Consider the following 45,671-nt stretch of genomic DNA (forward strand, 5'->3'; position numbering starts at 1 on the left):
CTTCGGCATCAGCGCTTCCACAAAGCTCGGCTGTCCCGTCTGCTTAACCGCCATCGCTACCCTCCAAGGCTTTGCCCGAGGGAATCACAATTGACGAATTACGCAACAGGCCCACAAGGGGAGAGGGCAACAGCACCGCCGCGCTCTGCATATTCGCCGTCCCCTCACGCATCTTTGGCTTAGCTGCCGCGACCGATTGTCGCTAGAAGAGTCCCCGTAACAAAACCCAAACAACAACACAGGGAGAAACATATGCAGAAACTCATCGCCGCCGTCGCGGCCGGTCTCGCTCTCGCTGCCACATCAGGCGCCGCGCAGGCGCAGGTCTCCGACGATGTCGTCAAGATCGGCGTGCTCACGGACATGTCGAGCCTCTATGCGGACGCGACCGGCAAGGGCTCGCTCGCCGCCGTCGAGATGGCGGTTGCCGATTACGGCGCCAAGGTCGCCGGCAAGCCGGTGCAGGTGGTCGCTGCCGATCACCAGAACAAGCCCGACGTCGGCGTCAACATCGCCCGCAACTGGTACGACAACGACAAGGTCGATGCGATCTTCGACGTGCCGACATCCTCGGTGGCGCTGCCGATCTCGGCGCTGACGCGCGAGAAGAACAAGATCAACATCAATTCCGGCGGCGGCTCGTCCGACATCACCGGCGTCGCCTGCTCGCCCAACACGGTACACTGGACCTACGACACCTATGCGCTGTCGAACGTTGCCGGCAAGGCGATGGTGAAGCGCGGCGAGGACACCTGGTTCTTCGTCACCGCCGACTACGCCTTCGGCATGGCGCTGCAGCGCGACGCCGCCAACGTGGTCAAGGAGAGCGGCGGCAAGGTGCTCGGCGAGGTCCGCCATCCTCTCAACTCCTCGGACTTCTCGTCTTTCCTGCTCCAGGCCCAGGCCTCCAAGGCCAAGGTGGTCGCGCTGGCGAATGCCGGCGGCGATACCACCAACGCGCTGAAGCAGGCCGCCGAGTTCGGACTCGTTCAGGGCGGCCAGAAGATGATCGCGCTGCTCCAGGAGATCACCGACACGCATTCGCTCGGCATCAAGGCGACGCAAGGCCTGATTGTCACCGACGCGTTCTACTGGGACATGAACGAGGAGACGCGCGCCTTCTCGAAGCGGTTCAACGAGAAGGTCGGTCACATGCCGACGATGATCCAGGCCGGTCTGTACTCGGCGACCATGCACTATCTGAAGGCGATCGAGGCCATCAAGACCGACGAGGCGCCGAAGGTGATGGAGCAGATGCGCAAAACGCCGGTCAACGACTTCTTCGCCAGGAACGGCAAGATCCGTATCGACGGTCGCATGGTGCACGACATGTATCTGTTCGAGGTGAAGAAGCCGGAGGAGTCAAAGGGCGAGTGGGACCTCTACAAGCTGATCGCCACCGTCCCCGGCGACGAGGCTTTCCGTCCGCTCGACAAGGGCGGCTGCCCGCTGGTGAAGGGGAATTGATCGCGCTCTTCGTCATTGCGAGCGAAGCGAAGCAATCCAGAAATGCGTCCACGGAGATAGCTCTGGATTGCTTCGTCGCTTCGCTCCTCGCAATGACGAAGGAAAGACACGACAGCGCGCCCGGTGAAAACCGGGCGCGCTTCGTTTCGGCCGTCACGTGAGCAGCATTACTCCGAGTACTTGAACTCGGGCATGTTCTTCAGCTCGTCTTTGCTGGCGTTGAACACGGCGTGGTCCGGATACCATTTCGACGTGGACGAGGCGGTCGTAGCCGTCGTCGTCGTGGTGGTCTTCTCGGTGCCGGTCGCAGCGCCGGTGGTCGTGGTCGCCGCAGGCTTCGCGCCCGTGCCGGTATAGGCCACGGCCTCGTTGACGAACTTCAGCTTCTCGTAGGGGACGGCGACCAGATGCTCACCCATTCCGAGAAAGCCGCCGACGCCGATCACGGCGATCTTGACGTTACCGCTCTTGTCCATCAGTAGGTCGTTGATCGAGCCAATGTTCTCGTTTGCATCGTTGTAGATCTTCAGGCCCGCCATCTTCGAGGCACGCCACTCGCCCGACGCGGTCGTCATCGTCGTGGTGGTGGTGGCCGCGGGCGCCGCCTTGTCGGTGGTGGCGGTCGGGTTCTGCGCGAACGCAACGGTCGCAAGCAGTGCGGTGCCGGCAAGGCCGGCGGCGATCGATTTCATCAACATTGTTGTCCTCTCCTTCAGCAGAAAGCTTATGCGGAGAGAACAGCGGCCATCATCCGCAGTTCCTTTGCTGCGGTAATTTCGTTGCGCGGTGATGGCGTTGCGCTGCGATGAAAGTTCCTGCGTCACTGAGGAACGTTTGATGGGGAACGTTCCGGATGCACAGTTCCCCGCCGACGATCATGCGCCCTGAGTCAAGCACGATCGCGGCGAGGAACGCGCCGACCTGCGTCGCTCAGGTCAGCTCTTGAAGTCGATCAGGAGTGCGGAGAAATCCGAACCGCCGAATGAGCTGCCGTTGGCGCCGTAGGACGCGCTCGAAGATTGCGACTGCTGGAGCGCTTGGAGGAATTGCTGGAGAATGTCCGCCGTGGTTGAGTCGGTCGACGTGCTGCTGGTCGAGTCCGTCGCGGACGATTCCGACGAGCTGTCATCCGGCGGCGGGCCGGGCGGCGGTCCGCCCGCACCACCGGGACCACCGGCGCCGCCGGGCCCCTTGGCGAAGGCGGACTGGAACACGTTCTTCAACTTGTCCGCCTGGTCCGAGGTCAGCGTCCCGTTCGACACTTCGTTGGCGATGAGATCGTCGATCTTCGACTTCACGTCGTCCTTGGAGGGACGCGTGCCACTCGACTGATCGCTGGATCGGCTCGACTGCAAGGCCGTGTCGATATCGGTCAGCGCCGTCGAGAGCGCCGACTGGTCCGATGACGAGATCGTGCCGTCGGAAACGTCCGATTGCAATTCCTGCTGAAGCCGCTGCAGCGGCGACTGGTAGTGACCGGCGGAGGCCGCCGAAATCGAGGTCATGATGGCTCCGTGGCTTTTGCGGGGTTTCGTAAGCGACACCGCCACGGTATGGTTAGCGCCCTTAACGAGACCTTGTTGCTTCCCTGCCCGGGTATTGCCTGCTGTTGCGCCCGGACGGGCAGAAACAATCCGAAACAAAAATCTTCGCCATTTGGCCCGAATCTTGGACAAACAAAGCGCATGGCCAATCCCAACATCCTGGTCGTCGAGGACGACCGCGAAACCCGGACGTTGATTGCAAAGTACCTGCGCAACAACGCCTGCAACGTCACCGCCGTGAGCGATGGCCGGGAGATGTCGCGTGCCTTGGCCGATCACCGGGTCGACCTCATCATCCTCGACGTCATGCTGCCCGGCGAAGACGGCCTGAGCCTGTGCCGCAAGGTACGCTCGGAGGCGCAGACGCCGATCATCATGCTGACCGCGCGCGGCGAGGACGTCGATCGCATCGTCGGCCTCGAGATGGGCGCGGACGACTATCTGCCAAAGCCCTTCAACCCGCGCGAGCTGCTCGCGCGCATCAACGCGGTGCTGCGCCGCCAGGCCGCAGCCCAGGCAGCAAGCTCGATCGAGGGTGCCTCCACGCTGGCCTTCGAGGGCTGGCGTATCGATCTGCGCCTGCGCGAATTGCGCAATCCGGAAGGCGCGCGCGTCGCGGTGACCAGCGCCGAGTTCGATCTCCTGCGGACGTTCTGCGAGCGGCCCGGTCGCGTGCTGTCGCGCGACAGCCTGCTCGACCTCACGCAAGGGCGCAACACCGGCTCGTTCGAGCGCTCGATCGACGTGCTGGTCAGCCGCATCCGCCGCAAGATCGAGCCCAATCCGGCCGATCCCACCATCATCAAGACGGTGCGCTCCGGCGGCTATCTGTTCACGCCCAGAACTGAAGCGGCCAGGACTGAAGCGGCCGGGACTGAAGCAGCTGGCAATGAAGCGGTCGCGGCGACCCTGAGCAGTTAGTGGGGCGGTCGTCATGACGCCGTTCCGCTTCTTCCACCTCAAAAGCATCGGCGGGCAGATCGCCGCGCTGGTGGTGGCGTCGATCGTCGCGCTGCATCTGATCCTCACCGCGAGCTTCCTGATCAGCCGGCCGGACCGGGCCGAGCCGCCGCCCGACGCTGCCCATCAGCTCGCGGACGCGGCCCTGCTGCTCAACGGCACGGATGCGAGCGAGCGGCCGCGCATCCTCGCCAATATCGTGCGTGCGTTTCCGAATGCCGGCATCGAGTTCCTCGCGCCGGGGACCTTCTCCGTCGCCGAGGACAGCGGCGGCCCGCATCTGCGCAACGTCCGCCGGCATCTCGGCCATCAGTACAAGGTGGTCGCGTTGGCCCCGAATTTCGGCGTGCGCCGCGTCGCGGTCGAGCTTCCCGACGGCAGCGTGATCGCAGGCCGCGTCGAGCAGGGCCCGCATCCGCCGCGGTTCTGGGGCGGCCCCTGGATGATGACGCTGCTGTTCGCGCTGATCAGCGTCACGATGCTCGGCCTGTGGGCGGCCTATGCGCTGGCCGCGCCGCTGTCCTCGTTTGCCAGGGCCGCCGAGAATTTCAGCCTGGACGGGGCGGCCGATCCGCTGCCCGAGCGCGGCCCGGAGGAGATCCGCTCGGTCGCGCGCGCGCTCAACCGCATGCATGAGCGGATCGCGCGGCTGATGTCGGATCGCACCCGGATGCTGGCGGCGATCAGCCACGACCTGCGAACGCCGATCACCCGGCTGCGCCTGCGCGCCGAGTTCATCGAGGACGAGGGCAACCGCAGGCGCATGCTGATCGACCTCGACCAGATGCGCTCGATGCTGGAATCCGTGTTGTCGCTGCTGCGCAACGACCGCAAGATCGAGGCGGTGACGCTGGTCGACATCGCGAGCACGCTCCAGCTCATCGCCGACCAGTTCGGCGACATGGGCCATGTCGTGCGCTATGACGGTCCCGCTTCGGCGACGGCCGCCGCGCGGCCCGACGATCTGCACCGCGGCGTCACCAACCTCGTCGAGAACGCGGTGCGCTTCGGGGCCGAAGTGACGATCCGCCTCGACGTATCAGGCACCAGGCTCGTCATCGACGTCGAGGACGACGGCCCCGGCATCTCGGATACGCGCAAGCAGGAGATGCTGGAGCCGTTCGCGCGCGGCGACGACGCGCGCACCATGGACGAGCACACCGGCTTCGGGCTCGGCCTGTCGATCGCGCGCGCGATCGCGATCGCTCATGGCGGCGAGCTGTCGTTGCACGACCGCGCGCCGCACGGGTTGATCGTGCGGATGCAGTTGCCGGTGTGGCAGCAGCCGCGGGTGGCGGCGTAAGCTCAGGCGGCGAGCGGCGGATGCTCGATCGCGTGCTCATCGAAGATCGCCACCGCCTCGAAGCGGTAGCCGCAGGCGTGGCATTTCCAGAGATAGGAAACGCGGCCTTCGCCCGGCTCGATCCAGTCCGGAGACGGGATCGGTGCCCCACATTGCGCGCAGGGGTTCTGCTTGGGGATGTCGCCGATGTTTGCTCGGGTCATGGACGTCCTCCCGAATGCTGGTTTTGAATAGCGATTTTTGGGCGAACGCACGAACGGACAGACCTGCTGTCGCGTAACGCACACCGCCAACTGCAATCCTAACCTGGGTTTGAGTCGTAAAAACGACGGCCCGGCGAAAATCGCCGCTGGCGGCGTTTCGCCACATCATCGCCGTGTTCCCACGGCCTAACGCGCACGGGTGCAGGTCCGTTCTGCCGAGGAATAATTCAATGAAAATTTTGCGTATTGCCATGCTCGCTGCGGCCGGACTGATGTTGCCGCAGGGCGCATTCGCGGGCGAAGCCGAATATGTCGAGATGGTCGCTGCCCATGCCCGCGCCAACGGCGTGCCGGAAGCGCTGGTGCATCGCGTCATCATGCGCGAGAGCCGCTATCAGCCCGGCCTGATCGGCCGCGGCGGCACCATCGGCCTGATGCAGATCAAGCTCGCGACCGCCCGCGGGGTCGGCTACACCGGCGACGCCGCCGGCCTGCGCGATCCCAACACGAACCTCACCTACGCCGTCAAATACCTCGCCGGCGCCTATCGCGCCGCCAATGGCGACCACGCCCGAGCCGTGCGTTATTTCGCGGGCGGCTATTACTACGTTGCAAAGCGGCAGCGTCAGGAGGCCGTACAGGTCGCCAATATGGGCGACACCAATATGGGCAACGTCTGGCTCGAGCCGAACGGCAATCCGCAGCCGATGTTCGGGACGGCGCCGCATAAGAAGCTGGCCCAGCGCGTCCGCAATGCGCGGGCACAGGCCTTGAAGTAGCCTCTCGTGTCCCCGACAGCGGGGTTCCCGGGAACATGCGTTGACACAGGCCGTCACTGGCCTACATTAGAGCCGTTCCGAGGGGTGCTCCGAGGAGGAGCTGAGATACCGCTAAATGGGTCAGAAGGCCCAGGACCGCGGTGACCCTTTGAACCTGATCCGGGTCATGCCGGCGAAGGGACAGGGATGTTGCAGACCACCAATCGACCGGATTCCCCGGTATCCATCATCGGCGCAGGCATTGCAGGTGCCTGGCAGGCGCTGTTGTTCGCGCAGGCCGGCCATGCCGTAACGCTACACGAGCGCGGTGACGCCGCGATGACCGATTCCACCAGCCATTGGGCCGGCGGGATGCTCGCGCCCTGGTGCGAGGCGGAGGTCGCCGAACCCATCATCTCCAGGCTCGGCCAGCGCTCCCTGGACATCTGGCGGCGCGAGCTGCCGGACACCCCCTTCAACGGCTCGCTCGTCGTCGCCCACCCGCGCGAGCGCAACGATTTCGAGCGTTTTGCGCGGATGACCGAAGGCCACCGCCGGCTCGATGCGACCGGCCTTGCCGAGCTCGAGCCGTCGCTGGAAGGCCGCTTCCGCGACGCGCTGTTCTTCCCGACCGAGGGCCATGTCGAGCCGCGCCGCGTGCTGCCGAAGCTGCACGAGCGCATCCGCGCCGCCGGCGGCACCATCAAGTTTTCCAGCGACGTCAGCGCCGCCGAGCTCGACGGCATCGTGATCGACTGCCGCGGCCTTGGTGCGCGCGACGAGCAGCCGGAGCTTCGCGGCGTCAAGGGCGAGATGATCCTGATCGAGACCGGCGAGGTGCGGCTGGCGCGCCCGGTGCGGCTGATCCATCCGCGCTGGCCGCTCTACGTGATCCCGCGCGAGGACAATCTGTTCATGCTGGGCGCGACCTCGATCGAGGCCGAGGACACCGGCGTCAGCGTGCGCTCGGCGCTGGAGCTGCTGGGTGCGGCCTATGCCGTGCATCCGGCCTTCGGCGAGGCGCGGATCGTCGAATTCGGCTCGGGCTTGCGCCCCGCTTTCCCCGACAATCTGCCGCGCATCGGCATTCGTGGCGGCCAGATCAGCGTCAACGGCCTCTACCGTCACGGCTTCCTTATCGCGCCGGCGCTCGCCGAGCTGACGCTGCAATACGTCCAGCGCGGCCAGATCGACAATGAGGTGATGCAATGCGCGTGATCGTCCAATGCTTGTGATCGTCAACGGCGAGCAGCGCGAGGTGAACTCGGCCAGCGTGGACGCGCTGCTCAGCGAGCTCGACTACGAAGGCACCCATTTCGCGATCGCGCTCAATTACGACGTCGTGCCGAAGAGCCGCTGGGCCGAGACGGCACTGAAAGCCGGCGACGAGATCGAGATCATCACGCCGCGGCAGGGAGGGTGAAAATGCTGCTCTCGCCAAACACTCCGCTGTCATCGCCCGGCTTGATCGGGCGATCCAGTACGCCGCGGCTTCTCGCTTCCAGCCGCGCCGCCGCGGCGTACTGGATCCCCGCTTTCGCGGGGATGACAGCGTCCTCTAAGGAGACACCTTGGACATGGTGACCTTCTACGGCAAAACCTTCGCCTCCCGTCTGCTGATCGGCAGCGCGCTCTATCCCTCGCCTGCGATCATGCAGGCGGCGATCCGTGCCTCCGGCTCGAACATCGTCACGGTGTCGCTGCGCCGCGAAGCCGCCGGCGGCAAGACCGGGGACGCGTTCTGGAATCTGATCCGCGAGCTCGACGTCAGCGTGCTGCCGAACACCGCCGGCTGCCGCAGCGTGCGCGAAGCCGTGACCACCGCAAAGCTCGCGCGCGAATTGTTCGGCACGTCCTGGATCAAGCTGGAAGTGATCGCCGACAACGACACGCTGCAGCCCGACGTCGTCGGCCTGGTCGAGGCCGCCACCATCCTGATCAAGGACGGCTTTGAGGTGTTCCCCTATTGCACCGAGGACCTCTCGGTCGCGAACCGCCTGGTCGATGCCGGCTGCAAGGTCGTCATGCCCTGGGCCGCGCCGATCGGCAGCGCGAAGGGCATCACCAACCGCGATGCGCTCAAACTGCTGCGCGAGCGGCTGCCCGATATCACGCTGGTGGTCGACGCCGGCATCGGCGCGCCGTCGCATGCGGCCGAGGCGCTCGAGCTCGGCTACGACGCCGTGCTGCTCAACACCGCCATCGCGAAAGCCGCCGATCCCGTCGCGATGGCCAATGCCTTCCGTCTCGGCTGTGATGCCGGCCGCACCGCCTACGAAGCCGGGCTGATGAACGCCCGCGACTTCGCTTCCCCTTCCACCCCTGTCGTTGGGACTCCGTTCTGGCATGCCGTATCCTGATCGTTTCTACCCCGTCGTCGACAGTCTCAAATGGGTCGAACGCCTGACCAAGCTCGGCGTCGGCACCATCCAGCTGCGCGCGAAAGACCTCAACGACGCCGACGCGCTCCAGATCGTCACCGATGCGCTGGCGATCACGAAGGACACACAGGCCAAGCTGGTCGTGAACGACTACTGGCGCGCGGCTGTCGTCGCCGGCGCAAAGTATCTGCATCTCGGTCAGGAAGACCTTGCCGATGCGGACCTCCAAGCCATCCGCGAGGCCGGCCTGTCGCTCGGCATCTCCACCCATGACGACGCGGAGCTTGAGACCGCGCTCGCCGCAGAACCCGACTACGTCGCGCTCGGTCCGATCTTCTTCACCACGCTCAAATCGATGCGCTTCGAACCGCAGGGCATTCCGAAAATCACGGAATGGAAGAAGCGGATCGGCAGCATCCCGCTGGTCGCGATCGGCGGCATCAAATTCGAGCACGCCGCGGAGATTTTTGCCGCCGGCGCCGACTCCATCGCCGTCGTCAGCGACGTCACCCAAAACGCCGACCCGGACGCGCGGGTGCGGCAGTGGCTCGGCCTACCTGCGGAGGCCGCATGATGCACGCTCCGCTCTCACCCCACACTCCACTGTCATCGCCCGGCTTGACCGGGCGATCCAGTACGCCGCAGCCTCTCCGTATCCCACTGCGGCCTCTGGAATACTGGATCCCCGCCTTCGCGGGGATGACAGCGCCATTTGCCTATCGCACAGCGACACACACGACTTAACCGGAGGATCCCATGAACATCCGCTCCAATCCCGACAAGACCGTCCCCGCCGTCACCACCGGCCCGCTGCCCTCGTCGCGAAAGATCTTCGCGTCTCCGGACGCTGCGCCCGACATGCGCGTGCCGCTGCGCGAAATCATCCTCTCCGAAGGCGCCGGCGAGCCGAACCTGCCGGTCTATGACACCTCGGGCCCCTACACCGACCCGACCGTCACCATCGACGTCAACGCCGGCCTGTCGCGCAACCGTCTCGCCTGGGTCAAGGAGCGAGGCGGCGTCGAGGAGTATCAGGGCCGCGATATCAAGCCGGAGGACAATGGCAACGTCGGCGCCTCGCATGCCGCAAAGGCCTTCACCGCTCACCACAAGCCGCTACGCGGCCTCGACGGCCACAAGATCACCCAGCTCGAATTCGCCCGCGCCGGCATCATCACGAAGGAGATGATCTACGTCGCTGAGCGCGAAAATCTCGGCCGCAAAAAGCAGCTCGGTCGCGCGGAAGCCGCGCTCGCCGACGGCGAGAGCTTCGGCGCCGAAGTCCCAGCCTTCATCACGCCGGAGTTCGTCCGCAGCGAGATCGCGCGCGGCCGCGCCATCATCCCCTGCAACATCAACCACGCTGAGTTGGAGCCGATGATCATCGGCCGCAACTTCCTCACCAAGATCAACGCCAATATCGGCAACTCCGCCGTGACGTCGTCGGTGGAAGAGGAAGTCGACAAGATGGTGTGGGCGATCCGCTGGGGCGCCGACACCGTGATGGACCTCTCCACCGGCCGCAACATCCACACCACCCGGGAATGGATTCTGCGCAACGCGCCGATCCCGATCGGCACCGTGCCGATCTACCAGGCGCTGGAGAAGTGCGAAGGCGATCCCGTCAAGCTGACCTGGGAGCTCTACAAGGACACGCTGATCGAGCAGTGCGAGCAGGGCGTCGACTATTTCACGATCCACGCCGGCGTTCGCCTGTCCTACATCCACCTCACCGCCAACCGCGTCACCGGCATCGTCTCGCGCGGCGGCTCGATCATGGCGAAGTGGTGCCTAGCGCATCACAAGGAGAGCTTCCTCTACACGCATTTCGACGAGATCTGCGACCTCATGCGCAAATATGACGTCTCGTTCTCGCTCGGCGACGGCCTGCGTCCCGGCTCGATCGCAGACGCAAACGACCGCGCGCAGTTCGCCGAACTCGAGACGCTCGGCGAGCTCACCAAGATCGCGTGGGACAAGGGTTGCCAGGTCATGATCGAAGGCCCCGGCCACGTGCCGATGCACAAGATCAAGATCAACATGGACAAGCAGCTCAAGGAGTGCGGCGAAGCGCCGTTCTACACCCTCGGGCCCCTGACCACCGACATCGCGCCGGGCTATGACCACATCACCTCAGGCATCGGTGCGGCCATGATCGGCTGGTTCGGCTGCGCCATGCTCTGCTACGTCACGCCGAAGGAGCATCTCGGCCTGCCTGATCGTAACGACGTCAAGGTGGGCGTCATCACCTACAAGATCGCCGCCCACGCCTCCGACCTCGCCAAGGGCCACCCCGCAGCCCAATTGCGCGACGACGCCCTCTCCCGCGCCCGTTTCGACTTCCGCTGGAGCGACCAGTTCAACCTCGGCCTCGACCCGGATACCGCCAAGAACTTCCACGACGAGACCCTGCCGAAGGAAGCCCACAAGGTCGCGCATTTCTGCTCGATGTGCGGGCCGAAGTTCTGTTCGATGAAGATCACCCAGGACGTGCGGGATTATGCGGCGACGTTGAACGATCCGAACAGCGTCGGCATGTCGATGAGCGGGACTGCCGAGGACGGCATGGCCAGGATGAGCGAGAAGTTCAAGGAGATGGGGAGCAGCGTTTATCTGGATGCGGAGAAGGTGAAGGAGAGCAATCGGGTGTTGTGAGGGAGATGCGGAGCCTTACCCAGCAAGTATTAGACACTTCAAACGAAAGGCCGGGCTAGAGCCCGGCCTTTCTGTCGCGTGCAAGGCATTTCCCGCCCAATCCTTAACTAGATAAATTCAGCTGCGGTCATAACAGCAACCACCCTTTAGGATGGTTACGGCCGCAACAAGGTACTCCAATTGATCACCAGCGCTATCGTACGAAACTTCAACTACCGGTCGAGGAAAGCGTACATTCTCGTTTACTTGACTAAACTGCCTCAGTGTATCCAGTCCATAGAAGATAGCTTGCGCTCCTGTTCTTTTGTCGTTCCCTAAGATCGCACCGGCCTCAGCCATAATCCTGCGAACTGCCTCATTTTGTATCTCAGAGACATCGATAGCAACGTGCCCGGTCGTTTCGAGCTGCATGTTGAGCTCGTCGATACGCAATCTTTTCACAACATCAATCGGGACCCCTTCGGTCACCTTGGTGACACTACCGAACGCGGCCTCCTCCTCACTTGACGCAAGGACATTGTACGAGCGAGCCGAATATCGCTCTCGCTCTTTTCCCTCTATCGGCAAAGCGCGTGAAGCTCTCTCCAAAAGATCATCTGGAATTCCGTCCGATTTACCAAAGGCGACGACTCGGAACACTTGGTCGTATAAGTTTTTCCGAGCAGACTTTGGCTTGCCATAGCTATACTCAAGATAGACGGACGCGAGGCGCTCCCAAATTGCGACTTCAGTCTCGGGAGTAGTATCCCTCCGAAATCCATCAACCCAAGCCTCCATCGGCAACGGATAGACATCGAGGAGCGCCGCCCGAATCAATCGAATTCGAGAAGTAAGCTCTGTCGAAAGCTTACCGTGTCGAATCGGAGCCTGCTTGACGACCTTCGGATCTAGATCAACGGCACGCCCAGATCGACCGTACTCCATTGTAGCTAAACGCTGATGGACCCTCGCAAACAGATCAGGCTTCACTAACTCGATTATCTTGAATCCGATCGATTCAATGGACTTATTATCCGCGGTAAGAGCAAATTTGTCCGCAAGCGTCGGACTGAACTTTAGAACGTCGCGCTTAGTTATGTTGAACCAAACCGGAATGATCGTCTTTCTTCCGTTTATTTCCTTTGCAACTAGCCCACTTAGCTCATACTCAGTCCAGCGCTTTTTAAAGAACGCTTCCGACAGAACCACGATTCCGAATTTACTTCCAGCCAACCCTTTGTCTATTGATCGCGACAAACTATCACCCGCCTTCAACGCGAATTCGTCGTACCAAACACTGACCCCCGCAGTTTTTAAGAATTCCGCTAATGGACGAACAAAGCTCGACTTGTCCTCGCTTGCGTGACTTATGAACGCGTCATGAAGCTTGGCCACATTTTCTCTCCAAGATCGATCTGATTTTATAAATGCACAATGAGCTTAGCTTACAAGACGCTATCAACAGATAAAAGCGTTATACACCCTTGGCGAGTATAAATCTGTGACCGCACCCCGCCTCCCCGACCAACTCCGTCCCAACCTCCGCCTCGTCTTCGTCGGCACCGCCGCCAGCACGCGCTCGGCTGAACTCGGGCACTACTACGCTCATCCCGGCAACCGCTTCTGGCGCGCGATCCATGAGGCCGGGATCACGCAGCGGCGGTATCAGCCGGGCGAGTTTGCCGCGCTGATCGAGCTCGGGATCGGCTTCACCGATCTCTCCAAGTCGGGCGCCGGGATGGATCACCAGATCGCGGCTGAGACGATCGACGTGCCGGGGTTCAGGGCCAAGATCGAAAAATATCGGCCGAAGGCGATTGCGTTCACGAGCAAGAAGGCCGCGAGCTTGTTTTACGGGAGGCCGTCGAGCGGGATCGCGCTGAGGCGGCAGCCGCGCGATGCAGGATTGCCGGAGATTTTCGTGCTGCCCTCGCCCTCCGGCGCTGCATCCGGGCATTGGACGCTGGAGCCGTGGCGCGAGCTTGCGGCGTGGATCGCTTTGCAGGACGTTCAACGCCCACCGACCTCATTCTGAGGAGATCGCGAAGCGGTCGTCTCGAAGGATGGCCGCGGGCGAGATACGGGCCCGCATGGTTCGAGACGGCGCTTCGCGCCTCCTCACCATGAGGAGTTCGCACCGTCACCCCACGCAGGCCGCCTTAGAGATCGAAATTGGTCGGCAGCATGACCACGTCGCGGATGGTCATGCCGCGCGGCCGCGTCAGCATGAACATCACCACCTCAGCCACGTCACTGGCCTCCAGCAGGCTGCCCGTTTCCCTGGCTTGCTTCAGCTTTTCGGGCGGCCAGTCCGCGAGCAGTGAGGTGACGACCGGGCCGGGCGAGATCGAGCCGACGCGAATGCCGTGCTTGAAGACCTGGCGCCGCACCGTCTGGACGAAGCAGTTGATCGCCCATTTGGACGACGCATAGACCGGCTCCCACGGCGTCGGAAAATGCGCCGCCAGCGAACTCGTGACGATGATGTCGCCGCTCCGGCGCGCGATCATGTGCGGCAGCACGTCGTGCACGTTCTTCATCACGACGTTGACGTTCAGGTTCAGCATCCGGTCGATGGCCATATTGTCGGCATCGACCAGATCGCCACCGACATAGGTGCCCGCATTCGCGTGCAGGATGTCGAGCTGGCTTGCCTTCTCCAGGACGCGCGGCAGCAACGATGCGCAATCCCCGGGATCCAGGAGGTCGACGACCAGCGGGATCACGGCGTCGCCATGCTTGTTGCCGAGCGCCTTCAGCGCGGCCTCGTCGCGGTCGACCATCACCACGCGCGCGCCCGCGGCCAGCATGGCGACGGCGCTCGCCAACCCGATGCCCGACGCGGCTCCGGTCACGGCAGCAACCTTGCCTTCCAATTCGTTTCCCATGGGGTCACCATCCTGCTGATGGTCGGCAGTATAGCGATGCAAGGCGAATTGGCGATGCGGATAGCTGGCTTTGGTGGGTGGGCAAAGGCGCGCTTGCGCCGTGCCCACCATCTCTTCACAAATCCGGAGGAACGGTGGGCACGGCGCGAAGAGCGCGCCTTTGCCCACCCTGCGAGAAGGCGAGATAGGGTGTCGGGATCCGCACCCGTCGTTCGTCCTCTGGAAACAAAGCGCCATCACCCCGGAGCCGCCAGATGCCCACCATCACTGCCTTCGAAAACTCGCCCGACCGCGGCAAGGGACAGGCCCGCGACATGCGGGTCCGCTGGGCGCTGGAGGAGGTGGGCCAGTCCTACGATGTCCGCCTCGTGTCGTTCGCGGCGATGAAGCAACCCGCCCATCTCGCGCTGCATCCGTTCGGGCAGATTCCGACCTATGAGGACGGCGACCTCGCTCTGTTCGAGTCGGGCGCGATCGTGCTCCACATCGCCGAACGCCATGATGGATTGTTGCCAAAGGATGCGAATGCGCGGAGCCGCGCGATCGCATGGATGTTCGCCGCGCTCAACACGCTGGAGCCGCCGATCGTCGAGTTCGGGATGACGATGCTGTTCGAGCGCGACAAGAGCTGGTACGAGGAGCGCCTGCCGGTCCTGAAGGATCGCGTCCGGACCAGGCTCGGCGAATTGTCCCATCGCCTCGGCGAGGCCGAGTGGCTCGACGGTGCGTTCAGCGCCGGCGATCTCATGATGGTGACGGTGCTGCGCCGGTTGAACACGTCTCGCCTGCTGGAGGAATATCCCGACCTCTCAGCCTACGTCGCCCGCGGCGAAGCACGGCCTGCGTTCCGGCGGGCGTTCGATGCGCAGCTAGCGGTGTTCACCGCCGCATCGACCGGAAAATAGAGGCCGCGCCTCTCACCGAAGCGGGTACATCATCCCGAATTCATACCTCGAGCGGGCGACGCCGGGCGTCCTCCGATCGAATGACGCTACGCACAATGCGCAGGACTGTTGCCAGCCCGTCGCTCCGGCGATACGACTTGAAGTGGAAGAGCCTGATATCAACCGGCCCGCATCATTCCAGGAAGGCACCGCCATGAGCGACGATCTTTCCGGCGTCTGGGATGGCAGCTACATTCAACCGGGCACCGGAATGGTCACCTTCACCGCAACTCTGGTCGAAACCGGCGGCGCGCTCGGCGGAAGCGTGACCGAGCCCTGCTCGAACCCGCGTTGCCCGCTGCGAACCCACAACGCCTCGATCGCGGGTCAGCGCTCCGGCAACGCGGTCTCGTTCGTCAAACGCTACGAGCCGCCCGGCTACGGCTTCGACATAGTCCATTACGAAGGCACGGTGAACGCCGAGGCGACCGAAATCGATGGGCGCTGGAGGCTGCCTGGCTCTTCCGGCGCATTCCTGATGATCCGCGCCAGCAAGGCCGCGCAAGCGGCCACGACCGAGCAACACGCCAAGGTGCCATCGCGCTGAAGGGAGCAACCATGCTGACCCTCTATTCCTACCCAAAACTGTTCGGCGTCGCCGACAACAACGGCTACGGCCTCAAGGTCTACGCGTTCCTGAAGCTCGCAGGTGTGCCGTTCGTCCACGAGCATCTCTTCGATGCCTCTGCCGCGCCGCGCGGGCAGCTGCCTTACGTCGTCGACGACGGCGAGACCATCGGCGACAGCGAGACCATCATTGCGCATGCGATCGCCAAATATCACCTGGGCATCGATGCCGCACTGTCGCAGGATGCACGGCGGACCAATCATCTCGTCACCCGCATGCTGGACGATCTCTACTGGGTGATGTCGTATTCGCGCTGGAAGGACGATCGCTTCTATCCGGCGTTCCGCGACGCCTTCATCGCGCAGCATCCGCAACTCGATGCCGAGGGACTGGAAAAGGCGAAGGCGTATAATTCGCAGCGCTATTATTTCCAGGGCATCGGCCGCTACACGCCCGAGCAGGCCTACACGCGGGGCCTGGCCGATCTGGAAGTGCTGGCGGAGATCGTTCCCGCCGCGGGCTTCGTCCACGGCGCGGCGCCGACCAGCTGTGATGCCGGCATCTACGGCTTCATCGCCAACATCTATTATTTTCCGATCCCGACGCCGCTGAAGGCCTTTGTCGATGCGCACAAGAATCTCGTCGCGCATTGCGAGAGGATTCATGCGGCGGTGAGCGCGTAATCCGCTCCGTCATTGCGAGCGTAGCGAAGCAATCCAGAATCTTTCCGCGGCGACGGCCTGGATTGCTTCGCTACGCTCGCAATGACGACGCTGATGCAGCCTGCCCTACCGCATCGTGATCGCGAGCCCGCTCAGATCCGCGTTCGCCATCAGGCCGGTCTGGTAGCCCGACAGCTCAAGCACCGCGCCCTTCTGGTTGGTCAGCACGATGGCGCGGGCGCCGCGGCCGACGGCAAGGCCGGCACCGGCCGCACCATAGACGCCGGCGACGTCGGAGGGACGGTTGATGTTGGAGACCCGGCCGCGCAGCACGGTCTTGGAGCCGCCGAAGACGAGGCCGTAGTCGAGCCCGCCGGTCGAGAGCCCATAGGAGCGGCCGCGGAAGTTCAGCACGCCCGAGCCGCCCGAACCGCCGATGATCCAGCCCGCCTTGTAGATCGTCAGCACCACGGTGCCGCCGTCGGCCATCGCCGAGGTCGAAAGGCCGGCCAGAGCGGCAATGGCGACCAGCGCGGCGCGGAAGGTGGTGGCGAGCTTCATGGGGCGTCTCCGGGGGCTATTTTTCAAGGGAGGATTCGAATCAGATGCAGCGAATGTATCCGATGGATCGCGGCGGCAACATGATGGAGCGTGAGGCCGGCGCGGTGCGCTCCCTCGCCCCGTTCTTACGGGGAGAGGGTTGGGGTGAGGGGCTGCTTCGGCATAAGCGGTAGGAGTTGGACTCGCGAGAGTCCCCCTCACCCGCCGCGCTTAGGCGCGCAAGTGCGCTGCCGAGCGCGTCGGCCTCTCCCCGCAAGCGGGGCGAGGCGAAGGAAGAGTCCGCGCAAACGAGCACCACCGCCATGATGCCATCATGCCCCTGTTTTGCCCGACGGAGCAAGTGAAATTATTCGGCTATACCGAATTCAAAGCACTCACGATTTCTACTGTGCATGGGGTTGTTTTCGCGTTTTTGTTTTGCCCGCCTTGCCCAATGCCGATTGCAACTCCCCCGCATGTCGCTACGCTCACGCGGGCGACGCAACCGTTTCATCCGAGGTGATCCCATGCCGATCCAGCATTTCGCACCCCCGCCGCACGTCAAGGCGCCGCCGCTGTCCTTTGCCACGCGTGTCGGCGATCTCCTGTTCGTGTCCGGCATTCCCGGCTTCGACGGCAATGGCGCGTTGCCGGACGGTTTCGAGGCGCAGTTCGCCAACGTCGCCGTCAACATCAAGCGCGTGCTGGACGAAGCCGGCGCGACGGTCCGCGATCTCGTCAAGGTCAACGTGCTGCTCACGCGCGCTTCCGACGTCGCCGCGATGAACGCACTCTATGCCGGCGCGTTCGGCCCGCCGCCCTACCCGGCGCGCACCACCTGCGTGGTGCAGGCGCTGCCCGACCCGAAAATGCTGATCGAGATCGAGGCAATTGCATCGCTGGCGAAGTGAGCGACGTTTAGCGCGTGTGTCTTGTCGCGTGTGTCTTGGCGTATGTGTCTTGCCGGGCACTCGGCCGAACCAAGTGCGCGGCTCGCTCTGACATATCCGTGAAACGGCTGCCCCTCGGCTTGCAAAGGGTCGCCTTTTACCGCACGGATTTTCGGGTCACACATCCCCACAAGGAGATTTTCTATGCGTCGCGTTCTCGCCCTCTGTGCCGTTGCCGGCATCGCCACCTCCGCGTTTGCCGTGCCGGCTTCGGCGGCGGTCGGCTATTACGTGATCCGCTGGGACAACACCGGCATCTGCCAGGTCTGGAACGAGGACCTGAAGTACAAGCCGTTCCAGTGGGGCGCGTCGACCTACAAGATCGTCAGCAAGCCGCTCCCGACCTTCACCGCGGCTTCGGATCTCCAGATCAAGCTGCGCTCGGAGCGCCGCTGCACGCTCTGAGCGTCACGCGACGAATTTGATTTTGAGGGCGGGCCGCGCGAGCGACCCGCCCTTTTCCTTTGCAGGCGTGCGCTAGTTTTCCGGCTCAAATGACGCATTTCCTGCGCGCACGCTTTGAACCTGATCCGCCGGCGGAACTACTCACATCTTGTCCGGGGCGCATCCCCAAAAGCGCCCCACACCATCCCTCCCGTCATTGTCGGGAGGTGCATCACATCTTTCATTCGAGGAGCTGATCATGCGTCGTATTTCCGTGCTGTGCGCTGCTGCCGGTGTTGCCGTCACTGCCTTCGTCGCCGCGAGCCCTGCCGAAGCCAGCTATCACCTGATCCGCTGGCAGGACACCGGCTTCTGCCAGATCTGGGACGAGAGCATCCCGACCGCACCATGGCCCTCCGACTTTGCCCGCGTCAGCGCGACCGTGCCGACCTTCGTCGACGCACTCGTGCTGAAGGATCACGCGTTGAAGAACGGCCAGTGCACCTGGTAAAACTTCGATCGGCGGATGACGAGCGGGCAATGGCGCGATGCGTCCTTGCCCGCTCTTTTTTGTGTGCACAGAGCGGACCGCCGAGGCGCAAGCGACAGCGCGCGCTCACGCGTCCTTGTGCGCACCTGGATGGATCAGGATGTCGCGCGCGGCGGCGAGGTCGATGAAGGCCTGCGCGCTGCCACCCTGGTCGGGATGCTTGCCCTTGGCGGCGCGGCGGTAGGCCTGGTTGATGTCGTCGCAGGTGAGCTGCACGGCAAGCGGCAGGCCAAGCATCCTGCGGGCACGATCTTCGCTGGAGAGCTGCTTCGGCATGGCGTTGCGGCGGCCGAAGCGCGGCGCGGTGAGATCATGAACGACCTCGAGGATCACGCCGACGCGACGCTGGGCTGCCAGCGTGACGCTGTGATCGTCATTGTCCACGGCCTGGCGCAGCACCGGAAGCGCCTGCTCGGCTGCCTGGCGCAGCGTGGCATCCGTGCTCATGCGCACGATCTCGGCCACGAGCCGGCCCGCCTCGGCCCAGTCGGCCGGCTGCGCCGACCGCAGGCGTTCGAGAGCGAGTTTCCAGACTTCAAGCCGTCCCATCATGCGCGCAACGTTTAGCAATGAGGATCAGTATGCCAAGCCGGCCGTTTCCGCCCCCTTAATTTCGAGTTAGCCTTTCATGAAACTTCGAAACGAATCCGGGAGGAAATTGTCATGGCATTGCTCGCAAACCACATAGCCGTCGTCACGGGCGCCGGATCCGGCATCGGCCGGGCGATCGCGGTCGGCTACGCCCGCGAGGGCGCGCAAGTGGTGCTGCTCGACGTCAACGCCGACACGGTCGCGGAGGCCGCGCAGGAGATCCGCAAGGCCGGCGGCAAGGCCGAGAGCTTTGCGCTCGATGTGACGAAGCGTGACGACTGCTTTGCGCTCGCCAGCCAGGTCGCCGACAAGGTCGGGCAGGTCTCGATCCTCGTCAACAATGCCGGCATCACCCGCCGCAACGCCTTCACCGCGGACACGGAGACGGTGGCGAAGGACTGGAACGACATCATCTCGCTCAACCTCAACGGCGTCTTCAACGTGACGCAGGCGTTCCTCGCGCCGCTGCGGGCCGCCAAGGGCCGCATCGTCAATATCGGCTCGATCCAGTCCTTCGTGCATCTGCGCACGCCGAGCTCGGCGGCGTATACGACCTCGAAGCACGGCGTGCTCGGCTTCACCAAGGCGCTTGCGGTCGAGCTCGGCAAGGAAGGCGTGCGCGTCAATGCGATCGGGCCGGGCTTCATCGAGACCAACATCAACGCCAACGTGCGCGCGACCAATCCGGCGCTGGTGCAGGCCTTCGTCGATCACACCCCGCTGGCGCGCACCGGCAAGCCCGAGGACATCGTGGGCCCCGCGATCTTCCTGGCGTCGGACCTGTCGGCCTATGTCACGGGGACGATCGTGATGGTGGACGGCGGGTACCGGACGGTGTGAGCGGGGCGCGCAAAATCGGTCCGCATCGCTATGCATCCCGTGCCAATCGCGGCACCTTCGCGGCAATCCCAAGGTCAATTGGTGCGATCGCCCGCGATTAACCACTCGTTAACCAAACCCGCCCACCGTAGATCTACGGCTAGGGGGCCGTTGGTTCTCGATCGCTTCCAAAGATGGAAGCGGGCGTTGATCGGGAGGTGTGTTGATGACCACTGTTCATGTCGCTGCGTCCGATCCGGGCGCGCAATTTCTTGCCCCTAACGAAATCGTTCCGCTGTTGATCGGCGCGACCGTCGACGAAGTCGAGCGCGAGCTCGTGCTCCAAACGCTCGCACGCTGCGACGGCAACCGCACGCGCGCATCGCGCGTGCTCGGCCTGTCGGTGCGCACGTTGCGCAACAAGATCAGGATCTATGCGGCGTCCGGCATCGACGTGCCCGCGTATCACGACTAGCACGCGACGCGGGCACGATTGGTGTTGATCAAGCCCGGCGCAAGGCGCCGGCGGAATTGCTGCTGTCGTCAAACGCCGCTAAGTAGCTTGCTTCCTTAGAGGGAGTAGTGGCGTGGCAGACGATCAGGGACGGCAGGGGCCGCGTGGGCGGCAGGGCGAGCCGGGACGGCCGGGACCGCAGGGGCATCCCGGCAAGCGGGGGCCGGACGGCGCGCGTGGCAAGCCGGGACCGCAGGGCAAGCCCGGGGCGGCTGGAAAGGCCGGCGCGCAGGGCAAGGCCGGCCTGCCGGGCAAGCCAGGCGAAGCCGGCGCGCGGGGCGCGGCCGGGCCGGCGGGGCCGCAAGGCCCACGCGGCGAGGCCGGACCGCCCGGCCAGCTGCCGTCAATCGAGCAGGTGCTGCCGTGGCTCGATCAACTCTTCGACGCCTGGGACGAGCGCCGCCGCCAGCGCGAGCGCGAAGCCGCCGAGCGCGAGGCGCTGGAAGCCGCCGTGCATGAGGTTGACGAGGCGATCGTCGATGACGATGCCGACGACGGCGAAGGCGACGATCACAGGAAGAAGAAGAAAAAGAAGAAGCACGGCCACAAGGACTAGGCGGGCGGAAGTTGCTTCGGTGCCCCGGAGGACTCGTCCTTGCGCGGCAGCATGCCCATGCGCTCGAACTGCCAGCGCATGGCGCGGTACCAGAGATAGCCGACCAGCGTCCCGAGCAGCGTCAGGATGACGAGGTTGACGCTGCTGTAGGAGCCGCTCCACCACATCATCCATGCGGTCCACAGCACGGTGAAGGTGACGGCACCTGCTCTGAGAGGAATAAGGGGGCGGCTCATGGTCGTGCTCCGGGCTGTCAAAACCCCGGCGCACATCATTGCAATTTGAGGCCGCTCTCACCGTGAGCCAGATCACGGAACGGACGCAGGAGACCGGCTAACCGAACCGCAGCCGCGAACGCTCCTTGGCCTTCTCCGCCTCGATCTCACGGTCCCGCGCCGGCGCATGGGTGTGCAGCGAAGCCAGGAGCTTTCGCGCGGCCTCCGACACTTCCGCGACCGCCAGCTCGAAGGCCTCTTCATTGGCCTGCGACGGCTTGTTGAAACCGGAAAGCTTGCGCACGAACTGGAGCGCACTGGCGTGGATCTCGTCCTCCGTCGCGGGCGGCTCGAAGTTGAACAGCGTCTTGATGTTGCGGCACATGCAGGCTCTCCAGTAGCGGTGTTCCCCTGAGGACGATCGGCGAGGCCGAAATCCTACATCCCGGAAGCAGCCGTGTCATAGGCAGGATCAGCCATATCTGGTCCGCGACTATTCCCCTTGCGCGCCGCACCATCGGGGAATGTTTTTCGGGGGGCGATGATGGGTCCGGTCTCGATCCTCCGTGACCAGCTGATAAGATCGCTCCAACGCGGCCGCCGACCATGAGCCGCATGGGGACAGAAACATGAAAACGTCTTGCGCGGCGCTAGCGGCCATCCTGCTGTCCATCGCAATGCCGGCTATGGCCGCCGATTATCCAGCACCGAAGCAAGGCGACTGGATCGCCAAGGATTTCAAGTTCCACACCGGCGAGACCATGCCGGAATTGAAGCTGCACTACACCACTGTCGGCGAGCCCTCTGGCCAGCCCGTGCTGGTGCTGCACGGCACCGGCGGCTCGGGCGCGAGCATGCTGTCGCCCGCCTTCGCCGGCGAGCTGTTCGGCGCGGGACAGCCGCTCGACGCATCCAAATATTACATCATCCTCCCCGACGCGATCGGCCACGGCAAATCGTCAAAACCGTCGGACGGCATGAAGACGGGCTTCCCGACATACAATTACGACGACATGGTCGAGGCGCAGCATCGCCTCGTGAAGGAGGGCCTCGGCGTCAAGCATCTGCGGCTCGTGATCGGCAATTCGATGGGCGGCATGCAAACGTGGCTGTGGGGCGAGAAATATCCGCAGGAGATGGACGCACTGGTGCCGATGGCCTCGCAGCCGACCGAGATGGCCTCACGCAACTGGATGATGCGGCGGATCATGCTCGACACCATCCGCAACGATCCCAACTATAATGGCGGCAATTACACCAGCCAGCCGCGCGTGATGAAATACGCCATCACCGCCTACGGCATCGCCAGCATCGGCGGCACGCTCGCCTATCAGCAACAGGCGCCGTCCGCGGCGAAGGCCGACAAGATCGTCGATGAGCGGCTGGCGACACCGATCACGTCCGATGCCAATGACTTCCTCTACCAGTGGGGCTCCTCGCAAGACTACAATGCCGGCGACAAGCTCGAGCAGATCGAGGCGACGCTGCTGCTGATCAATTCCGCCGACGACGAGCGCAACCCGCCGGAGACCGGCATCACGGACGCCGCGATGAAGCGGGTCAAGAACGGCAAGCTGTATCTGATCCCCGCGAGCACCGAGACGCGCGGCCACGGCACCACCGGCAACGCGAAATTCTACGTCGAGCAGATCAGGCAATTACTGCAAACCGCGCCGCAGCGGACGATGTAGCGCGGCAGACCGCTCATATCGCAACGCATCATGTGCGGCAACTCTCACGCCGCATATTATTTGAGCATGCATTGCGCTCACAGCTCAGGCTTAATCGCATCAAGGATACGAATCGAACGCGACGCGATCGCGCGCAGTCGGCGCGCGACGCAGGGAGGAGTTCGCATGCACAGGCTCGCGCTGTGCGTTTGGCTGGCCGCGACGATGGCGCAGACGAGCGCCGCGTTCGCGTTCGACAACGGCCAATACGACCATGTGCCGCCCGACATCCGCGCCTGGTTCAAGAGCGTGATCGCGCCGAACGGCGTGCCCTGCTGCGACATCTCCGACGGCCATCGCACCGACTACGACGTGCGAGGCGGCACCTATTGGGTACCGATCGAGGGACAGTGGATGGAGGTGCCCGAGCGCGCCATCATCCGCGATCGCGGCAATCCGGTCGGCCAGGCCGTTGTGTGGTACGTTCACCACCGCGGCGCCATCATCATCAGTTGCTTCGTGCCGGCCGATGCGGTGTAGGCCATTCAGGCCTTGAGGTCTCGCCTGGGCGAGGCCTCGACATATTCGATGTCATCGCCGAAATCGTCGAGCGCGGCACGAACGGATTTGGCGTCGGCCTCGGCGACGGTGAAGATCGCGGCGAGGCTTTGCCGCTTCTGTCCCGGAAACAGGCTCTCGGCGGCATAGCCGGCATCGCCGAGCGTCTTGATGATCTTGCGCCGCCGGCGCTGATCGACATGGTCGTGGAATTTGAATTGCACGGACATGATGCAAAGCTAGCCGCTCGCGGCGCCCGATCAAGGTCGCAGAATCTATTTTTGTCCCTTTCTCGCTGGCTTCGCTTTAGATGTTTTCTTGGCAGTTTTCTTGGCAGTTTTCCTGCCCGATTTCTTGGCCAGCTTCGCGCGGCCGAGCGCAGCGGCAACATCCAGCAGGCCGGCGCCGTACTCCGAGGTAAAATCCCGTCCCCGCATCGCCGGCAGTTTGATCGCAGTCGCGATCAGACGCTTTGCAACCGCAAGCCCGGCCGCCTTGGATTTCGGCTTGTTGATGTAGACGAGCGCAGCGGCACCGGTCACATGCGGTGTTGCCATCGACGTCCCGGGCCAGGAATCGTAGCTGGTATGGTCGGCGAAGCTTGCCTTCACCCGGGGCACCGTCGACAGGATGTTGACACCCGGCGCGACCAGCTTGATGTGCTTCCCCGTATTCGAGAACGAGGCGCGCCGATGGGACTCGTCGACGGCGCCAACTCCGATCGTGTCCGCGTAGCCCGCCGGATACTCCTTCGGATTGCCGTCCTCGAACTCGTTCCCCATCGCGGTGGAGATGACGACGCCGGCATTGATCAGTTCGGCGAAGGCCGTCGCTTCCGTCTTTGAATGGTCCTCGCCGCCGATGCTGAGGTTGATGACCTTGATGTTGGAATCGAGCGCGGCCGCGAGCGCCTTGCTGTAGAAATCGAAGTTGAAATTCTCGTCGTCGCCTGCCCGCCTGGGATCGTCGAACACCTTCCAGCAGTGCAACCGGCAATTGGCCAGGCCTGCGATACCGACCGAATTATTGACCACGGCCGCGATCGTGCCGCTGACATGCGTGCCATGACCGAGAAAATCACGCGCTCCGTTGCCGTCGTGCCTGTAGTCCTCGATCGCGTCTACGAGATCGGGATGTCCGGCGTCGACACCGCTATCGAGCACAGCGACATGAACCCGCCCCGCGCCTGGCCGCCGTCGATCGAACCATCTGATGGCGCGAAGCCCCCACTGCCGGATCTTCATGGGATCGGCGGCGGCACTGAGCCACCGGTTGGGAACGGGCTCGACCAGATCCACCGCCCTGGAAGCACGCAGGCGCTTCAGGACTCCCGCATCGACCTTCCCGTCCTTCAACTGCACGATCTGAAATCCGGCCAGCGCCTCCCGCGGCGGCGCCGTTGCGGAGCGTGCTAGCGAGCGATGAACCGCGGCCAAAGCCATCGCCTGGGGCTGCGCGGCTGCCTCATCGCCGCCGACCACGAACAGCGGCTTCATCGATTGAAGTCCGAAATTGTCGCGCAGGAAATCAATCGGACCTCTGACGTCGTCGGGCATCGCAGCCATCAGCGCGCGTGACGTTGTCGCCTGAAGCGAGGCTGCCGCGATCTGCCGGACAGCGGCCGGCTTCAACCGAACGATCAATTGTCCCGGGACATGCTTGCGACGGCGCGGCCGATCGCCCGCGACCCGCATTGCCTGCGTTGGGGCCATGACGAATTCCTTGCTTGAAAAGCAACAAAATACGACACCCGTTATAAGCGAAATTTCTGGCCTACGCCACCTGCGCCATGCCGTGGCTACGCCGGGCCGCACTTGCTATTTCGGGGGATAGCGGCCGAGCCGGAGAATGCTATCCTGCGCCCCTCAATCAGGGAGACCTTCGTGACCGATCTTTGCGCCGAAGACCTCGCCACCATCTATGCGAAACCGAGCCCGCGCGTGATCGCAAAGGCCCGTCCCGCGATCGATGCGCATGCGAAGAAATTCATCGAGATGTCGCCGTTCTGCGTGCTTGCAACGTCAGGCGTCGACGGCAGCGTCGATGCATCGCCGCGCGGCGGAGGGGTTGGCTTCGTCCATGTCGGCGGCCCCAACCAATTGCTGATGCCCGACCGTTCCGGCAACAACCGGATCGACAGTTTTCGCAACGTCGTCGAAGGCTCGGGCTTCGTGCATCTGTTGTTCTTCGTCCCCGGCATCGACGAGACGCTGCGCGTCGGCGGACGCGGCACGCTCTCGGCCGATCCGGATCTGCTCGCATCGATGGTGGAATTCGGCAAGCCTCCGCGCGCGGTGCTGAACGTCGCGGTCAGCGAAGTCTATTTCCACTGCGGCAAGGCGCTGATGCGCTCGAAGCTGTGGTCACCGGAGAAGGTGCAGCGGTCGGTGATGCCGAGCATCGGCCAGGTCATTCACGACCAGACCGGCCTGGGGGAGCCGGAGAGCCAGGAGATCGTCGAGGAGCGCTACAAGACGCAGCTGTAGCTCTGGCACCAACCACAGTGTCGTCCCGGACAAGCGAAGCGCAGATCCGGGACCCATAGCCACAGGAAATGGTTTGGCGAAGACTCGGAGTTACCAGCTCGCGCCGCAATTACTCCCTGTGGTTATGGGTCCCCGCGCCCCGTGCGCAATTGCGCACTAGGGGGGACGACACCGAGTATGCGGCTAACGCCGGAGCTTAGTGCCCCTCGCCCTCAAGCCCGCCGACGTGCTTCTGGGTGTAGAGTTCGAGACCGATGCGGCCGATCAGGTCAAGCTGGGTTTCGAGGAAATCGATGTGGTGCTCCTCGTCGCTCATCAGCTTCTCGAACAGGTCGCGCGTGACGTAGTCCTTGGCGCTGTTGCAATAGCCGGCGGCCTCCTGGTAGAGCGCCCGCGCGCTCATCTCGGCGGCGAGATCGCACTCGATGATCTCCTTGACGTTCTGGCCGATGCGCAACGGGTCGAGCACCTGCATGTTCGGGAAGCCGTCGAAGAACAGGATCCGCTCAGTGAGCTTGTCGGCGTGCTCCATCTCCTCGATGGACTCCTTGCGCCAGACCTTGGCCATGTCCCGCAGGCCCCAATTGTCGAGGAAGCGGTAGTGCAGCCAGTATTGGTTGATTGCAGTCAGCTCGTGGCGCAGCGCCTTGTTGAGATAGTCGATGACTTTTGCGTCGCCCTGCATGATGCACTCCAAATCTTGCGTCCAAATCGGCCCTAACCGACTTTAGAACGCTTCTAAGTCAGTTTAAGGACGAGGGCAACCGGCTACGGAGACGCAGCCGGGGGAAAAGCTCAGCCGAAATTGCGGAAGTTTTCAGCAGGCCGCGAGGGCGAACTGGGCGAGCTCGGCGGTCTCGTCATTGGCGGCCGCGGTATGGCTGTGCGGGCAACCGGAGCAGCAGGACTTGGCACAGGGGCCGAGCGCTTCGTCGATGATGGTCTTGATGGTACGGGCGCAGCGGCCGCATTCGGCGCTACAGCCGAGGCATCCATAGACCTGCTTGGCATGACGGACGGCGTCGTCAGACTCGGCCACGGCGGCGCGGATGTCGTCATCGCTCAGCACGTTACAGGAACAAACGATCATGGAAGCGGCGGGCCCTTCGGTGATGCACCATCATCGATATTTAAGGGCCCGTCCGGATGCAAAGGGAAAAACCGGTATTTGAAGCTATTCCAAACTGGCCGGGAAACAGCCTAGAACGGCTCTAAAATAGGGTGTTGCGCTGGATCAAGATTTTGGCGGACCTAGTCACCGCCACCACCTCCACCACCATCGCCGCCACCTCCGCAATCCCCGCCATTGCTACCGCTATCGCTGCTGGAACAGCTGTCGCTCGAGCTCCCCGAGCTGTCACCAGAGAACCAGCTCCCTAGCGAGAAGCCGTCGCTGGCCCCTGAACCGTCGCCGCCACTCCCTCCGTCATTGCCAGCACCCGCCCGCGAGCGCCGGCCGCGGTTCTGCAGATGGGTGAACCAGCCATAGCCGATCGCGAAAATGACCCCGGCAGCGATCAAAGTATTCATCATCGCGTTGCCCATCGTCGTCTCCCTCGCGGACCTGCGATCCATTCATTGGTCGCCCCCGGCGAAGGTGCCGTTCATTGATCATTCAAGCGAAGTATGGAACTTTACCCCCAAAGAGTTCCCGCCTGTTCGTGCGAAAGGTCAAGCCAATGAAGAAGTCGCTCCTGACGGTCGTCGCCGTCGCCACCCTGGCCCTCATGGCCGGGACACCGGCCCAAGCTCAGCGTGGTGTCGCCGCCGGCGTGGCCGCCGGGATCATCGGTGGCGCCATTGTGGGCGGCGCGCTGGCCTCTCCGTATTATTACGGACCCGGCCCGGGCTACTCCTATGGCCCCGGCTATTACCCGCCCCGCTACTACGCGCCGGGTCCCGGCTATGTCGCGGACGACTATTACGGTGACGGCTGCGTCTGGCAGCGGCAGCGCTTCTGGGATGGCTACGCCTGGCGCACCCGCCGCGTCAGAGTCTGTGGCTGAGACGCGCTGAACCGGTTCACAACGGATGCGCCGTTCATCTCCGGGCCCGAAAAAGACCGCTTTTTCTCGTCACAGCTCCGTGCGCGTTTACCGTGGATTGACCAATTGCGCGCTTCCTAGCTGCACGGTCGATTTCATCAGAGTGTGCGTGAACCTTTGAAACCCCGACGCTCCTAACAAGGGACGTCCATCTCCCAGGAGAGCCAAGAGCATGAAGAAGACTTTTGTTGCCGCCCTCACGGTTGCGACGATCGCCGGTTCGCTGGTGACCGCTGCTCCGTCCGCGAAGGCCCATGACGGCGTCGGCGCCGGCATCGCAGCCGGCCTGATCGGTGGCGCCATCGTCGGCGGCGCCATCGCATCGAGCCGTCCCGCCTATGGCGGACCGGTCTACGTGGCCGAGCCCCCGCCGCCCGCGCCCTGCTACTGGCAGCGCCAACGCTATTGGGACGGTTACGGCTGGGTCGTCCGCCCGGTTCGCGTTTGCTACTGATCTGATCGCAAGATCCGATCGCATGGCGCATCCGCGCCGCGATCGAAGCCCGGCCGAGCACCTCGGCCGGGCTTTTTCTTTGGTGAAGCGTTAAGGCCGCTACCGCGCCGCCTGGATCGAGCGCAGCACCTCTTCGCTCGGCCAGCAATCGACCTTGAGGCCTGCCGACTTCTGGTAGGCGCCGAGCGCCGCGCGCGTCTGCATCCCGGCCTTGCCGTCGATCTTGTCCTTGTAGAGCCCGACGCGCGTGAGCCCGCGCTGCATGGTCTCGACGTCCTTGGTGCGCAACTGCCTGGAGGCCGCCCATTGCGTCGCGAACGGCAGCGGGCTCGTCATGCGGTCGGCGAGATGGCCGACGAACAGCACGTAGAGGTCGGAGAAATTGTACTCCTTGATGACGAAGTAGTTCTTCGTCGTCAGGAACGACGGGCCGTAAATGCCTTCCGGCTGCAGCAGCGAGGCCGGCTGCGCCTGCTCGGCAGCGCTCAGCTTCTCGCCACGCACCGGCACAAAACCTTCGCGCAGCCACTGGCCGATCGGCTTCGTCACCTCGGGCACGCCGCTGGTGCAATCGACCTTGGCCGGCGCCTGCACCTCGTAAGCCCAGCGCACGCCGCTCTGCCAGCCCTTGTTGACGAGCTGCTGCGCGGCCGAGGCCAGCGCATCCGGCACCGAATGCCAGATGTCGATGCGGCCGTCGCCGTCGAAGTCGACACCGTGCTTGTAATATTCGGACGGCAGGAATTGCGTGAGCCCGGTGGCGCCCGCCCAGGATGAGCGCATGTCCTTGCGCGTCACCACGCCCTCGCCGAGGATCTTCAGCGAGAGGATGAACTCGTTGCGATAGGTATCCTTGCGACGCCCGACATAGGCCTGCGTCGCCAGCACGCGCACGAGATCGTAAGGCAGCGTATAGCGGCCGTAATCGGTCTCACGGCCCCAGATCGCGAGCATCACCGTCGCCGGCACACCGGATTTCTTTTCGATCTCGCTGAGCGCCGGACGATATTTTTGCAGCAGCCGTTGCCCCTCCCCCGCAAGCCGCGCGATCGATGCTTCCTTGACGTAGTCGGCAGGCACCTGCACGAACTCGGCCTGCGACGGCGCACCGGTGGCCGGACGTCCCGGCAGAATCAGATCGGGCAGCTTGTAGTCGGGCTCGAGCCCGCGCGTCTGCTGGTCGAACGTCGCGCGCGATACGCCGGCGGCCTGCGCCTCCGGCCAGAGCGAGGCGATGAACTGCGTGAAGGCGGCGTCGGCAGCGCGGGCGGGCGACAGGCCGCAGATGATCGTGATCACCGCAGCTATGAGCGCCCGTCGCATCATGCCGAAATCACCGCGTCAACTTCTTGTACTTCACGCGGTGCGGAATGATGCTGTCCTGGCCCAGGCGGCGCATCTTGTCCTTCTCGTAGTCCTGGAAGTTGCCTTCGAACCATTCGACGTGGCTGTCGCCTTCGAAGGCCAGGATGTGGGTCGCGATGCGATCGAGGAACCAGCGGTCATGGCTGATGATGACGGCGCAGCCGGCAAAATCCTCCAGCGCCTCTTCGAGCGCGCGCAGCGTGTCGACGTCGAGATCGTTGGTCGGTTCGTCGAGCAGCAGCACGTTGGCGCCGGACTTCAGCATTTTTGCCAGATGCACGCGGTTGCGCTCACCGCCGGAGAGCGCACCGACCTTCTTCTGCTGGTCGGCACCCTTGAAGTTGAACGACGAGCAATAGCCGCGCGAGTTCACTTCCTTCTTGCCGAGCAGGATCAGCTCGTTGCCGCCGGAAATCTCCTCCCAAACGTTCTTGCTGCCGTCGAGCGCGTCGCGCGACTGGTCGACATAACCGAGATGCACGGTCTCGCCGACCGTGATGGTGCCCTTGTCCGGCGTTTCCTGCTTGGTGATCATCTTGAACAGCGTGGTCTTGCCGGCGCCGTTGGCGCCGATCACGCCGACGATGCCGCCGGGCGGCAGCTTGAAGGTAAGATCGTCGATCAGAAGGCGATCGCCATAGCCTTTGCTGAGCGTTTCGAAATCGACCACGTTGGCGCCGAGCCGCTCGGCGACGGGAATGATGATCTGCGCGGTCTGGGTCTGCTTCTCGCTCGCCTGCTTGAGCAGATCCTCGTAGCGCTGGTAGCGCGCCTTGGATTTGGCCTGACGCGCCTTCGGCGAGGACGCGACCCATTCCTGCTCGCGCGCGATCGTCTTCTGATGCGCGGCGTCCTCGCGGCCTTCCTGCTCGAGCCGCTTCTGCTTCTGCACCAGCCAGGACGAGTAGTTGCCCTCGTAGGGAATTCCCTTGCCGCGGTCGAGCTCAAGAATCCAGCTCGTGACGTTGTCGAGGAAGTAGCGGTCGTGGGTGACGATCAGGATCGCGCCGGGATAGTTGCGCAGATGGCCTTCCAGCCAAGACACGGACTCGGCGTCGAGATGGTTGGTCGGTTCGTCGAGCAGCAACAGTTCGGGCTGGTCGAGCAGCAGCTTGCACAGCGCGACGCGGCGGCGCTCACCGCCGGAAAGTTTCGTGACGTCGGCATCGTCGGGCGGACAGCGCAGCGCGTCCATCGCCTGGTCGACCTTGCTGTCGAGATCCCAGAGGCCCTGGGCCTCGATCTCGTCCTGCAGCTTGGTCATCTCGTCGGCGGTTTCTTCCGAATAGTTCATCGCCAGCTCGTTGTAGCGATCGAGAATGGCCTTCTGCTTGGCGACACCAAGCATGACGTTCTCGCGCACGGAGAGCGTCGGATCGAGATGCGGTTCCTGCTCGAGATAGCCGACGCGGGCGCCCTGGGCGACCCAGGCCTCGCCGTTATACTCCTTGTCGAGGCCGGCCATGATCTTGAGCAGCGTCGACTTGCCCGAGCCGTTGACGCCGAGCACGCCGATCTTGGCGTCCGGGTAGAACGACAGATGAATGTTATCGAGCACCTTCCGGGTCGGGTAGCTCTTGGTCAGGCCCTGCATGAAATAGATGAACTGGCGCGCCATCGGTCCCGTGAAACCTTCGATTTGAGGAAATTTGCTTGCCGCCGATGTAACGATCCCGCCCCCAAAGGGCAATGTTTTCCCTCCGTTCACCACGGATCAATACGGAATGGACACCATCCGGCCGCCGATCCGGACAATTGAAACCATTTTTTAATAAAGTGGGCCAAAGCTCGTCATGGCGCCGAAAAAGACGCCACCCGCGGCAGAAGCGGCGGGGAGAACAGCGAGGCCGCAGCATGGCTCTGATCGAGACCACTTCCATCGGCGTTCCGACGCGAGCCGGTAGCGCTTCCGGGCTCGTCACGGAGATCAAGGGCTTCTGGAGGCGCTTCTTCACCACCGCTTTCAACCCTTACCGCCCCGAGCTGCACTACATGCGTGGTCCCGGCCCCGCCTGGCGCGCCAAGCACGGCATGGATACGCCGTTCCGCCTCAAGCCCCGCGACCTCTGAACCTCTTCGCTCCTACCGGATTTTTGAACACGTCAGCTGCTTGCGCGCAGGCGTGATTGCGCGCAACCATGGCCAGGTTCTGACGATGGCGCCCCCCGCCTGGCGCCGTTACCTCTCGCCATGGATGAACGCTGATGACGCGGCTGCGCTGTGCAATTCTCGACGACTATTTCAACCTCGCCCTCGACGTCGCCGACTGGCAAAAACTGTCCGACCGCGTCGACGTCACCGTGTTCAGCCATCCCTTTGCCTCGGAGCAGGCCGCGGCGAGCGCGCTGGCCGATTTCGAGATCATCTGCGCGATGCGCGAGCGCACGGCGTTCCCCAAGAGCCTGTTCGCGTCGCTGCCGAAGCTGAAGCTGCTTTTGACCTCCGGCATGCGCAACGCCTCGATCGACATGGAGGCCGCGAAGGCGCAAGGCGTTGCCATCGGCGGCACGCAATACTCCCGCGATCCGACCGCGCCGCTGACGATGGGCCTGATCCTCGAACTGACCCGCGGCATCGGCCGGGAGAACGCGCGCATGCATGCGGGCGAGCCCTGGCAGAGCTTTGCCGGTGTCGAGATCGAGGGACTGACGCTCGGCGTCGTCGGGCTCGGCAAGCTCGGCAGCAAGATGGCGAGTATCGCGAAAACATTCGGCATGAACGTGATCGCCTGGAGCCCGAACCTCACGCCGGAGAAGTGCGCGGCGGCCGGCGTCGGCTACGCCACCAAGGAGGAGCTGTTCGCCAAGGCCGACATCGTCACCATCCATGTGGTGCTGAGCGATCGTTCGCGCGGACTGGTCGGAGCTGCCGATCTCGCGCGGATGAAGCCGACGGCCTACCTCGTCAACACCGCGCGCGGTCCGATCGTGGATGAGCAGGCGCTGCTGGATGCCTTGCAGCAGCGGAAGATCGCGGGCGCCGGCATCGACGTGTTCTCGGTCGAGCCGCTGCCGGTCGACCATCCCTTCCGCAAACTCGACAATCTCGTGCTGACGCCACATCTCGGCTACGCCACCGAGGACGGCTTGCGCATGCATTACGGGCAGATGGTCGAGGCGATCGACGCCTTCACCGGGGGTCGCGAGCTGCCGCGCAAGCTGGCCTGAAACGAAAAGGGCGTGCCGACGGCACGCCCTTCGCGATTTGAACTGTTTCGAAGCGCTTAGCGCACGGTGACCGGCGCGGGCAGCGGCGGCACCACGGTCGGCTGGGTACCCGGGACGGGGCCAGCCTGCGCGGCCATCGGAGCCGGACCGGCAGCGCCCGGCGTCGGCGCAGCGGAGGCAGTCGCCGTTCCCGGCGGCGGACCACCCGGCATCACCACCACGCGAGTGCCGACCTTGACGCGGTCGAACAGGTCGGAGACGTCCTCGTTCAGCATGCCGATGCAGCCCGACGACACGAACTTGCCGATCGTCGAAGGCTGATTGGTGCCGTGGATGCGGTAGACGGTCGAGCCGAGATACATCGCGCGCGCGCCGAGCGGATTGCCGGGGCCGCCGGCCATGAAGCGCGGCAGATAGGGCTGGCGCTCGATCATCTCGGTCGGCGGATGCCAATCCGGCCATTCGGCCTTGCGGGTGATCTTCTGCACGCCGGTCCAGGTGAAACCGTCGCGGCCGACGCGGACGCCGTAGCGGATCGCACGGCCGCCTCCGAGCACGTAATAGAGATAGGTGTTCGGGGTATCGACAATGAGCGTTCCAGCCGGCTCCTTGGTCGCCAGCGAGACTTCCTGGCGGCGCAGGTTCGGCGACAACTGCGCCGGGGCAGCGTCGGGCTGCTCCTCGGGCGGCAGCGAAGCGATCGCCATCGGCCGGCCATCGTTGCCCACGGGCGGCTGGCCGGATTGAACCGTTCCGGTCGCGGCGGGACCACCGACAGCCTCCGGCGGACGCAGGCCGTCCCTGCCGGGTGCCTGACCCGGGCGATCGGCATAGATCACCGCGGGCGGCCCAGCGGGGCGGCCGTAGCGGGGATCGTCGGGCGACATCACGGGACCCTGCGGCGCAGCCGAATAGACCGGCGGAGCGCCAGCCGGACGGCCATAGCGCGGATCATCGGGCGACATCACCGGCCCCTGCGGCGGGGCGGCGGAATAGACCGGCGGTGGGCCAGCCGGGCGGCCGTAGCGCGGATCGTCGGCCGGACCGGGCGGCGGCAGCGACGCCTGCGGCATCGCGTCGTCTTCATCGTCCAGCGAGTCGAAACTCGGCGTGCGGTCGCCGGGGCGATATTCGGCCGGAGCGCCATAGCTCGGCGCCTGCTGGACCGGATAGCTCTGAGCCTGTGCGAGCGAGGTTCCCGCCGCAGCGACTGTTGCGGCAGCGCATATCGTCAGAAAATGTTTGATCATCATCGCTCTTGTATAGTCCCCGAGCCCATCCGGACCGTTAACGGCCAGATGACCGAAGATAGCGGCACATTCAAGACATTACAGGCTGATTTGTGCCTGAGTTAGCGATTTGTGATGCAAGTACACACAGTTGCCCCGTTGCATCACGGGGCGGAAATCGCATCTGGCCGTAGATTGCCGGAGTCTCCGGCCCCGAATTTAAGGGAACGGCGCGGAGGCGTTGCGATATGTTCGAATCAGCCTGATTCGTCTCCGCTTTGAGCTTTCGTCCCGGCGTGGCGAACGGCAATCAGTACCGTCACCGCGTTCAGATGGCTCTTGGGTCCCGGCCGCCACCCGCCGGGGCGGAAATTCGCAACCCGTCCGATGCTTCCCGGCTTTCGCTTCCTGTTTGCCGCGATCCTGCTGTCAACCTCCATCCTGGTGTTCGGCCTAGGTGCCGCCGCGCTGCTGCGGGCCACCCACGAGCAGTATGTCAGCAACCCCTCCTGGCGGAACGGCCCGCAAGAGAAGGTGTTTGCGCGAGGCCCGGAGCCGGCCCAGCCGGTGCTCGCGGCGCTCCGCGCCGAGCCGGAGGCGGCCGCCGAGCCCACGCCATCGCTGCGCGACCGGGTGCCGACCATCGGCTTGCCGGCGAACGAGCCCGAACAGGTGGCCGCACTGACGACCGAGGCCGACGTGCCGCCGCAGGTTTCCGAGGCCGCGCCTCCGGCCGCCGAACCGGTGCAGGCCGAGGCCACGCCGGAAGCCATCGCGCCGGCTCCTGCCGACACGCTCACCCCGGCCGACACCACGGCATCGATCCCCGAGGCCGCGCCTGCCATAACCGCCAGCGAACCGGCGCCGGCTGATCCCGGTGCGGCCCTCGCCTCCCCGGCGCCCGACATTGCCCCGGCCAAGGTGGCCGCGCTGAACGATCCGGCGGCGCCGGCCTTGAAGGATGCACCGGCGAAGGCCAAGGGGGACGCGAAGGCGGACAGCCGCGCCTCGGACAGCAGCGCCCCGGACAGCAAGGCGACCAAGCGCCAGGCGAAGGCGAAGAAGCGGCACCGCATGGTGCGGCGTCCTCCGCCTCAGCAGTTGCGGCAGAGCTATGATCCGTTCGGCCAGCAGCAGATGCTGGCGACAACGGCCACGCGCACGCGCTGAACTTTCTTCACCTCTCCCCGCAAGAGCGGGGCGAGTGAGCGCACCGTCCGCGCAATTATCTCACGCCGGCCCGGTCGCGACCGGCGGGCCGCCGGCCTGGCCCCATTCCGACCACGAGCCGTCATAGAGCGCGGTGTCGGTGATGCCGAGGCGATAGAGTGCGAGCGTCAGCACGCCGGCGGACACGCCCGAGCCGCAGCTCGTCACGATCGGCGCATCGAGCTCGACGCCGGCATTCGCGAAGGCGGCACGGAGGTCGTCGAGCGGCTTCATGGTGCCGGTCGCGGCATCGAACAGCTGATTGTAGGGCACATTGCGGGCCCCGGGGATGTGGCCAGAGCGGATGCCCGCGCGCGGCTCGGGCGCGCGGCCCTCGAAGCGGTCGGCGGCGCGTGCGTCGATCACCTGCTCCTTGCTGCTTTCGACGTTGGCGATGAGCTGCTGCATGCTGCGCACGCGTTTTGAATCGTAGCTCGCCTTAAACGTCGCGGGCTTCGGCTTCACCTCGCCGCTCTCGACCGGACGCCCCTCGGCGCGCCACTTCTTCAGCCCGCCATTGAGAATGCGCACATTGCTGTGGCCAAAGGCCAGGAACATCCACCAGGCTCGGGGCGCAGCGACCCAGCCGCCGGCATCGTAGAGCACGACGGTGTCGGTATTGGAGATGCCGAGTTGGCCTGCGTCACGGCCGAACTGCTCGGCGCTCGGATACATATGGGGCAGCGGGTTGGAATGATCCGACACCGCGTCGACGTCGAAGAACACCGCGCCCGGCAGATGCGCGGCGAGATAGTCGTCCTTCGGCAGCGGCAGCACGCCCGGCAGCTTGAAGCTGGCGTCGAGGATCTTGACGTTGCCGTCGCCAATGTGGGCGGCGAGCCATTCGGTGGAGACGAGGGGGTCGGTGGGCATTGGCTTTTCCTTGCAGTCATTCCGGTGCGCGTAGCGCGAGCGAGGTTGATACAGCGCGCGTCAAACTCCGCTGTCATCGCCCGGCTCGACCGGGCGATCCAGTACCCCGAGACGGTTGTGATTCAACCGATAGGCCGCGGCGTACTGGATTCCCCGCTTTCGCGGGGAATGACGGGTGGAGAGAGCAGTGCCCCCTCACCCCTTCTTCTTCGGCTCCCACTGCTCCACCGGACCGCCGGCATCGCGCCAGGCGGCGTAGCCGCCGGCGATGTGGGCGACGGGCTTCAAGCCCATGTCCTTGGCGGTCTTCGCCGCGAGCGCGGAGCGCAAGCCGCCGGCGCAATGGAAGACGAATTTCTTGTCTTCCTGGAAGATCGGTTTTGCGTAGGGGCTCTGCGGATCGATCCAGAATTCGAGCATGCCGCGCGTGCAGGCGAACGCGCCGGGGATGCGGCCGTCGCGCTCGATCTCGCGGGGGTCGCGGATGTCGACGATGACGACATCGCCGTTCTTGGAGATCTCGATGGCCTCCTTGGCGTTGAGCGTCTCGATCTCGGCATTGGCCTCGTCGATCAGCGCCTTGATGCCGCGGGTGATGGTCTGGGGCATGTGGTTCTCCCTCTTGTCAGCCTCTGCGCGGCCGTCCGGAGTGACGGCGCGTGCAGCTAGTGCGTCAATTCCTTCATCGCACCCTCAAGCCCCTCGATCGTGATCGGGTACATGCGGTTGGCAAAGATGCGTTTGATGATGGTGGTCGATTCCGAATAGTCCCAGTGCTTCTGGGCGACCGGATTGAGCCACACCGTATGCGGATAGGTGCGGATGATGCGGTCGAGCCAGACCGAGCCGGGCTCCTCGTTGACATGCTCGACCGAGCCGCCGGGCACCATGATCTCGTAAGGCGACATCGATGCGTCGCCGACGAACACGACCTTGTAGTCGTGCGGGTATTTGTGCAGCACGTCCCAGGTCGGCGTACGGTCGGTGAAGCGGCGCTTGTTCTGCTTCCACACGCCCTCATAGAGGCAGTTGTGGAAGTAGAAATATTCCATGTGCTTGAACTCGCTCTTGGCCGCCGAGAACAGCTCCTCGACCTGCTCGATATGCGAATCCATCGAACCGCCGATGTCGAAGAACACCAGCAGCTTCACCGCATTGCGCCGCTCGGGCCGCATGTGAACATCGAGATAGCCGTGATTTGCGGTCTCGCGGATCGTGGTGTCGAGATCGAGCTCATCAGGCGCGCCGGTGCGCGCGAATTTGCGCAGGCGCCGCAGCGCCACCTTGATGTTGCGGATTCCGAGCTCGACATTGCCGTCGAGATCCTTGAACTCGCGCTTGTCCCACACCTTCACGGCACGGTTGTTGCGGTTCTTCTCCTGGCCGATGCGCACGCCTTCGGGATTGTAGCCGTGGGCGCCGAACGGCGAGGTGCCGGCTGTCCCAATCCACTTCGAGCCGCCCTGGTGCCGGCCCTTCTGCTCCTCGAGGCGCTTCTTCAGCGTCTCCATGAGCTTGTCCCAGCCCATGGCCTCGATCTGCTTCTTCTCCTCCTCGCTGAGGTATTTCTCGGCGAGCTTCTTCAGCCATTCCTCGGGGATCTCCGCCTTCTCCATGGCGTCGAGCAGGCTTTCCAGCCCCTTGAACACCGTGCCGAAGACGCGGTCGAACTTGTCGAGGTTGCGCTCGTCCTTCACCAGCGAGGTGCGCGACAGATAGTAGAAATTCTCGACCGAATAGTCCGACAGATCAGCGTCGAGCGCCTCCATCAGCGTGAGGTATTCGCGCAGCGTCACGGGGACCTGCGCATCGCGCAGAGAAGTGAAGAATTGCAGGAACATGGGTGACAGATTGCCCGTCGGGGGGCGAACGTCAAGGGGCCGGGCCCGCCGCGGGACGCTGGACCGGTCGGCTTTTTGCTCTAGAATTGACCGTCTCACGGGGTTGTTTTGGGGACGTTTGCAATGGGAATTCTCGCAGCGCTCATCATTGGCGCGATCGCCGGCTGGCTTGCCGGCAAGATTGTCCATGGGGCGGGATTTGGGCTGATCGGCAACATGGTCGTCGGCATCATCGGCGCGCTGGTGGCGAGCTGGGTGCTGCCGCAACTGCATATTGCGCTGGCCACCGGCACGGTCGGCGCCATCGTGGATGCCACCATCGGCGCGGTGATTGTGCTCGTCATCCTTTCGCTGATAAAACGGGTCTGAAAGCCTGACCGAACCAGGAACGGCCGCCATGAGCGGCCGTTCCGTTTGTTGGACCAGGGCGATGCCCGGCCGACGACCAACAAGGACGCGCGATGAAATTTACCGGCACCAAGGACTATGTTGCGACCGACGATCTCAAGGTCGCCGTCAATGCCTCGATCGTGCTGGAGCGCCCGCTGCTCATCAAGGGCGAGCCCGGCACCGGCAAGACCGTGCTGGCGGAGGAAGTGGCGAAGGCGCTGAACGCGCCGCTTTTGACCTGGCACATCAAGTCCACCACCAAGGCGCAGCAGGGCCTCTATGAATACGATGCGGTATCGCGCCTGCGCGACAGCCAGCTTGGCGATGCCCGCGTCTCCGACATCAGGAACTACATCAAGCGCGGCAAGCTGTGGGAAGCCTTCACCGCCGAGCAGCGCCCGGTGCTCTTGATCGACGAGATCGACAAGGCCGACATCGAATTCCCCAACGACCTGCTGCTCGAGCTCGACCGCATGGAATTCCATGTCTATGAGACCGGCGAGACGATCAAGGCCAAGCAGCGCCCGATCATGATGATCACCTCCAACAACGAGAAGGAGCTGCCGGACGCCTTCCTGCGCCGCTGCTTCTTCCACTACATCAAGTTCCCCGACGCCGACACGATGGGCCGCATCGTCGACGTCCACTTCCCCGGCATCAAGAAGCGCCTGGTCGAGGAAGCCCTGCGCATCTTCTTCGAAGTGCGCGAGGTCCCGGGCCTAAAGAAGAAGCCCTCGACCTCCGAGCTGCTCGACTGGCTCAAGCTGCTGCTCAACGAGGACATGAGCGTCGAGCAACTCCGCGAGCGCGACCCGCGCAAGCTGATCCCGCCGCTGCACGGCGCGCTGCTCAAGAACGAGCAGGACGTGCACCTGTTCGAGCGGCTGGCGTTCTTGAGCCGGAGAGAGGTTTGATCTGCAAGCGCGCAGAGACAACTTGACCGCAATTCCTACCGCTACCCTGGGCCGCGCTTCCCAGCGTCATCTCGGATTCGGATGACCGTCAAGGCGGAGCTGATAAACGAAATAGGTTGGGGTACAGAACCCGATCTTTCGGCTTTGCAAGTTATTCAACGTCTGGGCACTGACGTTGAACCTTGCACTCGTGACAAAATCCGGCATCTGCTGGCAAATATAATCCTCGCGGCAAAACCGCGACGGCGAGCATGTGTTCAGGAGACCGCGGCCGACGCCAGCGGCGAAAATGCCGCTGTCGAAATATCCCTTGGCCATCTGCTCAAAGCCCTTGCCTCCGACGATCGCGCAGATTTCCTCGGGCACGCTGCCCGGCCGGATCACCGCCAGCGACGCCTCCTCGGGCTTGCAGGGACGAGTGACTCGGCCCAGCGGCACGCCGATCTTCGTTGGACGGCAGTTGTAGCCGTAGCCGCTCAATTTTCCTTCCGGCAGCTTGTAGACGAGTTCTTCCTTGCTGACGCGGTCGCTGAATGCGCGCAGGTTGAAGCCGAGCGGGTTGTTGGCGGCGGTCTTCGCTGTGGAGTCCTCGATGACGTTTGAGCGGCAGCTCAAACCCGCGGCGACATTCCGTGCCGCGGTCACGCATTGGCCGAGATTGGAGGAGGTCGCAGCGTTCGTCACCAACGCCTGACAAGTGAGGTTACGCGTGGCATTGCAGCTCCATTTCGCGGCCTGCGCCAGATCCGCATTCAAAGGGCACGGCATGTTGTCGCCGGCGGCAACATAAGCCGGAATTCCGCTTTCCCAGGCCGCCGGTGGCGCCGAAGGATGCGGGCGAAAACTGTTCGGCGCCTGACCGAGCGAAACCCGCTCGACATAGTCCTTGCGGCGAACAAGTTCCGCGTAGACATGGGGCGAGAACGGCAATTGCAACTCGTTACCGTCAAGGGCGTTTCTGATTGCGTCCGCGTCGCGGCCGAAATCGAACCGGTCCACGCCGAGAAGATGGAATCCGGCGGTCGAGGATGATTGATGGCAGCCCATGCAGGACGACGTGTTCAGGCGTTCGAGCAGACCCGCGCCGGATTGCACGAATTTTGGTGATCTCCCGGGGACACCCGCCGCCGCGACGATCCGTGCCGCCTGCTCGCTGCCGATTGCGAGATCGAAGGGACGATTGGCCATGCGCGCGCTGCCGGCAGTGGAAAAACTGAGCGCGATATCGGCCTCCAGGCTCTCCGGTATCCTGAAGGTGCCATTGTCGATCTCGGCGATGTGGCCGGCGAGATAGTCCTGCAACTGCTTCTGCTTGGCGGGATCCTTCAGGATTGCCTGCACGTCAGGCGTATTTTCCAGCCGTGTCGGCTGAAACCTGCCATCCCTCGGCGCGAATATCCGCATCCAGTAGATCGCCTGTCCGGCGAATTTGCGGTTCTCCATGTTTTCGAGGTCTGATGGGAAGCGCACCACCTGCGCATTGATCTCCATCTGCTTGAAGATCAGTCGCGAAAAATCCAGCGGCCCCTGCAGCAGGCGTTGGGCAACCACTGCCGGATCGTCAGTATCGATCCCGGCGACGCGCCAGAGCGAGGCGACGTCCTGGCAATTGCTGCCGTCATCCGCATAGCTGAACACCATGTTCACGGTGAACGGCATGCGCGACGCGTAAGTCTTGCCGTTCATCCTCACTTCGTAGCCGAGCCGGTAGATGAAGCGCAATTCGTCGCAATGCGCGGAATCGAAATCGCGGCGATCCATCCGATTGACGACGCCCGACAGGAGGAACAATCCGTCGCTGGAACCGAGCCATTTCTCGTTGAACACGCGCGCAACATTGCCATTCAGCCGCAGCGTCTTGCCAGCGTCCGTTTTGGCCGACTTCGGGTCGTAGGTTTTCAGGATCTCCTTTTCCCAATCGATGCCGAGTCCCGCCGTGATACGCGTGACGTCGGCGGACAGCACGGCGGCGAACTGCGCGTAGGTCTCGCTGAATTGCGACAAATCGCTCGCCCGCGTCGGACCTGCGGCGACCGCCGGTTGCGGCAGCTTTTGCGCGGCGTGAATTTTCGTGAACAGGGTCAGCAGCGAAAGCGCGGACGAATTGTCATGATCGAGCACCGCGAGTAGAGGCCCCTGGCTGATCAGGGTCGTCACCTCTGCGGAAGCCTGAGGCGACTGGGCAAGGCAGGGAGAGATCGAAAAGATCAAAAGACAGACTACGGAGACAAAGCGCATCCACTGTTCCTACTACACTAAGGCGCATCTTACAATTTATAGGTGAATGCTCTGGAGGCCACCGTTTTGAGGAAATTGGGGCGGCAGGACTCTGGATTGCTTCGCTGCGCTCGCAATGACGGAGCAAGGGGGCATTGGCGTCGTTCTCCAACTCACATTACGAATTGTAGACATGGCTGCGCATTCTCGCGGCGCATTTGGCCCGAGTTATCCTCTCTCATAGCCTTCTTCGAAGAACGAGGGCGCAGGGAAAGCCGGGTGCCGGCTGGCACCCACCGTCCGCTGTGCGAAAGCACACGCGGAAGAACTGCACAGCGGCATACAGGTGAAGCCGTACGCACGGCCTTCCCTGCGCAGGGGGAAAATAAATATCGGGGTGGCGACGTAGAGAGTCCTGCGGACTCCTTAACTCATTGATCTAACGGAAAATGTACCCTCATAATGCCATGCGCGTTCTTGCGCCTTCCCACACACCATTGGGACAAAACCGGGGACACACATGGCACGAAAGATCCGTCACAGTGCGCTGGAGAGTCGCAGTGCTCGCTTGAAATTGCAGATTCGTCGTAAGCCTTATCCAGGGCCGTCGTTGGCACGCGGCGTCTCGCTGATGTACCGGCGCAACAAGAACGCGGGCTCGTGGGTGGTCAAGGCCAGCGATGGGCATGGTGCCTATTGGACCAAGGCCATCGCCGACGCCGACGATTTCGACGAAAGCAACGGAAAGGCAATCCTGACGTTCTTCGAGGCGCAGGACGTCGCGAAGAAGCTGGCGCGAGGCGAGGACGGCAGCGCCGATAGCGCGCCGATCACCATCGACACCGCCCTGAAGGATTACAGGCGCGATCTGGAAGCGCGAGGCGCCAACCCCTACAACGCCGAGCACCCACGCCTGCACCTCACCAGCGCCCTGCTGGCGAAGCCTCTGGCCCTGTTGACGGCCAGCGAGCTGAAGCGCTGGCGGGATGGCCTGCTCGGCAGGATGGTGCCGTCAACCATCAACCGGCTGTGCCGCTGCATCTGCGCAGCGTTGACGCTGGCGGCGCAACACGACGAGCGCATCAAGAACCGCGATGCATGGGAGGTCGGCCTTGCCGGATTGCCGGATGCGCAAGAGGCGCGCAACGTCATCCTGCCCGACGACAAGGTGCGCGCGTTCGTCGCCACCGCCTACGGCATCGATCATCAGTTTGGTCTGCTGATCGATGCGTTGGCGACAAGCGGCGCGAGACCGAGCCAAGCCGTTCGGCTGCGCGTCGAGGATCTGCACGATCACCCAGTGCGCCCGAAGCTGATGATGCCGAAGAGCGCGAAGGGCGGCGGCAGAAACCGCAGCCAGAAAAAGATCGAGCGCTACTCGGTCCCGATCACCGTGCAGCTCGCGGCAAAGCTGAAGGCGGCAGCGAAGGGACGCGCCGACGACGCGCCCTTACTGCTGCAGAGCGACGGCCGGGCATGGGACAAGAGTCCCGGCCAGAATTGCCACCGGCAGGTTGACAACGTCGTCAAAGCCATCGGACTCGATCCTGCCGAGGTGACGATGTACGCGCTACGGCACTCGTCGATTGTCAGGATGCTGCTGGCCAACGTGCCGATCCGGCTTGTGGCGTCGCTGCACAACACCAGCGTCGCGATGATTGAGAAGCACTATTCGAGATTCATCGCCGAGCACAGCGACGACATCTCGCGTCGCGCTCTGTTGCAGCACGAGCCGCCGAACGTTGACAACGTTGTGGCGCTGGCGAGTTGATCAGCCAGGCTGCCGTCTAGGTAACGCAAACTAATTGTTAGTCTGACATGACTGACTGTCAGACTAACGTTAGCTAACTAGAACGTCAGTTGCTTGTCAGTCCCAAGTGACCTTGGCATCATTGAAGGAATTTCCATTTTCACACTGGCCTAGCGGCTTGCCGCTGATTCTCGATCGTGCTTAGAGCAATGACTCCCACAACAGCGGCAGCGAATGCGCAGCCTATCGGGTCGCCGATCAACCGGCCGTCGCGCACCACTGACACCTTGCTCGGAATATTGCGTGATGATGGTCGAGGCTTTACCTTTCGAGGCGCTTACCGAGGAGCAGTGGCAGGCCATCCGATCCATCCGCGTGGACTGGCCCGACGACATAGATTGGCAGGAGGTCCGCAAGCACATTGAGGTGCAAGGTTGGGCTTATTGGAAGTACCACGAAGGTCGAAACGCATTCGGATTGCCGCCGAAAATGCGCAAAACCCTAGGCGGATTGTTACGGCAAGTCCGCAAACTGCGAGAGGGAATGAAGTCGTTGCCGCGACACGTTCTCATCGACGGTCCGGATGTCAGTTTCGAAGCGCTAGAGCAAAGACTTGAGGATTGGCTTTTCATCTACAACGCCTTGGACGGACCAAGTTTTTCAGGCCGCCGTGATTACTACCGCGATAACCTGTACCAAGAGCTACTCCAACTGTGGGTAGATCCATTGGAGGGTCGGCTCTCGTATTCGCGAAAGCTGGATGGCACGCCATATGGGCCGTTGATCGACTTCCTGACGATTATCGTCACAGCCATTCTCGGCAGGGCGCCGGGTCCATCCGGTATAGCCAAAATCATCGATTCAACGGAAATGATCTCCTGACTTCCCGCTTCAAAGCGCGAAAGAATTTTGATTTTCGAACTGCCCCGCATCCACCCTGTCCTCCAGAGTGCTTGGGATAGCCCCATGAACACGGAGGACAAAGCATGGCGCGCCCTGAAGTAACTGGCCGCAAACCTTTCTACAAAAGCGAGGACGCTGACGCCTACAGCGTCGAAGAGTTCTGCGCGCGTCAGCGCATTAGCCCGCAGCTCTTCTACAAGCTGAAGCCTCAGGGTCTGATGCCTGTCACGTTCAACGTCGGCACTCGCGTGTTGATCTCGCGCGAGGCTGCCGCGGCGTGGCGTCGTGCGCGCGAGAACGCGGCGTAGCAGACGGCGGCCTAGCCAAACAGAAAAGGCGGCTCGCAGCAGCCGCCCCTTCATCAACAATTTATGGATTCGAAATGCGTGCTTTTGATAGCAGCGCGTGCGTTTGCGCGCAAGCTGGTGATGAGTTTCCTAAGCCGGAAACCGCCGTCTCCTTCTTCGATCCGCTCGTGGCGTACAGCTACGATCTGATCGTCATCGATCCCCCGTGGCCGTTCAAGACCTGGAGCCCTGCCGGAGACGGTAAGTCGGCGTCGCAGCATTATCGCCTCATGACGCTCGCCGAAATCGAGGCGTTGCCCGTTCGCGGCTTGTTGAAAGCCAACGCCGTTGTCCTGGTCTGGACCACGGGCGCCATGCTTGCCCAGGCCGTGGCGGTCATGGAAGCGTGGGGCATCACCTTCAAGACCGAGCTTGCCTGGCGCAAGATCACGCGCAACGGCAAAGTTCGCATGGGCTGCGGATACTGGGCGCGCAGCATGCACGAACCCATTCTGCTGGGCACAGTCGGCAAGCCGCCCAAGGTTACCCTGCCGTCTTGCTTCGACGGACTTGCTCGCGAGCATAGCCGCAAGCCTGACGAGTTCTACGAGATGATCACGACGAAGACGCCGGGCTTGCGCCGTGCCGACGTGTTCGCGCGTGAAAAGCGCGAAGGCTGGGATGCTTGGGGGAACGAGGTCGGGAAGTTTTCCCAGCCTCGTAGCACTCAGCAGAATGCAACGTTGCTTGGTGACCACAAATTGCTCGGAGTGATGCCATGAGCGCGCTCCGGTTCCCGTTTAGCGCTCGCCAGATCGCCGCTGTCATGGGCGGCGATCTGACTGGTCGCGATTCCTGTAACGTCCCTGGCCCCGGGCACTC

The 45,671-nt window shown here is 63.6% G+C and carries 55 protein-coding genes and 1 riboswitch; of the genes, 34 read left to right on the forward strand and 21 right to left on the reverse strand.

Annotation, left to right across the window (positions count from 1 at the left end; translation table 11 throughout):
- The first annotated feature begins 252 nt into the window (after window positions 1-252).
- A complete protein-coding gene (locus OWC48_RS43615) occupies window positions 253-1,467 on the forward strand; it encodes an ABC transporter substrate-binding protein (protein WP_282525552.1) in 1,215 nt (404 codons plus the stop codon).
- Window positions 1,464-1,628, forward strand: coding sequence for a hypothetical protein (locus OWC48_RS43620; RefSeq protein ID WP_282525553.1), 165 nt, complete (start codon window positions 1,464-1,466; stop codon window positions 1,626-1,628). Before OWC48_RS43615 ends, OWC48_RS43620 begins: the two co-directional genes overlap by 4 nt.
- 6 nt (window positions 1,629-1,634) lie before the next feature.
- On the opposite strand, the gene OWC48_RS43625 is transcribed toward OWC48_RS43620, so the two are convergent.
- A complete protein-coding gene (locus OWC48_RS43625; RefSeq protein ID WP_282525554.1) occupies window positions 1,635-2,165 on the reverse strand; it encodes a PRC-barrel domain-containing protein in 531 nt (176 codons plus the stop codon).
- A gap of 237 nt (window positions 2,166-2,402) precedes the next feature.
- On the reverse strand, window positions 2,403-2,972 hold the full coding sequence (locus tag OWC48_RS43630) for a hypothetical protein (RefSeq protein WP_282525555.1): 570 nt from the start codon (window positions 2,970-2,972) through the stop codon (window positions 2,403-2,405).
- A 180-nt stretch (window positions 2,973-3,152) separates the two neighbouring features.
- On the opposite strand from OWC48_RS43630, the gene OWC48_RS43635 reads away from it, so the two are divergent.
- Both OWC48_RS43635 and OWC48_RS43640 read left to right on the forward strand, forming a co-directional pair.
- Entirely contained in the window at window positions 3,153-3,932 is a 780-nt protein-coding gene (locus OWC48_RS43635) for a response regulator (RefSeq protein ID WP_282525556.1), read from the forward strand.
- Window positions 3,933-3,945: 13 nt separating this feature from the next.
- On the forward strand, window positions 3,946-5,274 hold the full coding sequence (locus tag OWC48_RS43640) for an ATP-binding protein (protein ID WP_282525557.1): 1,329 nt from the start codon (window positions 3,946-3,948) through the stop codon (window positions 5,272-5,274).
- A gap of 2 nt (window positions 5,275-5,276) precedes the next feature.
- Here OWC48_RS43640 and OWC48_RS43645 read toward each other — a convergent pair whose 3' ends face one another.
- Window positions 5,277-5,477: a hypothetical protein gene (locus tag OWC48_RS43645; protein ID WP_282525558.1), complete on the reverse strand. Its 201-nt coding sequence runs from the start codon at window positions 5,475-5,477 to the stop codon at window positions 5,277-5,279.
- Between the two features lie 230 nt (window positions 5,478-5,707).
- On the opposite strand from OWC48_RS43645, the gene OWC48_RS43650 reads away from it, so the two are divergent.
- From OWC48_RS43650 to thiC, 6 genes are all read left to right on the forward strand, one after another.
- On the forward strand, window positions 5,708-6,256 hold the full coding sequence (locus OWC48_RS43650; RefSeq protein WP_282525559.1) for a lytic transglycosylase domain-containing protein: 549 nt from the start codon (window positions 5,708-5,710) through the stop codon (window positions 6,254-6,256).
- Between the two features lie 70 nt (window positions 6,257-6,326).
- Window positions 6,327-6,455: riboswitch (TPP riboswitch) on the forward strand.
- The gene (locus OWC48_RS43655; RefSeq protein ID WP_282525560.1) at window positions 6,443-7,453 is read left to right on the forward strand and encodes an FAD-dependent oxidoreductase; all 1,011 of its coding nucleotides are present in this window, start codon (window positions 6,443-6,445) and stop codon (window positions 7,451-7,453) included. Its footprint overlaps the riboswitch before it by 13 nt.
- A 7-nt stretch (window positions 7,454-7,460) precedes the next feature.
- Window positions 7,461-7,658: a sulfur carrier protein ThiS gene (gene thiS / locus OWC48_RS43660; protein ID WP_014492903.1), complete on the forward strand. Its 198-nt coding sequence runs from the start codon at window positions 7,461-7,463 to the stop codon at window positions 7,656-7,658.
- 154 nt (window positions 7,659-7,812) lie between these two features.
- Window positions 7,813-8,595: a thiazole synthase gene (locus tag OWC48_RS43665; protein ID WP_282525595.1), complete on the forward strand. Its 783-nt coding sequence runs from the start codon at window positions 7,813-7,815 to the stop codon at window positions 8,593-8,595.
- A complete protein-coding gene (locus OWC48_RS43670) occupies window positions 8,582-9,190 on the forward strand; it encodes a thiamine phosphate synthase (protein WP_282525561.1) in 609 nt (202 codons plus the stop codon). The genes OWC48_RS43665 and OWC48_RS43670 overlap by 14 nt, the downstream gene beginning before the upstream one ends.
- Window positions 9,191-9,372: 182 nt before the next feature.
- Window positions 9,373-11,271, forward strand: coding sequence for a phosphomethylpyrimidine synthase ThiC (thiC, locus tag OWC48_RS43675; protein ID WP_282525562.1), 1,899 nt, complete (start codon window positions 9,373-9,375; stop codon window positions 11,269-11,271).
- A gap of 117 nt (window positions 11,272-11,388) precedes the next feature.
- Here thiC and OWC48_RS43680 read toward each other — a convergent pair whose 3' ends face one another.
- Window positions 11,389-12,645, reverse strand: a complete 1,257-nt coding sequence (locus tag OWC48_RS43680) for a toll/interleukin-1 receptor domain-containing protein (RefSeq protein ID WP_282525563.1) — start codon at window positions 12,643-12,645, stop codon at window positions 11,389-11,391.
- Window positions 12,646-12,751: 106 nt separating this feature from the next.
- Between OWC48_RS43680 and OWC48_RS43685 the strand changes: the two genes are divergently transcribed.
- A complete protein-coding gene (locus tag OWC48_RS43685; protein ID WP_282525564.1) occupies window positions 12,752-13,285 on the forward strand; it encodes a mismatch-specific DNA-glycosylase in 534 nt (177 codons plus the stop codon).
- A 124-nt stretch (window positions 13,286-13,409) separates the two neighbouring features.
- Here OWC48_RS43685 and OWC48_RS43690 read toward each other — a convergent pair whose 3' ends face one another.
- Window positions 13,410-14,138, reverse strand: coding sequence for an SDR family oxidoreductase (locus tag OWC48_RS43690; RefSeq protein ID WP_282525565.1), 729 nt, complete (start codon window positions 14,136-14,138; stop codon window positions 13,410-13,412).
- A 254-nt stretch (window positions 14,139-14,392) separates the two neighbouring features.
- On the opposite strand from OWC48_RS43690, the gene OWC48_RS43695 reads away from it, so the two are divergent.
- The 3 genes from OWC48_RS43695 to OWC48_RS43705 all read left to right on the forward strand — a co-directional run bounded on the left by OWC48_RS43695 (window position 14,393) and on the right by OWC48_RS43705 (window position 16,333).
- The gene (locus OWC48_RS43695; protein WP_282525566.1) at window positions 14,393-15,043 is read left to right on the forward strand and encodes a glutathione S-transferase family protein; all 651 of its coding nucleotides are present in this window, start codon (window positions 14,393-14,395) and stop codon (window positions 15,041-15,043) included.
- Between the two features lie 193 nt (window positions 15,044-15,236).
- On the forward strand, window positions 15,237-15,629 hold the full coding sequence (locus tag OWC48_RS43700; protein WP_282525567.1) for a hypothetical protein: 393 nt from the start codon (window positions 15,237-15,239) through the stop codon (window positions 15,627-15,629).
- A gap of 11 nt (window positions 15,630-15,640) precedes the next feature.
- Window positions 15,641-16,333: a glutathione S-transferase family protein gene (locus OWC48_RS43705; RefSeq protein WP_282525568.1), complete on the forward strand. Its 693-nt coding sequence runs from the start codon at window positions 15,641-15,643 to the stop codon at window positions 16,331-16,333.
- 105 nt (window positions 16,334-16,438) lie between these two features.
- Here OWC48_RS43705 and OWC48_RS43710 read toward each other — a convergent pair whose 3' ends face one another.
- On the reverse strand, window positions 16,439-16,873 hold the full coding sequence (locus OWC48_RS43710) for a hypothetical protein (RefSeq protein WP_028152303.1): 435 nt from the start codon (window positions 16,871-16,873) through the stop codon (window positions 16,439-16,441).
- Between the two features lie 506 nt (window positions 16,874-17,379).
- On the opposite strand from OWC48_RS43710, the gene OWC48_RS43715 reads away from it, so the two are divergent.
- From OWC48_RS43715 to OWC48_RS43725, 3 genes are all read left to right on the forward strand, one after another.
- Window positions 17,380-17,763 carry a RidA family protein gene (locus OWC48_RS43715; RefSeq protein WP_282525569.1) on the forward strand — a complete coding sequence of 128 codons (384 nt, stop codon included), beginning with the start codon at window positions 17,380-17,382 and terminating at the stop codon, window positions 17,761-17,763.
- Between the two features lie 183 nt (window positions 17,764-17,946).
- A complete protein-coding gene (locus tag OWC48_RS43720) occupies window positions 17,947-18,207 on the forward strand; it encodes a hypothetical protein (protein ID WP_282525570.1) in 261 nt (86 codons plus the stop codon).
- A gap of 238 nt (window positions 18,208-18,445) precedes the next feature.
- The gene (locus OWC48_RS43725) at window positions 18,446-18,697 is read left to right on the forward strand and encodes a hypothetical protein (protein ID WP_282525571.1); all 252 of its coding nucleotides are present in this window, start codon (window positions 18,446-18,448) and stop codon (window positions 18,695-18,697) included.
- A 105-nt stretch (window positions 18,698-18,802) separates the two neighbouring features.
- Here the strand turns inward: OWC48_RS43725 and OWC48_RS43730 are convergent, their stop codons facing one another.
- On the reverse strand, window positions 18,803-19,288 hold the full coding sequence (locus OWC48_RS43730; protein ID WP_282525572.1) for a J domain-containing protein: 486 nt from the start codon (window positions 19,286-19,288) through the stop codon (window positions 18,803-18,805).
- A gap of 111 nt (window positions 19,289-19,399) precedes the next feature.
- Here OWC48_RS43730 and OWC48_RS43735 point away from each other — a divergent pair, with 111 nt between their 5' ends.
- The 3 genes from OWC48_RS43735 (at window position 19,400) to OWC48_RS43745 (ending at window position 21,216) form a co-directional block, all read left to right on the forward strand.
- On the forward strand, window positions 19,400-20,167 hold the full coding sequence (locus OWC48_RS43735; RefSeq protein WP_282525573.1) for an SDR family NAD(P)-dependent oxidoreductase: 768 nt from the start codon (window positions 19,400-19,402) through the stop codon (window positions 20,165-20,167).
- A 205-nt stretch (window positions 20,168-20,372) separates the two neighbouring features.
- A complete protein-coding gene (locus tag OWC48_RS43740) occupies window positions 20,373-20,621 on the forward strand; it encodes a helix-turn-helix domain-containing protein (protein WP_014492884.1) in 249 nt (82 codons plus the stop codon).
- A 112-nt stretch (window positions 20,622-20,733) separates the two neighbouring features.
- Window positions 20,734-21,216 (forward strand): collagen-like protein, encoded by a 483-nt coding sequence (locus tag OWC48_RS43745; protein ID WP_282525574.1) that lies wholly within the window; start codon window positions 20,734-20,736, stop codon window positions 21,214-21,216.
- On the opposite strand, the gene OWC48_RS43750 is transcribed toward OWC48_RS43745, so the two are convergent.
- On the reverse strand, window positions 21,213-21,452 hold the full coding sequence (locus OWC48_RS43750) for a hypothetical protein (RefSeq protein WP_282525575.1): 240 nt from the start codon (window positions 21,450-21,452) through the stop codon (window positions 21,213-21,215). The two genes, OWC48_RS43745 and OWC48_RS43750, sit on opposite strands and share 4 nt — an antisense overlap.
- 97 nt (window positions 21,453-21,549) lie before the next feature.
- Complete coding sequence (locus tag OWC48_RS43755; RefSeq protein ID WP_282525576.1) at window positions 21,550-21,816, reverse strand: DUF2277 domain-containing protein; 267 nt, start codon at window positions 21,814-21,816, stop codon at window positions 21,550-21,552.
- A gap of 244 nt (window positions 21,817-22,060) precedes the next feature.
- On the opposite strand from OWC48_RS43755, the gene OWC48_RS43760 reads away from it, so the two are divergent.
- Both OWC48_RS43760 and OWC48_RS43765 read left to right on the forward strand, forming a co-directional pair.
- Complete coding sequence (locus OWC48_RS43760) at window positions 22,061-23,122, forward strand: alpha/beta fold hydrolase (protein ID WP_282525577.1); 1,062 nt, start codon at window positions 22,061-22,063, stop codon at window positions 23,120-23,122.
- 165 nt (window positions 23,123-23,287) lie between these two features.
- Window positions 23,288-23,641 (forward strand): hypothetical protein, encoded by a 354-nt coding sequence (locus tag OWC48_RS43765; RefSeq protein WP_028152315.1) that lies wholly within the window; start codon window positions 23,288-23,290, stop codon window positions 23,639-23,641.
- A 5-nt stretch (window positions 23,642-23,646) separates the two neighbouring features.
- Here the strand turns inward: OWC48_RS43765 and OWC48_RS43770 are convergent, their stop codons facing one another.
- Window positions 23,647-23,889: a hypothetical protein gene (locus tag OWC48_RS43770; protein WP_282525578.1), complete on the reverse strand. Its 243-nt coding sequence runs from the start codon at window positions 23,887-23,889 to the stop codon at window positions 23,647-23,649.
- Between the two features lie 45 nt (window positions 23,890-23,934).
- A complete protein-coding gene (locus OWC48_RS43775; protein ID WP_282525579.1) occupies window positions 23,935-25,371 on the reverse strand; it encodes a S8 family serine peptidase in 1,437 nt (478 codons plus the stop codon).
- 171 nt (window positions 25,372-25,542) lie between these two features.
- Between OWC48_RS43775 and OWC48_RS43780 the strand changes: the two genes are divergently transcribed.
- Window positions 25,543-26,145: an MSMEG_1061 family FMN-dependent PPOX-type flavoprotein gene (locus OWC48_RS43780; protein ID WP_282525580.1), complete on the forward strand. Its 603-nt coding sequence runs from the start codon at window positions 25,543-25,545 to the stop codon at window positions 26,143-26,145.
- Between the two features lie 196 nt (window positions 26,146-26,341).
- Here the strand turns inward: OWC48_RS43780 and bfr are convergent, their stop codons facing one another.
- From bfr to OWC48_RS43795, 3 genes are all read right to left on the reverse strand, one after another.
- Window positions 26,342-26,830, reverse strand: coding sequence for a bacterioferritin (bfr, locus tag OWC48_RS43785; RefSeq protein ID WP_092021671.1), 489 nt, complete (start codon window positions 26,828-26,830; stop codon window positions 26,342-26,344).
- A 132-nt stretch (window positions 26,831-26,962) separates the two neighbouring features.
- Entirely contained in the window at window positions 26,963-27,235 is a 273-nt protein-coding gene (locus OWC48_RS43790) for a bacterioferritin-associated ferredoxin (protein WP_282525581.1), read from the reverse strand.
- Window positions 27,236-27,396: 161 nt separating this feature from the next.
- Entirely contained in the window at window positions 27,397-27,690 is a 294-nt protein-coding gene (locus OWC48_RS43795) for a hypothetical protein (RefSeq protein ID WP_282525582.1), read from the reverse strand.
- A 134-nt stretch (window positions 27,691-27,824) separates the two neighbouring features.
- On the opposite strand from OWC48_RS43795, the gene OWC48_RS43800 reads away from it, so the two are divergent.
- Window positions 27,825-28,151: a hypothetical protein gene (locus tag OWC48_RS43800; RefSeq protein ID WP_282525596.1), complete on the forward strand. Its 327-nt coding sequence runs from the start codon at window positions 27,825-27,827 to the stop codon at window positions 28,149-28,151.
- A 211-nt stretch (window positions 28,152-28,362) separates the two neighbouring features.
- Entirely contained in the window at window positions 28,363-28,644 is a 282-nt protein-coding gene (locus OWC48_RS43805; RefSeq protein WP_028156296.1) for a hypothetical protein, read from the forward strand.
- Between the two features lie 99 nt (window positions 28,645-28,743).
- Here the strand turns inward: OWC48_RS43805 and OWC48_RS43810 are convergent, their stop codons facing one another.
- Both OWC48_RS43810 and ettA read right to left on the reverse strand, forming a co-directional pair.
- A complete protein-coding gene (locus OWC48_RS43810) occupies window positions 28,744-29,970 on the reverse strand; it encodes a lytic murein transglycosylase (RefSeq protein ID WP_282525583.1) in 1,227 nt (408 codons plus the stop codon).
- A gap of 7 nt (window positions 29,971-29,977) precedes the next feature.
- Complete coding sequence (gene ettA / locus OWC48_RS43815) at window positions 29,978-31,627, reverse strand: energy-dependent translational throttle protein EttA (RefSeq protein ID WP_282525584.1); 1,650 nt, start codon at window positions 31,625-31,627, stop codon at window positions 29,978-29,980.
- A 236-nt stretch (window positions 31,628-31,863) separates the two neighbouring features.
- Between ettA and OWC48_RS43820 the strand changes: the two genes are divergently transcribed.
- Together OWC48_RS43820 and OWC48_RS43825 are read left to right on the forward strand one after the other, a co-directional pair.
- Window positions 31,864-32,079: a hypothetical protein gene (locus tag OWC48_RS43820; protein WP_282525585.1), complete on the forward strand. Its 216-nt coding sequence runs from the start codon at window positions 31,864-31,866 to the stop codon at window positions 32,077-32,079.
- A gap of 134 nt (window positions 32,080-32,213) precedes the next feature.
- Window positions 32,214-33,176, forward strand: a complete 963-nt coding sequence (locus tag OWC48_RS43825) for a D-2-hydroxyacid dehydrogenase family protein (RefSeq protein ID WP_282525586.1) — start codon at window positions 32,214-32,216, stop codon at window positions 33,174-33,176.
- Between the two features lie 56 nt (window positions 33,177-33,232).
- On the opposite strand, the gene OWC48_RS43830 is transcribed toward OWC48_RS43825, so the two are convergent.
- Window positions 33,233-34,426: a L,D-transpeptidase gene (locus tag OWC48_RS43830; RefSeq protein WP_282525587.1), complete on the reverse strand. Its 1,194-nt coding sequence runs from the start codon at window positions 34,424-34,426 to the stop codon at window positions 33,233-33,235.
- 366 nt (window positions 34,427-34,792) lie between these two features.
- On the opposite strand from OWC48_RS43830, the gene OWC48_RS43835 reads away from it, so the two are divergent.
- The gene (locus OWC48_RS43835; protein ID WP_282525588.1) at window positions 34,793-35,575 is read left to right on the forward strand and encodes a hypothetical protein; all 783 of its coding nucleotides are present in this window, start codon (window positions 34,793-34,795) and stop codon (window positions 35,573-35,575) included.
- A gap of 60 nt (window positions 35,576-35,635) precedes the next feature.
- Here OWC48_RS43835 and sseA read toward each other — a convergent pair whose 3' ends face one another.
- From sseA to OWC48_RS43850, 3 genes are all read right to left on the reverse strand, one after another.
- Complete coding sequence (gene sseA, locus OWC48_RS43840) at window positions 35,636-36,487, reverse strand: 3-mercaptopyruvate sulfurtransferase (protein WP_282525589.1); 852 nt, start codon at window positions 36,485-36,487, stop codon at window positions 35,636-35,638.
- A 195-nt stretch (window positions 36,488-36,682) separates the two neighbouring features.
- On the reverse strand, window positions 36,683-37,096 hold the full coding sequence (locus OWC48_RS43845; RefSeq protein WP_014492863.1) for a rhodanese-like domain-containing protein: 414 nt from the start codon (window positions 37,094-37,096) through the stop codon (window positions 36,683-36,685).
- 56 nt (window positions 37,097-37,152) lie between these two features.
- The gene (locus OWC48_RS43850; protein ID WP_212329541.1) at window positions 37,153-38,328 is read right to left on the reverse strand and encodes a VWA domain-containing protein; all 1,176 of its coding nucleotides are present in this window, start codon (window positions 38,326-38,328) and stop codon (window positions 37,153-37,155) included.
- Between the two features lie 123 nt (window positions 38,329-38,451).
- Between OWC48_RS43850 and OWC48_RS43855 the strand changes: the two genes are divergently transcribed.
- On the forward strand, window positions 38,452-38,697 hold the full coding sequence (locus OWC48_RS43855; protein WP_063981466.1) for a GlsB/YeaQ/YmgE family stress response membrane protein: 246 nt from the start codon (window positions 38,452-38,454) through the stop codon (window positions 38,695-38,697).
- Window positions 38,698-38,789: 92 nt separating this feature from the next.
- Window positions 38,790-39,632 (forward strand): MoxR family ATPase, encoded by an 843-nt coding sequence (locus OWC48_RS43860; protein ID WP_028152332.1) that lies wholly within the window; start codon window positions 38,790-38,792, stop codon window positions 39,630-39,632.
- Window positions 39,633-39,698: 66 nt separating this feature from the next.
- Here OWC48_RS43860 and OWC48_RS43865 read toward each other — a convergent pair whose 3' ends face one another.
- Window positions 39,699-41,789 (reverse strand): hypothetical protein, encoded by a 2,091-nt coding sequence (locus tag OWC48_RS43865; RefSeq protein WP_282525590.1) that lies wholly within the window; start codon window positions 41,787-41,789, stop codon window positions 39,699-39,701.
- Between the two features lie 628 nt (window positions 41,790-42,417).
- Between OWC48_RS43865 and OWC48_RS43870 the strand changes: the two genes are divergently transcribed.
- From OWC48_RS43870 to OWC48_RS43885, 4 genes are all read left to right on the forward strand, one after another.
- On the forward strand, window positions 42,418-43,620 hold the full coding sequence (locus tag OWC48_RS43870; RefSeq protein ID WP_282525591.1) for a tyrosine-type recombinase/integrase: 1,203 nt from the start codon (window positions 42,418-42,420) through the stop codon (window positions 43,618-43,620).
- A 282-nt stretch (window positions 43,621-43,902) separates the two neighbouring features.
- Window positions 43,903-44,481: a hypothetical protein gene (locus tag OWC48_RS43875; RefSeq protein WP_282525592.1), complete on the forward strand. Its 579-nt coding sequence runs from the start codon at window positions 43,903-43,905 to the stop codon at window positions 44,479-44,481.
- A gap of 104 nt (window positions 44,482-44,585) precedes the next feature.
- Window positions 44,586-44,810, forward strand: a complete 225-nt coding sequence (locus OWC48_RS43880) for a hypothetical protein (protein WP_282525593.1) — start codon at window positions 44,586-44,588, stop codon at window positions 44,808-44,810.
- 74 nt (window positions 44,811-44,884) lie between these two features.
- Window positions 44,885-45,571 (forward strand): MT-A70 family methyltransferase, encoded by a 687-nt coding sequence (locus OWC48_RS43885; protein ID WP_282525594.1) that lies wholly within the window; start codon window positions 44,885-44,887, stop codon window positions 45,569-45,571.
- Window positions 45,572-45,671 lie beyond the last annotated feature (100 nt).

It is taken from the genome of Bradyrhizobium sp. Arg816 (assembly GCF_029989365.1).
Taxonomy (GTDB): domain Bacteria; phylum Pseudomonadota; class Alphaproteobacteria; order Rhizobiales; family Xanthobacteraceae; genus Bradyrhizobium.

Excerpts from the sequence above, each read along its gene's own strand:
- OWC48_RS43615 (WP_282525552.1), top strand. The coding sequence starts at position 253 with ATGCAGAAACTCATCGCCGCCGTCGCGGCCGGTCTCGCTCTCGCTGCC.
- OWC48_RS43625 (WP_282525554.1), bottom strand. The coding sequence starts at position 2,165 with ATGTTGATGAAATCGATCGCCGCCGGCCTTGCCGGCACCGCACTGCTT.
- OWC48_RS43630 (WP_282525555.1), bottom strand. The coding sequence starts at position 2,972 with ATGACCTCGATTTCGGCGGCCTCCGCCGGTCACTACCAGTCGCCGCTG.
- OWC48_RS43635 (WP_282525556.1), top strand. The coding sequence starts at position 3,153 with ATGGCCAATCCCAACATCCTGGTCGTCGAGGACGACCGCGAAACCCGG.
- OWC48_RS43640 (WP_282525557.1), top strand. The coding sequence starts at position 3,946 with ATGACGCCGTTCCGCTTCTTCCACCTCAAAAGCATCGGCGGGCAGATC.
- OWC48_RS43645 (WP_282525558.1), bottom strand. The coding sequence starts at position 5,477 with ATGACCCGAGCAAACATCGGCGACATCCCCAAGCAGAACCCCTGCGCG.
- OWC48_RS43650 (WP_282525559.1), top strand. The coding sequence starts at position 5,708 with ATGAAAATTTTGCGTATTGCCATGCTCGCTGCGGCCGGACTGATGTTG.
- OWC48_RS43655 (WP_282525560.1), top strand. The coding sequence starts at position 6,443 with ATGTTGCAGACCACCAATCGACCGGATTCCCCGGTATCCATCATCGGC.
- thiS (WP_014492903.1), top strand. The coding sequence starts at position 7,461 with ATGCTTGTGATCGTCAACGGCGAGCAGCGCGAGGTGAACTCGGCCAGC.
- OWC48_RS43665 (WP_282525595.1), top strand. The coding sequence starts at position 7,813 with ATGGTGACCTTCTACGGCAAAACCTTCGCCTCCCGTCTGCTGATCGGC.
- OWC48_RS43670 (WP_282525561.1), top strand. The coding sequence starts at position 8,582 with ATGCCGTATCCTGATCGTTTCTACCCCGTCGTCGACAGTCTCAAATGG.
- thiC (WP_282525562.1), top strand. The coding sequence starts at position 9,373 with ATGAACATCCGCTCCAATCCCGACAAGACCGTCCCCGCCGTCACCACC.
- OWC48_RS43690 (WP_282525565.1), bottom strand. The coding sequence starts at position 14,138 with ATGGGAAACGAATTGGAAGGCAAGGTTGCTGCCGTGACCGGAGCCGCG.
- OWC48_RS43695 (WP_282525566.1), top strand. The coding sequence starts at position 14,393 with ATGCCCACCATCACTGCCTTCGAAAACTCGCCCGACCGCGGCAAGGGA.
- OWC48_RS43700 (WP_282525567.1), top strand. The coding sequence starts at position 15,237 with ATGAGCGACGATCTTTCCGGCGTCTGGGATGGCAGCTACATTCAACCG.
- OWC48_RS43705 (WP_282525568.1), top strand. The coding sequence starts at position 15,641 with ATGCTGACCCTCTATTCCTACCCAAAACTGTTCGGCGTCGCCGACAAC.
- OWC48_RS43710 (WP_028152303.1), bottom strand. The coding sequence starts at position 16,873 with ATGAAGCTCGCCACCACCTTCCGCGCCGCGCTGGTCGCCATTGCCGCT.
- OWC48_RS43715 (WP_282525569.1), top strand. The coding sequence starts at position 17,380 with ATGCCGATCCAGCATTTCGCACCCCCGCCGCACGTCAAGGCGCCGCCG.
- OWC48_RS43720 (WP_282525570.1), top strand. The coding sequence starts at position 17,947 with ATGCGTCGCGTTCTCGCCCTCTGTGCCGTTGCCGGCATCGCCACCTCC.
- OWC48_RS43725 (WP_282525571.1), top strand. The coding sequence starts at position 18,446 with ATGCGTCGTATTTCCGTGCTGTGCGCTGCTGCCGGTGTTGCCGTCACT.
- OWC48_RS43730 (WP_282525572.1), bottom strand. The coding sequence starts at position 19,288 with ATGATGGGACGGCTTGAAGTCTGGAAACTCGCTCTCGAACGCCTGCGG.
- OWC48_RS43735 (WP_282525573.1), top strand. The coding sequence starts at position 19,400 with ATGGCATTGCTCGCAAACCACATAGCCGTCGTCACGGGCGCCGGATCC.
- OWC48_RS43740 (WP_014492884.1), top strand. The coding sequence starts at position 20,373 with ATGACCACTGTTCATGTCGCTGCGTCCGATCCGGGCGCGCAATTTCTT.
- OWC48_RS43750 (WP_282525575.1), bottom strand. The coding sequence starts at position 21,452 with ATGAGCCGCCCCCTTATTCCTCTCAGAGCAGGTGCCGTCACCTTCACC.
- OWC48_RS43755 (WP_282525576.1), bottom strand. The coding sequence starts at position 21,816 with ATGTGCCGCAACATCAAGACGCTGTTCAACTTCGAGCCGCCCGCGACG.
- OWC48_RS43760 (WP_282525577.1), top strand. The coding sequence starts at position 22,061 with ATGAAAACGTCTTGCGCGGCGCTAGCGGCCATCCTGCTGTCCATCGCA.
- OWC48_RS43765 (WP_028152315.1), top strand. The coding sequence starts at position 23,288 with ATGCACAGGCTCGCGCTGTGCGTTTGGCTGGCCGCGACGATGGCGCAG.
- OWC48_RS43770 (WP_282525578.1), bottom strand. The coding sequence starts at position 23,889 with ATGTCCGTGCAATTCAAATTCCACGACCATGTCGATCAGCGCCGGCGG.
- OWC48_RS43775 (WP_282525579.1), bottom strand. The coding sequence starts at position 25,371 with ATGGCCCCAACGCAGGCAATGCGGGTCGCGGGCGATCGGCCGCGCCGT.
- bfr (WP_092021671.1), bottom strand. The coding sequence starts at position 26,830 with ATGCAGGGCGACGCAAAAGTCATCGACTATCTCAACAAGGCGCTGCGC.
- OWC48_RS43790 (WP_282525581.1), bottom strand. The coding sequence starts at position 27,235 with ATGATCGTTTGTTCCTGTAACGTGCTGAGCGATGACGACATCCGCGCC.
- OWC48_RS43795 (WP_282525582.1), bottom strand. The coding sequence starts at position 27,690 with ATGGGCAACGCGATGATGAATACTTTGATCGCTGCCGGGGTCATTTTC.
- OWC48_RS43800 (WP_282525596.1), top strand. The coding sequence starts at position 27,825 with ATGAAGAAGTCGCTCCTGACGGTCGTCGCCGTCGCCACCCTGGCCCTC.
- OWC48_RS43805 (WP_028156296.1), top strand. The coding sequence starts at position 28,363 with ATGAAGAAGACTTTTGTTGCCGCCCTCACGGTTGCGACGATCGCCGGT.
- OWC48_RS43810 (WP_282525583.1), bottom strand. The coding sequence starts at position 29,970 with ATGATGCGACGGGCGCTCATAGCTGCGGTGATCACGATCATCTGCGGC.
- ettA (WP_282525584.1), bottom strand. The coding sequence starts at position 31,627 with ATGGCGCGCCAGTTCATCTATTTCATGCAGGGCCTGACCAAGAGCTAC.
- OWC48_RS43820 (WP_282525585.1), top strand. The coding sequence starts at position 31,864 with ATGGCTCTGATCGAGACCACTTCCATCGGCGTTCCGACGCGAGCCGGT.
- OWC48_RS43825 (WP_282525586.1), top strand. The coding sequence starts at position 32,214 with ATGACGCGGCTGCGCTGTGCAATTCTCGACGACTATTTCAACCTCGCC.
- OWC48_RS43830 (WP_282525587.1), bottom strand. The coding sequence starts at position 34,426 with ATGATCAAACATTTTCTGACGATATGCGCTGCCGCAACAGTCGCTGCG.
- OWC48_RS43835 (WP_282525588.1), top strand. The coding sequence starts at position 34,793 with ATGCTTCCCGGCTTTCGCTTCCTGTTTGCCGCGATCCTGCTGTCAACC.
- sseA (WP_282525589.1), bottom strand. The coding sequence starts at position 36,487 with ATGCCCACCGACCCCCTCGTCTCCACCGAATGGCTCGCCGCCCACATT.
- OWC48_RS43845 (WP_014492863.1), bottom strand. The coding sequence starts at position 37,096 with ATGCCCCAGACCATCACCCGCGGCATCAAGGCGCTGATCGACGAGGCC.
- OWC48_RS43850 (WP_212329541.1), bottom strand. The coding sequence starts at position 38,328 with ATGTTCCTGCAATTCTTCACTTCTCTGCGCGATGCGCAGGTCCCCGTG.
- OWC48_RS43855 (WP_063981466.1), top strand. The coding sequence starts at position 38,452 with ATGGGAATTCTCGCAGCGCTCATCATTGGCGCGATCGCCGGCTGGCTT.
- OWC48_RS43860 (WP_028152332.1), top strand. The coding sequence starts at position 38,790 with ATGAAATTTACCGGCACCAAGGACTATGTTGCGACCGACGATCTCAAG.
- OWC48_RS43880 (WP_282525593.1), top strand. The coding sequence starts at position 44,586 with ATGGCGCGCCCTGAAGTAACTGGCCGCAAACCTTTCTACAAAAGCGAG.
- OWC48_RS43885 (WP_282525594.1), top strand. The coding sequence starts at position 44,885 with ATGCGTGCTTTTGATAGCAGCGCGTGCGTTTGCGCGCAAGCTGGTGAT.